The 57,671-nt window shown below is 73.2% G+C and carries 46 protein-coding genes (2 of these 46 only partly in view); 27 read left to right on the top strand and 19 right to left on the bottom strand.

All coding sequences use genetic code 11. The features are described from left to right. Positions 1-22, top strand: the end of a protein-coding gene (locus tag QF032_RS37225; protein WP_307059534.1) for a cytochrome P450. Its footprint begins 1,166 nt before the window's first position; the window shows 22 of its 1,188 coding nt (coding positions 1,167-1,188); its start codon lies off the left edge, out of view; it ends in the stop codon at positions 20-22. Between the two features lie 75 nt (positions 23-97). Here QF032_RS37225 and QF032_RS37220 read toward each other — a convergent pair whose 3' ends face one another. The 6 genes from QF032_RS37220 to QF032_RS37195 form a co-directional block, all read right to left on the bottom strand. Next, positions 98-3,082, bottom strand: a complete 2,985-nt coding sequence (locus QF032_RS37220) for a poly(A) polymerase (RefSeq protein WP_307059532.1) — start codon at positions 3,080-3,082, stop codon at positions 98-100. Next, positions 3,082-4,842: an RNA ligase family protein gene (locus QF032_RS37215; protein ID WP_307059530.1), complete on the bottom strand. Its 1,761-nt coding sequence runs from the start codon at positions 4,840-4,842 to the stop codon at positions 3,082-3,084. The genes QF032_RS37220 and QF032_RS37215 overlap by 1 nt, the downstream gene beginning before the upstream one ends. 490 nt (positions 4,843-5,332) lie before the next feature. Further along, positions 5,333-6,247 carry an amidohydrolase family protein gene (locus QF032_RS37210; protein WP_307059528.1) on the bottom strand — a complete coding sequence of 305 codons (915 nt, stop codon included), beginning with the start codon at positions 6,245-6,247 and terminating at the stop codon, positions 5,333-5,335. A 100-nt stretch (positions 6,248-6,347) separates the two neighbouring features. Beyond that, positions 6,348-6,848, bottom strand: a complete 501-nt coding sequence (locus tag QF032_RS37205; RefSeq protein ID WP_307059526.1) for a GNAT family N-acetyltransferase — start codon at positions 6,846-6,848, stop codon at positions 6,348-6,350. A 136-nt stretch (positions 6,849-6,984) separates the two neighbouring features. After that, positions 6,985-8,097: a hypothetical protein gene (locus QF032_RS37200; protein WP_307059524.1), complete on the bottom strand. Its 1,113-nt coding sequence runs from the start codon at positions 8,095-8,097 to the stop codon at positions 6,985-6,987. Positions 8,098-8,176: 79 nt separating this feature from the next. Then, positions 8,177-8,929, bottom strand: coding sequence for a hypothetical protein (locus QF032_RS37195; RefSeq protein WP_307059522.1), 753 nt, complete (start codon positions 8,927-8,929; stop codon positions 8,177-8,179). 207 nt (positions 8,930-9,136) lie between these two features. On the opposite strand from QF032_RS37195, the gene QF032_RS37190 reads away from it, so the two are divergent. The 5 genes from QF032_RS37190 (at position 9,137) to ppk2 (ending at position 14,037) form a co-directional block, all read left to right on the top strand. Next, positions 9,137-11,188 (top strand): SpoIIE family protein phosphatase, encoded by a 2,052-nt coding sequence (locus QF032_RS37190; protein WP_307059520.1) that lies wholly within the window; start codon positions 9,137-9,139, stop codon positions 11,186-11,188. Between the two features lie 112 nt (positions 11,189-11,300). Continuing rightward, a complete protein-coding gene (locus QF032_RS37185; RefSeq protein ID WP_307059517.1) occupies positions 11,301-11,657 on the top strand; it encodes a PRC-barrel domain-containing protein in 357 nt (118 codons plus the stop codon). Positions 11,658-11,712: 55 nt separating this feature from the next. Beyond that, positions 11,713-11,886 carry a hypothetical protein gene (locus tag QF032_RS37180; protein ID WP_306946007.1) on the top strand — a complete coding sequence of 58 codons (174 nt, stop codon included), beginning with the start codon at positions 11,713-11,715 and terminating at the stop codon, positions 11,884-11,886. A 150-nt stretch (positions 11,887-12,036) separates the two neighbouring features. Beyond that, complete coding sequence (locus QF032_RS37175) at positions 12,037-13,020, top strand: aldo/keto reductase (RefSeq protein WP_307048853.1); 984 nt, start codon at positions 12,037-12,039, stop codon at positions 13,018-13,020. 198 nt (positions 13,021-13,218) lie between these two features. Next, the gene (gene ppk2 / locus QF032_RS37170; RefSeq protein WP_307048851.1) at positions 13,219-14,037 is read left to right on the top strand and encodes a polyphosphate kinase 2; all 819 of its coding nucleotides are present in this window, start codon (positions 13,219-13,221) and stop codon (positions 14,035-14,037) included. Between the two features lie 117 nt (positions 14,038-14,154). Here the strand turns inward: ppk2 and QF032_RS37165 are convergent, their stop codons facing one another. The 3 genes from QF032_RS37165 to QF032_RS37155 all read right to left on the bottom strand — a co-directional run bounded on the left by QF032_RS37165 (position 14,155) and on the right by QF032_RS37155 (position 15,970). Continuing rightward, positions 14,155-14,832: a maltokinase N-terminal cap-like domain-containing protein gene (locus QF032_RS37165; RefSeq protein ID WP_307059515.1), complete on the bottom strand. Its 678-nt coding sequence runs from the start codon at positions 14,830-14,832 to the stop codon at positions 14,155-14,157. A 56-nt stretch (positions 14,833-14,888) separates the two neighbouring features. Then, positions 14,889-15,410 carry an ATP-binding protein gene (locus QF032_RS37160; protein WP_306946015.1) on the bottom strand — a complete coding sequence of 174 codons (522 nt, stop codon included), beginning with the start codon at positions 15,408-15,410 and terminating at the stop codon, positions 14,889-14,891. Between the two features lie 131 nt (positions 15,411-15,541). Beyond that, complete coding sequence (locus tag QF032_RS37155) at positions 15,542-15,970, bottom strand: DUF6003 family protein (RefSeq protein WP_307048847.1); 429 nt, start codon at positions 15,968-15,970, stop codon at positions 15,542-15,544. 213 nt (positions 15,971-16,183) lie between these two features. On the opposite strand from QF032_RS37155, the gene QF032_RS37150 reads away from it, so the two are divergent. Beyond that, positions 16,184-16,372 carry a hypothetical protein gene (locus QF032_RS37150; RefSeq protein ID WP_307048845.1) on the top strand — a complete coding sequence of 63 codons (189 nt, stop codon included), beginning with the start codon at positions 16,184-16,186 and terminating at the stop codon, positions 16,370-16,372. Positions 16,373-16,415: 43 nt separating this feature from the next. Here the strand turns inward: QF032_RS37150 and QF032_RS37145 are convergent, their stop codons facing one another. Beyond that, the gene (locus QF032_RS37145) at positions 16,416-17,663 is read right to left on the bottom strand and encodes an MFS transporter (protein ID WP_307048843.1); all 1,248 of its coding nucleotides are present in this window, start codon (positions 17,661-17,663) and stop codon (positions 16,416-16,418) included. A gap of 248 nt (positions 17,664-17,911) precedes the next feature. On the opposite strand from QF032_RS37145, the gene QF032_RS37140 reads away from it, so the two are divergent. From QF032_RS37140 to QF032_RS37120, 5 genes are all read left to right on the top strand, one after another. Next, complete coding sequence (locus tag QF032_RS37140) at positions 17,912-18,415, top strand: SRPBCC family protein (protein WP_307048841.1); 504 nt, start codon at positions 17,912-17,914, stop codon at positions 18,413-18,415. Continuing rightward, positions 18,408-20,039: a phytoene desaturase family protein gene (locus tag QF032_RS37135; RefSeq protein WP_307048839.1), complete on the top strand. Its 1,632-nt coding sequence runs from the start codon at positions 18,408-18,410 to the stop codon at positions 20,037-20,039. Before QF032_RS37140 ends, QF032_RS37135 begins: the two co-directional genes overlap by 8 nt. Positions 20,040-20,105: 66 nt before the next feature. After that, positions 20,106-20,597, top strand: coding sequence for a hypothetical protein (locus tag QF032_RS37130; RefSeq protein WP_307059513.1), 492 nt, complete (start codon positions 20,106-20,108; stop codon positions 20,595-20,597). Between the two features lie 121 nt (positions 20,598-20,718). Beyond that, complete coding sequence (locus QF032_RS37125) at positions 20,719-21,597, top strand: short-chain dehydrogenase/reductase (RefSeq protein ID WP_307059511.1); 879 nt, start codon at positions 20,719-20,721, stop codon at positions 21,595-21,597. A 472-nt stretch (positions 21,598-22,069) separates the two neighbouring features. Further along, complete coding sequence (locus tag QF032_RS37120) at positions 22,070-22,732, top strand: GAF and ANTAR domain-containing protein (protein WP_307050506.1); 663 nt, start codon at positions 22,070-22,072, stop codon at positions 22,730-22,732. Positions 22,733-23,629: 897 nt separating this feature from the next. Here the strand turns inward: QF032_RS37120 and QF032_RS37115 are convergent. After that, the gene (locus QF032_RS37115) at positions 23,630-24,832 is read right to left on the bottom strand and encodes an erythromycin esterase family protein (protein WP_307059509.1); all 1,203 of its coding nucleotides are present in this window, start codon (positions 24,830-24,832) and stop codon (positions 23,630-23,632) included. A gap of 68 nt (positions 24,833-24,900) precedes the next feature. Between QF032_RS37115 and QF032_RS37110 the strand changes: the two genes are divergently transcribed. Further along, positions 24,901-25,641, top strand: a complete 741-nt coding sequence (locus tag QF032_RS37110) for a TioE family transcriptional regulator (RefSeq protein WP_307059507.1) — start codon at positions 24,901-24,903, stop codon at positions 25,639-25,641. A 116-nt stretch (positions 25,642-25,757) separates the two neighbouring features. On the opposite strand, the gene QF032_RS37105 is transcribed toward QF032_RS37110, so the two are convergent. The 6 genes from QF032_RS37105 to QF032_RS37080 all read right to left on the bottom strand — a co-directional run bounded on the left by QF032_RS37105 (position 25,758) and on the right by QF032_RS37080 (position 34,052). Next, a complete protein-coding gene (locus QF032_RS37105) occupies positions 25,758-26,111 on the bottom strand; it encodes an STAS domain-containing protein (RefSeq protein ID WP_306946035.1) in 354 nt (117 codons plus the stop codon). Next, a complete protein-coding gene (locus QF032_RS37100) occupies positions 26,108-27,412 on the bottom strand; it encodes a PP2C family protein-serine/threonine phosphatase (RefSeq protein ID WP_307048829.1) in 1,305 nt (434 codons plus the stop codon). Before QF032_RS37100 ends, QF032_RS37105 begins: the two co-directional genes overlap by 4 nt. Next, on the bottom strand, positions 27,412-28,215 hold the full coding sequence (locus QF032_RS37095) for an alpha/beta fold hydrolase (protein WP_307059506.1): 804 nt from the start codon (positions 28,213-28,215) through the stop codon (positions 27,412-27,414). Before QF032_RS37095 ends, QF032_RS37100 begins: the two co-directional genes overlap by 1 nt. Before the next feature lie 236 nt (positions 28,216-28,451). Further along, positions 28,452-30,827 (bottom strand): S9 family peptidase, encoded by a 2,376-nt coding sequence (locus tag QF032_RS37090; RefSeq protein ID WP_307059504.1) that lies wholly within the window; start codon positions 30,825-30,827, stop codon positions 28,452-28,454. Continuing rightward, positions 30,800-32,584, bottom strand: coding sequence for an N-acetylglutaminylglutamine amidotransferase (locus QF032_RS37085; RefSeq protein WP_307048824.1), 1,785 nt, complete (start codon positions 32,582-32,584; stop codon positions 30,800-30,802). Before QF032_RS37085 ends, QF032_RS37090 begins: the two co-directional genes overlap by 28 nt. Before the next feature lie 292 nt (positions 32,585-32,876). After that, entirely contained in the window at positions 32,877-34,052 is a 1,176-nt protein-coding gene (locus QF032_RS37080; RefSeq protein WP_307050504.1) for a carboxylate-amine ligase, read from the bottom strand. 1,042 nt (positions 34,053-35,094) lie between these two features. Here QF032_RS37080 and QF032_RS37075 point away from each other — a divergent pair. The 3 genes from QF032_RS37075 to meaB are packed head-to-tail and all read left to right on the top strand — an operon-like array spanning position 35,095 to position 40,108. After that, on the top strand, positions 35,095-36,906 hold the full coding sequence (locus QF032_RS37075; RefSeq protein WP_307059502.1) for a methylmalonyl-CoA mutase family protein: 1,812 nt from the start codon (positions 35,095-35,097) through the stop codon (positions 36,904-36,906). Continuing rightward, positions 36,906-39,092 (top strand): methylmalonyl-CoA mutase, encoded by a 2,187-nt coding sequence (gene scpA, locus QF032_RS37070; RefSeq protein WP_307059501.1) that lies wholly within the window; start codon positions 36,906-36,908, stop codon positions 39,090-39,092. Before QF032_RS37075 ends, scpA begins: the two co-directional genes overlap by 1 nt. 5 nt (positions 39,093-39,097) lie before the next feature. Next, positions 39,098-40,108, top strand: coding sequence for a methylmalonyl Co-A mutase-associated GTPase MeaB (gene meaB, locus QF032_RS37065; RefSeq protein WP_307048818.1), 1,011 nt, complete (start codon positions 39,098-39,100; stop codon positions 40,106-40,108). 2 nt (positions 40,109-40,110) lie between these two features. On the opposite strand, the gene QF032_RS37060 is transcribed toward meaB, so the two are convergent. Then, positions 40,111-40,518, bottom strand: a complete 408-nt coding sequence (locus QF032_RS37060; RefSeq protein ID WP_307059499.1) for a signal peptidase I — start codon at positions 40,516-40,518, stop codon at positions 40,111-40,113. Positions 40,519-40,684: 166 nt separating this feature from the next. Here QF032_RS37060 and QF032_RS37055 point away from each other — a divergent pair, with 166 nt between their 5' ends. Beyond that, positions 40,685-41,056 carry a hypothetical protein gene (locus QF032_RS37055; protein ID WP_307059497.1) on the top strand — a complete coding sequence of 124 codons (372 nt, stop codon included), beginning with the start codon at positions 40,685-40,687 and terminating at the stop codon, positions 41,054-41,056. A gap of 92 nt (positions 41,057-41,148) precedes the next feature. On the opposite strand, the gene QF032_RS37050 is transcribed toward QF032_RS37055, so the two are convergent. After that, entirely contained in the window at positions 41,149-43,275 is a 2,127-nt protein-coding gene (locus QF032_RS37050; protein WP_307059495.1) for a glycoside hydrolase family 36 protein, read from the bottom strand. A gap of 170 nt (positions 43,276-43,445) precedes the next feature. On the opposite strand from QF032_RS37050, the gene QF032_RS37045 reads away from it, so the two are divergent. The 10 genes from QF032_RS37045 to QF032_RS37000 all read left to right on the top strand — a co-directional run. After that, positions 43,446-44,516, top strand: a complete 1,071-nt coding sequence (locus QF032_RS37045) for a LacI family DNA-binding transcriptional regulator (RefSeq protein WP_307059493.1) — start codon at positions 43,446-43,448, stop codon at positions 44,514-44,516. A 115-nt stretch (positions 44,517-44,631) separates the two neighbouring features. After that, positions 44,632-45,948: an ABC transporter substrate-binding protein gene (locus QF032_RS37040; RefSeq protein ID WP_307059491.1), complete on the top strand. Its 1,317-nt coding sequence runs from the start codon at positions 44,632-44,634 to the stop codon at positions 45,946-45,948. 76 nt (positions 45,949-46,024) lie between these two features. Beyond that, complete coding sequence (locus QF032_RS37035; protein ID WP_307048808.1) at positions 46,025-46,981, top strand: carbohydrate ABC transporter permease; 957 nt, start codon at positions 46,025-46,027, stop codon at positions 46,979-46,981. Then, a complete protein-coding gene (locus QF032_RS37030) occupies positions 46,978-47,832 on the top strand; it encodes a carbohydrate ABC transporter permease (protein ID WP_307048806.1) in 855 nt (284 codons plus the stop codon). The genes QF032_RS37035 and QF032_RS37030 overlap by 4 nt, the downstream gene beginning before the upstream one ends. Positions 47,833-47,935: 103 nt before the next feature. After that, complete coding sequence (locus tag QF032_RS37025; RefSeq protein ID WP_307059489.1) at positions 47,936-50,458, top strand: CBM35 domain-containing protein; 2,523 nt, start codon at positions 47,936-47,938, stop codon at positions 50,456-50,458. Between the two features lie 157 nt (positions 50,459-50,615). Next, the gene (gene araB / locus QF032_RS37020) at positions 50,616-52,310 is read left to right on the top strand and encodes a ribulokinase (RefSeq protein WP_307048802.1); all 1,695 of its coding nucleotides are present in this window, start codon (positions 50,616-50,618) and stop codon (positions 52,308-52,310) included. Positions 52,311-52,386: 76 nt separating this feature from the next. Beyond that, positions 52,387-53,904 carry an L-arabinose isomerase gene (gene araA, locus QF032_RS37015; RefSeq protein WP_307048800.1) on the top strand — a complete coding sequence of 506 codons (1,518 nt, stop codon included), beginning with the start codon at positions 52,387-52,389 and terminating at the stop codon, positions 53,902-53,904. 43 nt (positions 53,905-53,947) lie between these two features. Beyond that, on the top strand, positions 53,948-54,667 hold the full coding sequence (gene araD, locus QF032_RS37010; protein WP_307048798.1) for an L-ribulose-5-phosphate 4-epimerase AraD: 720 nt from the start codon (positions 53,948-53,950) through the stop codon (positions 54,665-54,667). A gap of 137 nt (positions 54,668-54,804) precedes the next feature. Beyond that, positions 54,805-55,878 (top strand): LacI family DNA-binding transcriptional regulator, encoded by a 1,074-nt coding sequence (locus QF032_RS37005; protein ID WP_307048796.1) that lies wholly within the window; start codon positions 54,805-54,807, stop codon positions 55,876-55,878. 134 nt (positions 55,879-56,012) lie between these two features. Beyond that, on the top strand, positions 56,013-57,671 hold the 5' portion of the coding sequence (locus QF032_RS37000) for a SpoIIE family protein phosphatase (RefSeq protein ID WP_307059487.1). Its footprint extends 1,011 nt past the window's final position; the window shows 1,659 of its 2,670 coding nt (coding positions 1-1,659); the start codon lies at positions 56,013-56,015; the stop codon falls past the right edge of the window.

Genomic DNA, 57,671 nt, shown 5'->3' with positions numbered 1-57,671 from the left:
CGTCGCGCGGAAGGCCGGCTGACCGCCCCGCGTCGACGGTGGGTGGGCGCCGCCGCGCGCAGGCCGGAAGGGAGCGCCGGTGCCCACGCCGCGGTGCTCATCGCAGCGTGGGGACCGCTCCCGCGTCGACGTGCGCCACTTCCACGCCCGGCAGACCGGTCGCCCATCGGCCGGCCATGTCCGCCAGCCGCTCCGCGCCGGGTGGCGTGCGTCCAAGCCCGATGACGTAGCGCGCGCCCGTGGGTTCCCCGTCGGACGCCGGCACCGGGGGCAACTGCCGCGGCCAGGCGTGGGCGTCTTCCACCCCCGCCTCCTCCAGCGCCGTGAGCAGCGCGCGCAGCCGTCCGCGTACCCGCCCGTTCAGCTCGTCGAAGTCCCGCGTCCGCCGCCCCCGCACGGTCACCACGGCCCATGCCGCGTGCCGCCGGTGCAGGGGCGGCGGGGACAGCAGCGCGGGCCATGGATCGGCGCCGGACCCGGCGGCTTCCTCCACCGTCTCCCAGGCCCGGTAGAGCTCGCGGCTGACCAGGTCCCGGCCGTGCGGGCCGACCTGCTCGGTGCAGGACCGCACGGGTGCGCTGGGCGTCAGCACGGTCAGGGCGTGGTGGGCCGGGTGCGCCTGTGGATTGTGGTGGTGCCGGTCGTGGTGGTTCCGGTGGTGGTGGTTCCGGTGGTGGTGATGCGTCTCTCCGGTCTCGCGCCCGTCCCCGGTGAGGCCGACCGGCTCGCGCCAGTCCCATGCCGCCCAGGTGCCGAAGAACCGTCGCAGCAACTCGTCGGGGTGCCGCACGTCGGGCGACCGACAGACCGTGTGCGCGGCGAGCACCGCCCAGGCCACGCCGGGCAGGCCGCCGAACGGCGCTCCGTCCAGGCCACGGGCCCGCGCCCACGCCTTGACGCCCCGGGCCAGCTCCGCGAAGGCCGGCAGGCGGTGCGCGCCCACGGCCGCGAGGACCGCGTCCGCGTCCGACACCGAGCTCAACGCGACCGCCGCGGCCTCGCCCAACTCGGCCCGCCGGGGCAGGGCTTCCGCCGCCGGCACCGTCCCCGTGGCGACGACCACCAGGTCCACGTCGAGGCCTTCGGCGTGGAACCGCAGTCCCGGCACGCGCGCGCCGACGACCTCGCGCATCCGTGCGGCCTGCGGCAGCGCGGCCACCACCCGCTCCCGTACCGCGGCGAGTTCCACGGCGCCGGGCAGCGCCACGACGAGGTCCAGGTCCGCTCCGGCGAGGGCGCAGCCGATGCGCCGCGAGCCCGTCAGGTGGACGACGCCCTCGCCGAGCGCGTCCGCGAGCCGCCGCACGACGTGCCGGGCCGCCGGTTCGTCGGCGGCCGGCCGGACGTCCGCGTCGGCCGGGGGCGAGGCCCAGTCCTCCCGTCCGCGGTCAGGCCGGCCGAGGTCCGGCTCGGGAAGCCACCTCACCTCGCCGGTGCCGAGGGCGACCGTGGCGCGCGGCCGCATCGGTTCGTCGCCCCGCCGGGACAGCAGGACGAGTTCGCCGACGCGGGCGGTCGTCGGCGCGAGCCGGGCCGCGCAGTCGGCGGCGACGGCGTGCGGGTCGCCGGTCCGGCCGAGGCTGAGATGCGGGGTGAATCCGTCGTGGCGTCCACGGCAGTGGGGGAATCGCCGAACGAGCGCCTGCCACAGCTCCGCCCACGGCGTCCCGTCGTCCGCCGCCGGGTCCAGCCACACGGTGGCGTCGCGCCCGTGGGCGAAGGTGTGCACTCCCTCGAGCCGTGCCGTGAACGGCTCGACCTGTGCGGCGGCCGTGGCGAGCAGCGGAACCGCCCGCTCGAAGTCGGCCTCGGGGACGAACCCGAAGAGCACGTTGACGTGCGGCGGCCAGCGCCTGATCTGCACGTCGTGGTCCCGGCGCACGTCCTGGAGCGCCGGCCACAGCTCGCCCGGCGGCACCCATGCCAGTGCCGTACGGGGCGTCGGCGCGATGTCGAGGACGTCGACGGGCGTGCCGACACCGCAGTACAGGTCGGCGGCGACCCCGTAGTGGTCGGAGACGAACAGTCCGGCAGGGGTGGGCGAGGTGCCGAGCAGCGTCGCCCCGGTCACGCGCGGGCCGTCGGCGGGGCGGACGAGGACGCGGTCGAGCCGGGAGACGCGGCCCGACAGGGAGGAGACGGCGGCGAGCGGGTTGTGGCCCGGGTCGAAGGTGGGCGAGTCGTCGTGCGGGCCGTGGGTCTCGGTCCAGGCGTCGAGCATGCCGAGCGTGCGCGCCGGGCCGGGCCCGCCGTCGTTGAAGTCGCCGACCAGGACCAGGCCGCCCGGCACGCCCGCCGATCCCTCGGCGAGCCGGGTGAGTTCGGCGCCGCGCCGGGCCGGGCCGTCCTCGGAGTGGTCGCTCGTCAGATGGGTGGCGGCCACCGTCAGCGGTCCGGCCGCGGTGTCCACGACGACGGCGGTGACGGCCTTGTGGCGGCCCAGGGCGTGCAGGGCGGCCTCCCGCACCGGGAGCCGGCTGAGCAGCAGCAGACCACAGTCGTCGACGTCCTTGCCGTAGGGGTCGGCGCCGAGGGTGTAGTGGGCCCGGACCCAGGACGCCTCCAGGAGCATGGCCAGCAGCCCCGCCTCGACCTCCTGCAGGGCGATGACGTCGGCGTCGGCGCGCTCGAGCGCCTCCAGCAGCAGCGGACGGCGCTGGGCGGTGTCGATGCGGTCGCTGTCGTAGCGGTCCCAGAGCGTGTTCCAGGTCAGCACCCGGATCCGGTCCCGGACCGGCTCCCCCCGGTCGTGCGCCGCCGGGAGCCACCGCCCGGCGAGGCCGTCCCACGCGTGCGGGGTGCGTGCCGTGAAGAAGGGCGCCCGCAGCCGCCGTGCCTCGCGGACCCGGCCGGCGCCGGAGGCGTCGACGCGGTCCACCCCCGTGGCGCGGTCCCACACGACCTCGCCGTCCGCCTCGACGAACAGCACCCGGTGCCAGGGGATCTCGCCGCCCGGCACGAACGTCGCCAGCGGCACGCGCTTGGGCGCGGCGCCCCGCTGGTGGATGCCGAACACGAACCGCGCGGGGTCGAACCGCGCGTCCCAGCACACCCGATGGTAGATCTCCTCGCTGGTACGCATCAGGCGTCCTCCCCCTCCAGTGTGCCGTCGCGGTCCTGCACGGTCCCGTCCGCGCCCACGTACCAGGTGCGGTGCGCCTCGCCGGGGTAGGGCGGCACGAAACGGCGCAGTTGCCCCGCCAGCACGTCCGACGGGACCGGATGCGCGCGGGTGGCGTTGCGCCGTCCCAGCTCGTCCTCGTCGGCGAGGACGACGACATGGGTGACCAGTGCGTCGCGCCGGCGCGCCACGGCATGGACCAGGGAACGCTGCCGCGGGTTGAGGGACGTCGCGTCCCACACCACCGTGCCGCCGGCCGCGAGCGCTGCGTCCAGCCGGTCCAGGCCGTCCCGCAGTACTGCCCCGTTGGCTTTCTGATCGGCCCGCGAGCCGCGCGCCGCACGCAGCGCGTCCAGCTCGACCCGCGCCGAGACGCCGTCGAGGCCCGCCGCGAAGGCGCTCTTGCCGCTGCCGGAGGGGCCCATGAGGTGCACCAGCCGGGGGAAGTCCCCGGCGCGCCACCGCCAGGTCGCCGCGGTGGCCTCCTCGACCGTGCGGATCCGCCCCCGCCCGTATGCCTCCCGTGCCTCCGCCCAGCAGCGGTCCGCGGCCTCGCCGCCGATCCCGTCCCGCGCCAGCGCGGCCCGCAGCCCGGACCTCAGGGGCGCGAGCGGGGCCTCGGCGAGCAGTCCCGCCTCCTCCGCGTGCAGCGCGGACCACTCCACCTGCTCGCGCGCCGCCCGATCCTCCCCCGCGACCGCCGCCGCGACGGTGTGCAGCACCCCCAGGTCGGCCGCGAAGGACATCCGTACGAGCCCGGCCCGCCGCTCCGCGTCGGGGTAGGGCCGGTGCAGCGCGGTGTGCAGGCCCACCAGGTCGGCGACGCGTCTCGCCGGCGGCAACCCCAGGGGGCCGGCTGCCCGGCGCATCAGCGACGCCCGCGGTGTGCGGTGCAGCAGCGCGGCCAGCACCCCCGCGAGACGTGCCTCCCCGCCGCGTCCCAGCGCGGCCAGCCGCGCGCCCGTCTCAGCGGCCGCGTCCGCGTCCGTGTGGGCGTCCGCGTCGTCGCCCCCCTCGCCGTGGGCCGTGCCCACTCCCACGTACCCCGCCAGTGCCCTCGCGTCCGGGTCCGCCCCGGATCGTACGGCCCACAGCGCGGCCCGTGGACCGAGCCCGTTCTCCACGACGGCCGCGTGCATCCAGTGGGTGTCCGTGGTGACGTGTCCCGGCCGTACCCACTTGGCGATCCGTCCGGCGAAGTCGTCGCGTGCGAAACCCTCGACGGTCCGTACGACGTACCCCTCCTGACGGCCGGTCTCCACCCGCAGTCGGCGCAGCGCGCGCTCGTCGAACACACCCCGCCACAGCACGGGCGGCGTCGGCACGCCGAGCGCCCGCAGGAACCGCACGGTCTCGTCCCAGCCCAGACACCGGTCGTGCTCGTCCCACACGGAGAACCCGTAGAAGTAGCCGTCCAGTTCGTCGTACGGGATGGAGTGCCGCGCGTACATGTTCTCCCCGCACACCCGCCACCCCGCCGGAATCCGCGCCCCCACCCGCCCCTGGAGCGCCTTGACCCACGTTCGCGACGGATGGTGCGCCGAGTCCACGGACCGCGCGTGCAGCCCGTCCGTGTACAGCGTCGTGTTCTCCCCGTCGAGCTTCTCGGTGACGACGACTTCCCGCCCGGCGAGCCCGCTCAGCCCGACGGCCCGCACATCGTCTGCGGACGTGCCCGGTGACCAGGGCAAATGAGGGGTTCGGGGGTAGGAGGCGCGCATGCGGGCCACTATAGGAGCGCCGAAACGCCGCGCTCCATCGGATTTGCCGGACGCCCCGAGCCGCCCGGCGGCCCGGCGAACGGCAGCGGTCTGCCGGCGATCGCACGGCGCCGGGGGCCGCCGCCGTGCCCAGCAGGGCGGACACGAGGTCGATCGGCCCGGGAGTGGCGAGGCCCAGCCCGAGGACCTTGTCGCGGCCGACGCCCGTCCCGGCCGGCACGTCGGCGACCAGTTCCGCCAAGTCCTTGACGACCTGGGCGGGCTCGACGCCGGGATGCGTGGGGCGCTTCTTGACGACCAGCGGCCTGCCCAAGCAGGTCGACCACGATGCCCGAGACCGTCTGTGGGGTGAGGCCGGTGTGCTGGGCGATCTCGACGCGGCTGACGCCGGTCAGGGCCCTGCGGAAGGGCGGCAAGCCGACCATCGACGACACCAGGTCCTACGGGTTCTCGCACCTCGCCGGTGGTTCGCACACTTCGCCGGTGATGCTCACACGGCGAACAGGCGGGCCGCGTTGTCGTGGCACACCGCCCGCAGCCACTCGTCGCCGAGGCCCAGGCGTTCCAGTGCGTGCAACTGGTGGAGGTACCGGTAGGGGATGCTGGGGAAGTCGGTGCCGAGCAGGATCCGGTCGCCGAGTGCGGCCAGGCGGGGCAGGGCCCGGCGGGGAAACGGGCTGAGCTCCTCGGCGAAGTCGGTGAACGCCATCGTCGTGTCGAGCCGCACCTCCTCGTACCGCTCCGCGAGGTCGAGGAAGTCCTCGTACTCGGGCATTCCCATGTGGGCGACGATCAGCCGCAGTCGGGGGTGTGCCGACAACACCCGCGCGATCGGCTCGGGCCCGGTGTGCTTGCCGCGCGCCGGTCCGGAGCCGCAGTGGATCACCACGGGGACCCCGGCCTCGGCCAGCAACGCCCAGGCCGGCCGCAGGAGTTCGTCCGTCGGGTCGTACGCTCCGACCTGCACGTGCGCCTTGAAGACGCGTGCCCCCGCCTCGACGGCCTCCCGGACGTACGCCTCGACGCCCGGCTCCGGATAGAGCGTGGACGTGTGCAGGCAGTCGGGGGTGCGGCGGGCGAAGTCTGCCGCCCAGCCGTTGAGCCACGGGGCCATGCCGGGCTTGTGCGGGTAGAGCATCGCGGTGAAGGCCCGCACGCCGAACTGCCGGAGCAGGGCCATCCGTTCCGCCTCGTCCCGCCGGTAGGTGATGGGCCACTCCAGCCCGCCCGTCAGGGGCCCGACCCCGTCGAAGTAGTCCCACACCTTGCGCAGGACGCGCTCGGGCATGAAGTGCGTGTGCACGTCGACCAGCCCGGGAAGGCCGAGCCGCCCCCAGAAGCGACGGATCTCGTCGGCCTCGCCGTGCGGCGGCACGTCACTCATGGCACCTCGATGATCGTTCATGTCGCCCACGATCGACCCCGGTGAGGCGACCGGTCCACTCCTTCGCGCCGACGGCCCGTGAGGCATCCGCCACCTGCCGCACATCCAAGGCGGTGGCCATTCACACGGCGCGCTCCATGCACACCAGCCGGTCCCGCTCGTCCCAGGACTCGGTGACGGCGAAGCCGAACCGTTCGTACAGGGCGACGGCCCCGGTCCGCCAGGCCCACACCGACAGCCGCAGGACGCCCACGCCGTTCTCCGCGGCATGCGCGAGCGCCGCGCGGAGCAGGCCGGACGCGACGCCCCGGCCGCGGACCGCCGGGTCCGTCCAGAGTCTCTTGATCTCGGACCCCCCGTCGACGGGAGCCGTCACCACCAGGCAGCCCACCGCGGCGTCCCCGATCACCGCCACGAGCACGACGTCGGCGGCGAACACCGTCCGCGGGTCCGCTATCTCCCTTCGGTAGCGCTCCGGCAACGCGTCCACGTCGGCGACGGCCGCACCCTTCTCCGCCTCCGTCCGCAGGTGGTAGGCGGCGAGCAGCGCGGCCGGCCCGTCGTCCGCGGAAAGCGTCGGGCCGGGCCAGCGGACAACGGAAACCTCGCCTCGATCAGTCATGGCGCCAGCATCACACGACGGCGGCCGGACTCACTCCTGACCCCCCACGGTCCGATATGGGGCCCGCCCTTCCCCGGCCCTCGCGGGCCCGCCCTTCCCGGCCCGCCCCTCCCTGGCCCGTTCGCCGCAGGGCCGCTCAGACGACGTCGTCCGCCGCGGACGGGTGCACGTAGCCGCTCTCGGCAGGGCTCTCGTCGAAGGGGGTGAACCACGACCTGAACGCCAGCGGCGCGGCCCTCGGGCCGGCGCCGGCGGCGGCCCCCTCGTCGACGCCCAGGGCGTCGTCGTAGAGCCACTGGTGGTCCATGCCCTCGTACACCCGGTCGGCGAACGCGTCGAGAGCGGCCGACACGTCGGCGTCCAGGAGCCCGTACAGCTCCAGCGTCGAGGCCGTCTCGTTCAGGAGCAACCGCAGGGCGAGCCCCTCGGCCACGCAGCTGAGCCGCTGGAAGGAGCCGTCGGTGAAGCGGGTGGTCAGGGCGATCACGGTCACCAGGAAGCGGCGCGCGAAGCGGGCGTCGTACTGGAGGGCGTAGCGGTCGGGAAGGTGCTCGAGGTGCCACAACGGACCTTCGCACTCGGCGACGGCCACATCCTCCTGGGTGAGGACCTGGAGGTCTTCGAACAGTTCGTCCACCAGGATGTCGGTCGCGTAGAGAAGGGCTCCGGCGGCGAGTGCGGCAACTCCCCCCTCGTCCGCCTCGTCCGCGCCGGTCGCGCCGAACGTCGCAGGAGGGAACGACCGCAGCGCTTCGGCCAGCCGGAGCATCTGCGTTCGGACGGCCGCGGCCTCCGTCTTCGCGTCGTCGCCCTTCGCCGGGCCTTCGCCCGACGGGCCGGCGGTGTGCCGGGCCTTCCGGGCGGCCGGGTCGTCGGGCGGGGCATCGGGGCCCTCGGCCGCCTCGAGGCTCTCCTTGGCGAGATCCTGGTGGAGTTCGACCTCGCACCGCTCGATCGTCCAGTCGGCCAGCAGCGCGGAGCGCTCCAGCAGTTCGTCCACGAGCGCCTGCACGGTGTCCTCGGCGAACTCCAGGGCCGGAGCGTCCACGATCACTTTCAGCAGGGCGCCGCCCGGGTGGACGGCCACGATGGTGTCGAGCAGGACGACTTCCACCCCCTCCGGTCCCTTGACGGACCTCACTGCGGCGAATCCGTCCTCGATGAGCGCCACGGCGCCGGCGCGTTGCAGCGGGTCCATCTCCGGAGTGCCCTCCGGGATGCAGGTGTCCACGGTCACTACGTACGTCACGGCCCCGAGCCTGTCAGAGAGCCGCGCCGCGCGGGGCACGGGCCACCCCCCGAAGAGCGGGCACGCCGTCGGGCGCCGGTCAGTACCGGCTTCTGAACAGCGCCCGGTCGCCGCCGGACCGGCCGGTCATGGCCGCCGCGGCGAGCCGGTCGGCGAAGCGACGGTAGGCCGCGTACTGCACCTCGGACAGGTCGGTGCGGGAAGTCGTCGTCGCCTGCGCGAGGGCTTCGGTGAGCACGTCGGTGTCGTCGTCGGCAGCGAGGGACAGGACCGCGACGGTCCGCTCCACCGTGCCCCGGTAGTCGCCCGGCGAGGCGACCCCGTGGACGTCGGCCGATCCGTCGGGACGCCTCGTCACCACGAGCGAGGGCATCGCCCTGGCCCCGGCGCGTACGGCGCGTCGTACGCGTCCGAGGGCGCGCGGATCGTCCTCGGCGACGGTGACGGCGTGCAGTGGGATCAGCGGTCTGCCGTCGGGGGCGCGCAGTGGGCCGCGGCGGGTGGGCACCGCCCGTTCGTCGTGCAGGAGCGCGCGGCAGCGCAGGGCCGGCGGGAGGGCGTGGTGGACGCGGGCCCAGGCATCGAGAGCGGCCGGGGCGTCGAGCCCGGTCAGGTTCTCCAGCCCGGGCGGCCGGGCGGGCGCGATGTCCTCGCCCACGCCGTGCCTGCGGGCCGCCCAGGCCGCGTGGAGGGGCGCGAGCAGCAGGTCGTGCGTCATGAAGAAGTCCCACAGCCACTCGGGGTCCTGCGGGAGCAGACGGACCGTCGTGACGCCGGCGCCGGGGACGGCGCCGGCCCCGGACCGGGCGGGAAGGCGGAGTGCGGCGGGCATGGCGGTCCTCCCGGAGGGTGGCGGGGACGGCGACCCCGCCCAATGTCGTCACTTTGACGATATCGGGTGTCGCCGCCCGCGTGAACGCGCACGCCACGCACATCGATCTCCGCGGCGGCCCACGCGAAGCAACACGGGCACCACTCTTCCCCGAATGTTCCGGATATGGTGTTTTCATATGATCCATGCCGATGGGGAGGTACCGCGGTGGAAGCCCCTCACCGGGCGGGCGCGGCGCCCGAGCAGCCTCGGGGAGCTGTCGGGTACGCGGGCGTACTGCGGGAGCTGCTTCCGATCGCGCTGTGGCGGGAGGACGCGGACGGCCGCGTCGTGGAGTGGTCGCTGGCCGCCCAGGATCTCCTCGGTTACCGGCCGCAGGACGTCCTCGACCGGCCCGCGTCGGCCCTTCTGGTGCCCGAGGGCAACCGGGAGCTGGCCGACCACCTCACCCACCGCGTCCAGGGCGGGGAGACCGTGGTCGGCACGCTGTCGGTGCGCCACCGCGACGGCCACCAGGTCACCATGGAGATGTGGATCGTCCCGGCCGCCGATGCGCGGGGCCGGGCCGGAGCTCTGCTGATCGCCGTGGAGACCTCCCAGGTCCTGCGCATGCGCGACTCCCTCGCGGCCCTGGAGAGCCTCTTCAGCCAGTCGCCCATCGGCCTGGCCACCCTCGGCGTCGACCTGCGCTTCCTCCGGGTCAACGACGCCCTCGCCCGGATGAACGGCGCCTCCGCCGCCGAGCACCTCGGCAGGCGGCTGACCGAGGTCGTGCCCGGCGTCAACGCCGTGGCGCTGGAGGCGACGATGCGGCAGGTCCTGGAGCGGGGCACGGCCGTCGTCGACGTCCGCCGCACCGGGCGGACCCCCTCGGACCCCGACCGCGAACGCACCTGGTCGTGCTCCTACGCCCCGCTTCTCGACGGCGGCGGCCGGACCCTGGGCGTGATCGCCTCCCTCATCGACATCACCGAGAGCCAGCAGGCGGAACGCGACGCCGAACGCGCCCGGCACCGCTTCGCGCTGCTGGCGGAGGTCGGCACCCGCATCGGCACCACCCTGGACCTGCGGCAGACCTCCGAGGAGATCGTGCAGATGCTGGTGCCCCAGCTCGCCGACTCCGCCGACGTGCAGCTCCTCGAAGAGGTCCTGGCGCCCGACGAGTCCACCGCCGTCACCCGCGGCGTGGTCCGGCGGATGGCCGCACTCTTCCCCGATCCCGCCGCCCCGACCGCGAAGCTCCGTGCGGGCATGACCTCCCGGATCGCGGCCGGCTCCCTCTACGAACGGGTCATCGCGGACGGCCGCCCCACCAACCTCTACCGGTCCGACGTGCCCGCGCTCGTCACCGATCCCCGCGCCGACGAACTGCGCGCCTACCTCATGAGCCTCGGGTCCGCGCGGCTGATCCCGCTGGTCGCCCGGGACAAGGTCCTCGGCGCGATCGTGGTGACGCGGCTGCGCAGCCGTGAACCCTTCGACGACCAGGACTGCGTGCTCGTCGACGAGCTGGCGGCGCGCGCCGCCCTCAACATCGACAACGCGCTCATGTACACCCGGCAGCGGGCGGCGGCGCTGACCCTGCAGCGCAGTCTGACCAACAGCGCGCTGCCCGTCGTCCCCGGCCTCGAGCTCACGGGCCGGTACCGGCCGGCGAGCGAGCACGACGTCGGCGGCGACTGGTACGACGTCATCGCGCTGCCCGACGGCCGGACGGGGCTCGTCATCGGGGACGTCATGGGGCACGGCATCCATGCCGCGGCGGTGATGGGCCAGCTCCGCACTGCGGTGCGCACGCTCGCCCGGCACGACGTCGACCCGGCCCGCATGCTGCGCTCGCTGGACGCCGTCGTGGCCGACATGGGCGAGGACCAGATGGCCACCTGCGTCTACGCCGTCCACGACCCCGGCGCCGGCGGATGCCTCGTCGCCAGGGCCGGTCACCCCCCGCCGGCCGTGGTGACGGGCGACGGCGCGGTCGCCTTCCTCGACGGCTCGCCCGGCACCCCGCTGGGAACCGGCGGGCGGCAGTTCGCGGCCGAAGAGGTTCCGCTGCCGTCCGGCAGCCTGCTCGTCCTGTACACCGACGGCCTCATCGAAGCCCGGGACCGCGACCTCGACCAGGGGCTCGACCGGCTCGCCCGGGCACTGCGGCGACCCGGACGGCCCCTCCCGGCGCTCTGTGACGACGTCCTCGGGCAGATGCTCCCGCACCCCGCCCAGGACGACGTCGCGATACTGATGGCGCGCCCCCAGTGACCGGCCGGGACCCGCCCGGGACCGCCGCCGCCCGTCACCTCTCCCCCACCGCCGGCCGCGGTGACATCCACGACGCGAAGCCGGGTACCCGCACCGGCGGAGGAGGTTGCTCATGTTCGAAGCCGGCGATATCCGTGACTGGCGCGGTCACGACGTGGTCGATCCGCAGGGGCACAGGATCGGCGTCCTGGAGGCGGTCTATGTGGACACCGGGACCGACATGCCCAGTTTCGCCACGGTGACCGTCGGTCTTCCCACTCGCCGCCGCCTGGTGTTCGTCCCGCTCGCCGGGGCGACGGTCGGCCCCGGGCACCTGAAAGTGGCCTACGGCAAGAACGCGGTGAAGAAGGCCCCGTCGATCGAGGTCGACGGCGAGCTGCTCGCACCGGACGAGCCGAAGGTCTTCGCCCACTACGAACTGGACTACCTGCCGGGCGCCGGCGGCGAACGCCGTCTCGCCCGCCGCTGAGCGGCGGGGCCGCCGAAGCCCGCCCAAGCCGACAAGTCCGCCATGGGGAGAGACGATGACCCTGTTCCTGTTCCTGATCCTCGTGGCCCTCGTCCTGGGCATCATCGGATTCGCGGCCCACGGGTTGTTCTACCTGCTCGTCATCGGCGCCGTCGTGCTCCTCGCCGACCTCGCCTACGCCGCCGCCCGGTTCCGCCGCGGCGGACGGAAACACCGCATCGCCCGCTGAGGGCATCGCCCCCGGACCGCCTCACTCCCACGCGGAAGCCCGTGGGAGCGCGCCGCGGCCACGGCAGCGGCGTCCGCCGCGTTCGCGTACGCACGGAGAGGAACATGGATGGGGACCACAGGATGAGGAACACCGGATGAGGAACACCGGATGAGAACCAACCGTCTCGGGCGCAGCGCGGTGGAGGTCACGGAGCTGGGCTTCGGCGGCGGACCGCTCGGCGGCCTCTTCGCCCCGCTCGACGACGAGACCGCCGCCGCGACGCTGAGCGCCGCGTGGGACTGCGGCATCCGCTACTTCGACACGTCCCCGCACTACGGCATCGGCCAATCCGAGCGCCGCACGGGTGAGTTCCTCCGTGGGATGCCACGCGACACGTTCACCCTCTCCACCAAGGTGGGCCGCCTCCTCGTCCCGCAGGATCACCGGGGCCGCAGCGACGAGAGGTTCCGGGTGCCCGCGACACACCGCCGGGTGTGGGACTTCTCCCGTGACGGAGTGCTGCGCAGCGTGGAGGACTCCCTCACCCGCATGGGCGTCGACCGCGTCGACGTGCTCCTTCTCCACGACGCCGAGGAACACTTCGGCACAGCGCTGCGCGAAGGCTTCCCCGCCCTCGCTGAACTGCGCTCCCAGGGTGTGGTCGGGGCGGTCGGAGCGGGCATGTACGACCCCGGGATGCTGACGGAGCTGGTGCGGGAGGCCGACCCCGACGTGGTGATGCTCTCCGGGCGGTACACGCTCCTCGACCACAGCGCCCTGGACGACCTGCTGCCGGCCTGCACCGAGCGCGGGGTGTCCGTCCTCGCCGCGTCGGTCTTCAACTCCGGGCTGCTCGCCACGCCGCGGCCCGTGGAAGGAGCGGCCTTCGACTACGAGCCCGCCCCGCCGGACGTCCTGCGGCGGGCGCGCGAACTCGCCGATGTCTGCGAGGCGCACGGCGTGCTGCTGCCCGAGGCGGCGATGGCGTTCCCGCTGCGGCATCCGGCGGTCGCCGGCATCGTGCTCGGCATGCGCTCCCCGGAGGAAGTACGGCTCGACTCCGCGGCGTTCGACGCCCGGATCCCCGACGGGCTCTGGTCCGACCTGCGCGAGGCGGGACTCCTCGACGCACGGGCGCCGGTCGGCGCGTGACGGGCGGCAGAACAGCCGGGCGGACAGGCGGATGGACAGGCAGGCGGACAGGCGGGCGGACAAGCCGGGCCGGCCCGCCGTGCGCGTCCGGGTGCGCGGCGCGTCTGCGGTCAGTACGGTGGCGTCCTGGTGTTCGATCTCGGCACGAGTGAGAACTCCGGGGGCGTCGGCGTTGGGGTCACGGGCGGTGGAGGCGGCATGTCCGGCAAGAAGGCGGCGGCACTGCCGCGCAAGGCGTACGAGAAGGAACTGCTGCGCCTGCAGACGGAGTTGGTGAAGCTGCAGGAGTGGGTGCGGGCGTCGGGCACCCGGCTGGTGATCGTGTTCGAAGGCCGGGACGCGGCGGGCAAGGGCGGCACGATCAAGCGGGTCGCCGAGCACCTCAACCCACGCGTGGCGCGCATCGCGGCACTCCCGAAGCCCACGGAGCGCGAACGCACCCAGTGGTACTTCCAGCGGTACGTCGAGCACCTGCCGGCGGCCGGCGAGATCGTGCTGTTCGACCGGTCCTGGTACAACCGCGCCGGCGTGGAGCACGTGATGGGCTTCTGCACGAAGGAGGAGCACCAGCTCTTCCTCCGCCAGTGCCCGATCTTCGAACGCATGCTGGCCGAGGACGGCGTGCTGCTGCGCAAGTACTGGTTCTCGGTGAGCGACACCGAGCAGCAGGAGCGATTCCGGCGCCGGCTGGAGGACCCGCTGCGGCGGTGGAAGCTCTCCCCGATGGACCTGGAGTCGATCACCCACTGGGAGGCGTACTCCCGGGCCAAGGACGAGATGATGGTGCACACCGACATCACCGAGGCGCCCTGGTACGTCGTCGAGAGCGACGACAAGCGCCGCGCGCGGCTGAACATGATCGCCCACCTGCTGTCGTCCGTGCCGTACCACGAGGTGCCGCCGCCGGTGCTGGAGCTCCCCGAGCGGCCCGCCTCGACCGGCTATGAGCGCCCGCCACGTGATCTCCGCACCTACGTCGCCGACCACGCGGCGAGCCTGGGATCACGCGAGCAGTGAGGGGCGTCCCGCTCGGCGCTCGGCATCCCGGACTCGTACCCCGATGGAGTGTGCCCGGGGAACGTCCCGCCCCGGTGGCCGCGCTTCACCCCCGCCTGACGCACCGGGCGAGAGAGCCTAGGTGCGAGGAGCCGTGAACAGGACGGCGAACAGGCTCCGCTCGCGTGTACCGGCGGGTGTGAGCCAGGGGCCTGCGACGTGGCCGGTCGCCTCGGGCGGGAGGAGCGGCTCGTCGTCCGGAACGGGGGTCAGCAGCCTCCGCAGGCGGAGGGTCGTGCCGTTCGGTGCGGCCAGTTCGGTGCCGTCCCGGTCGTCGACGGCGGAGGCCGTGAGCCGCGCGGTGAGGAACGAGGTGGTGGGCGCGTCGCCGGTGCAGGAGCGGGTGACCTCCCGGTCGGGCGTGTCACTGGTGCTCTGGGCCTGCGCCTGGACCCGGCCCTCGATCAGCGCCAGCAGTTGGGCGACCAGCACCGGATCCTGACAGCCGTCGTAGACCCAGCGCCGGCCCAGCACCCCGTGCTCCATCGTGCCGACCAAGGCGTGTTCCGCCCCCTCGAGAGGGGCTCCGCGATAGGTGAGCGGGACCAGATACGCGGCCGGGTGCGGGCCGACGGTGTCGGTGACGACCATGAACTCGATCCCGACCTCGCCCTGCCGGTCGTCCAGCCGGAAGCCGCCGGCCTTGGCGGGCTCCGGCCCGCCCGCGCCGCCGACGTACCACGGACGGGTGGGCAGCCAGGAAGTGAGCAGTTCCAGCTTGGTCGGCTTCAGGACGGTGTGGTGAATGACGGCCATGCCGAGGGTCCTCCTCCGTGAACGGGTGCGCGCCCCCACCTTCCCACCCCCGGGGCTCAGTTCTCGACGGCCTCCGCGATCCGCAGGGCGGCCCGGTCGGGCGTGAGGTGTGTGGTGTCGACGACCTCCGCCTCGGCGTGCAGCCACGTGCGGGCCGCTTCGGCGTAGGGCTCCAGATACCGGAGGCGGAACGCGGAGGGGCCGAGGACGGTGTCCCCCTCGATGCGTCCGCGCAGGGTGTCCTGGTCCGCGTGGAGGACGAAGTGCCGCACCGGGATGGCGTGTCGCGCGAGGCCCGCGCTGATCTCGCGCCAATACCCCTCGACCAGGACGGTCATGGGCATCACCAGGGTGCCGCCGGTGTAGTCGAGTACGTGGCGGGCGGTCTCGACGACGAGCGGCCGCCATGGCGGCCAGTGCTGGAAGTTGTCCGTGCCGGGCAGCCCCGGCGTGATGTCCATGAGCGTCTCGCCGACCTTCTCGGCGTCGAACACGCGGGAATCCGGAAGCAGTTGCTGAACGAGCGCGGCGGTGGTCGTCTTGCCGGCACCGTGGGTTCCGTTGAGCCATACGATCATGGGACACGAGCCTAGGGCCGCCGCCACCGAGGGTGGCGACCCGCGTCGACCGGTGTCGGGAATCCAACCCGCGACCGCCCGCGAGCCGCCCGTCCGCCGGAGGCTCACTCGCATACGGCGCGGCCGGCGGGTCATCGCTCGCCGGACACCGCCGTCACCGCCGCGGGGTCCACCCCGGTCAGTTCCACGACGCGGTGGGGCGGCACTCCCGCGGCCAGGGCCCGTCCGATCAGAGCGTCCAGGTCGTCGGTGCGGTCGCGGTAGGCGAGGAGCTCCTCCTCCACCTGCGCGAGCGACGCCGGCGCCAGCCCGTGACGCACCCGGCTCAGCTCCTCGTCGCTCAGCGGCACCGGCAGCCGTTCCGCTCCCTCCGGGACGGCTCCCCTCTCCTCCGGCGGCAGCAGGCGCAGCCGCGGGGACGTCGCGGGGGCTCCCTGCGCGTCCAGCCACGCCTGTACCGCGGGAGTGTCCATGCACGCGAGGTCTCCGACGGCGGACGGCGCGACGCCGAGCGCCGCGGACGCGTCGTCCAGCAGGAACAGATAGGCCTCGTCGGTCATCCTCGACTCCTTCACTCCGGGGAGACGCCGACCGCGTCGGGGCGGCCGGTCGACGTCCCTCTACCCCGCCGACGCGCGATTACCGTCGTCCGCCCTCCGACCGGGCCGCAGCTCCGCGCGCGTCCCGGACGCCCCGGAGGGCCGGGGGGCCGGGGGGCCGGGCAGGCGACGTCCGCGGCTGGCAGCCGTCCGGTGCGCAGACAGGCGTTGACCGTGCGGTCGGCGCAGTCGTCGCCGTACGCCCCGAAGAGGCAGTTCCGGTCGGAGCCGGTCACGCGTCTTCGCGGTCGCACCCGGGGTCGCCGCACGAAGGCCGACGACACGGCGCACGCCGGTCACGGCGACGCCGAGAGCCCACGCGCCGCCCTGCACAAGGAACTCGGCGACCTGGGCCTGCTCTGACCGGCGCCCCACGCCCGGCCGCACGCCGTGGCCCGCCCTTCGCTCACCCGACGTGCTCGGTCTGCCGCGCCGGCGCCCCGTCCCGCTTCGCGGCGACGACCATGACGACCACCGACAGCGCGACGATGCCCGCGCCGACGTAGAGCGGCGCCGTGTAGCCGAGACCCGCGCTGATGGCCACGCCTCCCAGCCAGGCGCCCAGGGCGTTTCCGATGTTGGACGCCGACACGTTGGCGCTGGCGGCCAGCGCGGCCCCGCGGGCGTGGTCGGTGACCCGCGTGATCATGCCGGGCACGCTCGCGAAACCGAAGACTCCCATCAGGAACAGCAGGATCACCGTCGCGACGGCGCTGCCGGCCAGCAGACCGAACACGGTCAGGGTGACGGCGAGTCCGGCGAGGGCGAGCACCAGGGTGCGGTCGCGGGCCTGGTCGGCCGCTCGTCCGCCGGCCAGGTTCCCGACGACCAGGCCGGTGCCGTACACCATCAGCAGCCAGGCGACGTCGGTCGAGGAGAAACCGCCGACCTCGGTGACGGTGTAGGCGAGGTAGGTGAACGCGCCGAACATGCCGCCATACCCGAGCGCGGTGGCCGTCAGCGTCAGCCAGACCTGACAGGACCGGAACGCGCGGAGTTCGGCCCGCAGGCCGCCGGGCGGTGCCGGGGTCGGGGCCGGGGCCGCGGCCACGTCCGGGTCCGGGTCCAGGTCCGGGAGGCGCTTCGCGTGCGGCGGCGGTGCGTTGCCCGCCCAGCCGGGGACGAGGGCGACGATGCCCGCGAGCGCGAACACGCCGATGGCGGTGACCGCCCAGAACGCCGCCCGCCAGCCCCAGCGCTCGCCGACCAGCGCACCGAACGGCACGCCCAGGACGTTCGCGAGCGTCAGCCCCGCGAACATGACCGCCACCGCGCGGGACTTCCGCTCCGGCGCGACCAGACTGCGGGCGACCAGCGAGCCGATGCCGAAGAACGAGCCGTGGCACAACGCCGCGACGATCCGTCCGAGCAGCATCACCGGATAGTTCGGCGCCACGGCCGACAGCAGGTTGCCGATGACGAACAGGGCCACCAGGCCGACCAGGACCGCTTTGCGGGGCAGTCTGGCCGTCGCCGCGGTCAGCACGATCGCGCCGATCGCCACGCTCAGCGCGTACCCGGAGATCAGCCGGCCCGCTGCCGCTTCGGACACTCCGAAACCGGACGCCACCTGCGGAAGCAGCCCGGCTATCAGGAATTCGGTCAGACCGATGCCGAAGCCGCCGAGTGCCAGCGCGATGAGTCCGCTCGGCATCCGTCGCTCCCCCTCGCTCGCGATGTGTCGCGGGGGTGGGACGCACGTCCTGCCACGGCGCGCGGAACTCCCCCGTCCCGCACCACACGCCTGCGGTCCGACGCGGGACCACGCGGCAAGGGGCCCCACTATGCCATCGCGGAAGCAAAGGAACCGCGCCCGGGGGCGCCCGGCGGCGGACGCCGGTTGGGGTTTCCCGGGCTGGGCACTCGGCCGGGGACCTGTCCCCGGGACTCTGGAGGTGTGGCGTGGCGGTACGGCATCGGCTGATCAAGGTGAGTCCGCGGACCGTGTGGGCCGTCCTCGCGGACGGCGATCGCTATGCGGAGTGGGTGGTGGGGACGGCGTCCTCCGAACCGGTGCGGGGGCAATGGCCGCAGGTCGGCGCCGCTATCGGCTACGAGGTGCGGCTCGGGCCCGTCCGGCTGACCAACGAGACCGTCGTCCGGCATTGCGAGGAGGGCTCCGAGCTGGAGCTCGAGGCGCACGCGGGCATGCTGGGATCGGCGCGCATCGCGATCGAGCTGCGCCCCTGGGGCGAGCACTGCCTGGTGATCGTGGACGAACATCCGCTCCAGGGAGCGAGCGGGCGGCTCCACAACGTGGGTTTCGAAGGACTGATCCAGCTGCGGCACCGCGCGATGCTCGCCCGGCTCGCCCGGGTGTGCGAGGAGCAGGGCCGGTCCGAACGGCTGTCGGACCTGCGCGGGCGCAGGGAGGCAGCGCACGGCGTCGGCGGCGGAAATGCCTGATGTGGTGGTGATCGGCGCCGGCCCCAACGGGCTGGTGGCGGCCAATCTGCTCGCCGACGAGGGCTGGAGCGTGGAGGTCCTGGAGGAGCAGCCGGAACCCGGTGGCGCGGTGCGTCACGACCGGGAGGTCGACCCGGAGTTCGTCAACGACCTCTTCAGCTCGTTCTATCCGCTCGCCGCCGCGTCGCCCGTGCTGCGGCGGCTGCGGCTGGGCGATCACGGGCTGCGCTGGAGCCACGCGCCCCGCGTGCTGGCCCATCCGCTCACCGACGGCAGGTGCGCGGTGCTCGCCCGGGACCTCGACGCCACCGCCGACTCCCTCGACGCCTTCCATCCCGGCGACGGGGACGCGTGGAGGCGCCTGCACGACACGTGGGAGCGCCTCGCCCCGGACATTCTGGACGCCCTGTTCACCCCGTTCCCGCCGGTGCGCGCCACCGCCCGGCTCGCCGCGAGGCTCAGGGGCGCCGGGGGGCTGCGGATGGCCCGGACGCTGATCCTGCCGGTGCGCCGCATGGGGAGAGAGGAGTTCCGGGGGGAGGGCGGCAGGCTGCTGCTGGCCGGGAACGCGCTGCACGCCGACCTGGCTCCGGAGGCCGCGGGGAGCGGGGGCTTCGGCTGGCTGATGTCCATGCTCGGGCAGAGCTTCGGCTTTCCCGTGCCGGTCGGCGGCGCGGGGGCGCTGACCGAGGCCCTCGTGCGCCGGCTGCGGTCGCGTGGCGGCGTCCTGCACTGTGGGCAGCGCGTGCAGCGGGTGATCGTGCGGGACGGGCGAGCCGTCGGCGTGCGCACCGCCGAGGGCGAGACGGTGGCCGCGCGGCGCGCCGTCCTCGCGGACGTGTCGGCGTCGGCGCTGTACGGCGGGCTCGTCGACGCCGAGCACCTGCCGTCCCAGGTGCTCGACGATCTCAGGCGCTTCGAGTGGGACTTCGCGACCTTCAAGGTGGACTGGGCGTGCGACGGTCCCGTGCCCTGGCGGGCCGCGTCCGCCGCGCAGGCGGGCACCGTCCATCTGGCGGACGGCGTGGACGAGCTCACCCGCTTCGCGGCCCAGATCGCCATGGGCCAGGTGCCCGACCGGCCGTTCGCCCTGTTCGGCCAGATGACCACGGCGGACGCGTCACGCTCGCCCCGGGGCACCGAGGCCGCCTGGGCTTACACCCATCTTCCGCAGGTCGTCACGTCGGACGCGGGCGGCGAGGGGCTGACGGGCGCCTGGAGCCCCCGGGAGCAGGAGATCATGGCCGACCGGATCGAACGCCAGGTCGAACGATTCGCTCCGGGATTCCGCTCCGTCGTCCGGGCCCGGCGCATCCTGGCCCCGCCCACGCTCCAGGCGCTGGACAGCAATCTGCACGGAGGCGCGATCAACGGCGGCACGACGGCCATGCACCAGCAACTCGTCTTCCGCCCCGTGCCCGGAACGGGCCGCCCGGAGACACCCGTCAAGGGGCTTTACCTCGCCTCGGCCTCCGCGCACCCGGGCGGAGGCGTCCACGGGGCCCCGGGAGCCAACGCCGCCCGCGCCGCACTGCACCGGCAGCGGCTCTCGGGTCTCACCCGCGCCCAACGCGTCCTCACCCGCCGGGACCGCACCGGCCGGAAGACACCGCACGCACCGTGACGCCCCGACCCGCCCCCGCCCCTCCCCTCGGCCGCGAGCCGCTTCGCACAAGGAACGGACCTCACCATGGACATCCCGAAGGACGGCGCCGGCCACACCCCTGCGCCGGACCGTCCCGACCGCGCCCACCGGCGCCCGGAAGGCGTCAGCGACGAGACCGTGGAAGCGCTCGGGGCGCTGTCCAAGGCGTTGGAGACCACCGAACGCGCACGAGGCCACCTCTACAGCTTCCATCAGCTGACCGGCACCGCGGACCTGCAACTGGACGAGGCCGTCGAGCTGCTGCGCAAGGCGGGCCACCCCGAATGGGCCGACAAGGTGCACGCGGAGATCCTGGGCCGCAACGTCATCCCGGGGCACTGGACCTTCCAGATCGTCGAGGCGTACGACGCGACCTACCACCAGCCGTTCACACACCTCGCGCGGGAGGCAGTGAACCAGCTGGCTCAGGGCCGCGACCACCTGTACGAGGCCGAGATGAAGGAGGCGCGCCGCACCGCCGGCCACCCCGCCCACACCGCCCGTCCGGCCGTCGACGGAAGCGACCGTCCGGGCTGAGCCCGGCACGGCACGGCACGGCACGGGCGACAGCCGCTGGTACGGAGCCGCTACGGAGCCGGAACCGGAGCCCGGCCGCACCCCGCCAGGCCCGGGCCGCAGCACCAGAAGGGGACTCGCCGTGGACGCCAGCCCGCTCAAGGACCGCACCGTCGTGATCACCGGAGCAGCGCGCGGCGTGGGAGCGGCACTCGCGGCCGCGCTCGCCGGACGGGGGGCGCGGCTGGCCCTGCTCGACCACGACGGGGCGGCGCTGCGGGCGACCGCCGCCGCGCTGCCGGGGACCACGCTGGCCCTGCCGGTCGACGTCACCGACGACGAGGCCCTCCAGGACACCGCCGAAACCGTCCGCGGTCGCCTGGGCCCGCCGTCGGCGGTCGTCGCGAACGCGGGCGTCGCCGAAGCCGGGCTCTTCGCCCGTTCCGATGCCGCGACGTGGCGCCGCGTGGTCGAGGTCAACCTCGTCGGCAGCGCGCAGACGGCCCGGGCCTTCCTGCCCGACCTGACGCGGACCGCCGGCTATCACCTCCAGATCGCCTCGCTGGCGTCCCTCGGCGCCGCCCCGCTGATGAGCGCGTACTGCGCGTCGAAATCCGGGGTGGAGGCCTTCGCCCACGCCCTGCGGGCCGAGGTCGCACACCGTGACGTGGCCGTGGGCATCGCCTACCTCAGCTGGATCGACACCGACATGATCCGGGACGGCGACCGGTACGCCGCCCTGCGGGAGTTGCGGGCCAACATGCCGTTCCCCGCCCGGCGTGTGCACCCCGCGGAAGCCGTCGCGGCCCGCCTGGCCCGTGCGGTGGAGCAGCGGCGCACCGCCGTCTACATCCCCTCGTGGCTGCGTCTCGCCCAGGTGGGCCGGGCGGCGATTCCACCCCTCGTGCTGCGCGCGACGCGGCGGACCCTGCCCCGACTCGAGGCCGAGGAACCGCTGCGCCCCACGGGCCTGCTGGGCGCGGGCGGCCACGCCGACAGAGCCGCCACCCTCGCCGAATGACGGACCGCTCGGCCCGCGCGGCACGCACGGCGCAGGGGGCCGTCGGAAGCGCGTGCGCGCCGCGTGGACGGACGCCCTGGTGGGCGGAGACGGGCCACACATGCCACCCCGCGGGGTCGTGACGTGCCCGTCGGGCGGAATGCACACAGTTCCCGTCGCCGGAGGGGGGATCCGGGAGCAGGCCGCGAAGCGGGCGTGGGGCGGCCGCGAAGCGGGACGCGTGGGGCGGCGGAGCGAGGGGCGGCGGGGCACGGGGCGGGGGCGGGGTGGGCGGCCCCCGCCGACGGCAGGGCGCGCGCCGCTCCCCCGGAACAGCCGCCGTCGACGGGAGGGCGCGCCGCTCCCCCGGCCCACACCCCTGGGCCGTCGCCCTCACCGTGGTGCTAGTCGCGTGCCAAGCTGGGTATGCGGGTGGTTCAGGCGCAGGCGGGAGAATGGAGGCGGCGTGGACTGGGGCCGGTTTGCGCAGCAGATGGCGGCGATGGCGCGGGATCTCCTCGCGCAGGATTCGGTCGGCGCCACCCTCGAGCGGATCACCACATCGGCCACGGAGCTGGTGGCCGGCTGTGACGCCGCCGGCATCCTTGTGCTGCACGACTCGCAGGTGGAGTCCTTCGCCCCCACCGATCGTGTGGTCGTCGACAGCGACCGCCTGCAGGCGCGGCTCGGCGAGGGGCCGTGCTTCGACGCCGCCCGCAGCGGAACGGGAGAGCGGGTCTACCGCATCGCCGACCTCACCGTCGAGCATCAGCGCTGGCCCGCCTACGCCCCCCAGGCCCACGAACTCGGCCTGGGCAGCATGATGGGCTTCCTGCTCTTCACCGAGGACGAGGATCTCGGCGCGCTGAACCTCTACTCGCGCAAGCCCGGCGCCTTCGGCGAGGCCAGTGAGCTGGCCGGCTGGCTGCTCGCCTCGCACGCCGCGGTCGCCTTCTCCAGCGCCCGCACCCACGCCCAGATGGAGCAGGCCGTCGCCACCCGGCACGCCATCGGCGAGGCCATGGGCATCCTCATGGGACGCCACCACCTCAGCGAGGAGCAGGCCTTCGACGTGCTGCGCCGCTACTCGCAGGAGAACAACGTCAAGCTCCGCGAGGTCGCGCGCCGGGTGTGTGAGAAGGGCGGCCTCTCGTGAGCCTCTCCTGACCCCTCGGGGGCGGCTCCTCCGGCACGCAGTCTGAACCGAAGAAGCCTGGGCCGGGCCGGCTCCCATGGGAACGCCGCCGGACCCTGCCTGCACTCCAAGTCCCCTCTCCGGGCTCCCTCACACCCGATTCCGGGGCCGCCGCGCCGTCGCCCCGCCCTCTTCGCCCGCCCGTTCCCGGGTGCCTGCGAAAGTGCGCGACAGTCTTTCGTAACCGAGGAATTTCGAGTCCTTGTCCCTGGGTGTCCGGGCCATCAGGCAGACCGACGACGCCACCTCGCAGGCGCTGGGGCTCACCGTGAAGGTGAGGGTGAGCCGGCTGGTCCAGACGCCGATCGCCCTGGCGGTGGGCGTCTTCCACGCGCCGAGGGGCAGGGCAGGGGCGCTGTTCGCCGTGCATGACGATTCCCGCGGCGCCGAGGGCGTCCGACTCCTCCAGCCAGCCGGAGATCGACCCGCGTCCCGTCGTCCCCGTCACCACGTCCACCCCGAGCTCGCCGGCCTCGTCCACGATCTCGCGGACCACCTCCGGCGTGTACGGGCCGGACAGGTCGCGGAACACCGCGATGATCTGCCGTGGCCCGGTGGCGTCCCGCTCCCACGGGCGCACGTACCCGTGCCGGTCGAGCAGTTCCTCCAGCGGGCCCGGGTGGCCGCACCGACGTCGCGTCGCCGGTGCACCACCTTGGACACCGTGCCGGCCGACACCCGCCTCGGCGGCGATGCTCGTCAGCAGGCCGTACCGAGGCTCCAGCCGGCCGTTGCCCACATCTGTCACCCGATGGCCGTTCGCTCGCCCTACCCCGGAGCGCGAACGCGCGCCGCATGCCTGATCAGAAACTCGGCGTTCGGTAACGGGGGCCGGCGCGCGGAGGCAAGAGCGGTGCGCTATCCCTCCTCGAGGTCCCTGACGTAGACGAGCGCGTCAGCGCCGGCGAGGTGGGCCGGGTCGAGAGGCGCGTAGCCGAACCAGGGGGACACCCGGGGGGTGGGACGCGGGTCGCCGAGTGCGGCGGCGAGGCGGGGGGCGTCGACGACACAGCGGTCGTGCGGGAGGGCGTACAGGAGTCCTTCGACGGTGTCCGGCGCCGGGGCGTCCACTCCGCGACCGCGGATCGTGCCGACGGCGGTGGCCAGGAACGCGTATTCCTCGCCCAGGCGGGCGTTCGCCAGCGCGCCGGCGCTCCACCACCGCACCTTCCGTCCGGCCAGCCGCATCGAGCTCTCCTCCCGCTGGAGATGCGCGTTGTGGGCGTGCGCCAGGACCGGCCCCCGCTCGGCGAGGGCGAGCAGGTTGTCGGCCAGCATCCGGCCCCGCAGGCCGACCAGCCGGGTCATGCGGCCCGGTGAGGTGTCGGCCGTCCAGTGGTGGTAGCGCAGCAGACCGACGGCGGCGCGTCCGTAGAGGCGGGCGCGGTCCCGCTCGTCCCGTGAGGTCGTCGCGGTCGGGTGCGGGGTCTGCTCGTCGAGCAGCGCCACGAGGTCGTCGGCGATCAGCCGCAGTTCCCTGGCTTCGGGCGTCCGGCCGACGGACCGCGACGGGTCCCTCATGGCGGCCGGGTCCGGCCACCGGTCGTCGGCGCCGAGGAGACGATCGAGCTGTTCCGCGGTGCAGGGGAGCAGGTCCGGATCCACCCGGGCGGCGAGGTGGGCGTGCAGCGCGGTGAGGGCCTGCCGGGGGCTCGCGCCGCCGGTGATCTCCAGCGGGCCGTCGAATCCGGCGAAGCGCAGCCGGTCGTCCACGGTCCGGCCCTCGTTGAATTCGCGCATCCAGCGCACGAGCTCGCGGTTGGCCGCGGAGGCGCCGAGTCCGTGGCTGAACCCGCGCTCCATGACGTCGTCGAGGGTCCCGGCGCCGAAGGCGACGTGGTCGTCGACGACCAGACCCGCCAGACAGTCGCTCTCGATCGCGATGGTGCGGTAGCCCTCCTCTTCGACGAGCTGCCGGAACAGCTCGTTGCGCACGTCGAGCAGGGTGTCCTCGCCGTGGGTGGGCTCGCCCAGGGCGAGCAGCCGGGGCCGCCGTGCGAGCAGCTTCATGACGGCGGCCGCTTCGAGGGCACGGGCGGTGTCCGTGAGGTCAGTTGCCATGCCTTCAACGCTATCGTTGAAGCTTCGGTGGAAACTTTTTCCGCGTCACCGCCGGATAGCATGGCGTCGTGGGAAAAAACCTTCAAAGCGGCGGACAGCTCAGGCCGATCGACCTGGCGCGCGGGCACGGCCTGTCCACGCAGGCCGTCAGGAACTACGAGGAGGCCGGCATCCTGCCGGCCGCCGACCGCACCGCCCACGGCTACCGCACCTACACACCGTCGCACGCACGGGCCCTGTCCGCGTTCCTGGCCCTCGTGCCCGGTCACGGCCACGCGACGGCCACGGCGATCATGCGGGCCGTGAACGCGGGCGCGCTCGACGAGGCCTTCCGCTGTGTCGACGAAAGCCACGCGCGACTGCTGGAGGACCGAAGGACGCTCCAGGCCGTGGAACGCGCCCTGCGCGACCTGACGCCCGCCACGGCAGCAGCACCCGCACCCGGCGCCGCGCCCCCGCGGGCCGCCGGCCTGTTCATCGGGCCGCTGGCGAGACAGCTCGGCATCCGGCCCGCGACCCTGCGCGCATGGGAGCGCGCCGGTCTGGTGCGCCCGCGCCGCGATCCGGTGACCGGGTACCGGGTCTACGACGAGGCCGATGTGCGGGATGTGCGCATGGCGCACCAACTCAGGCGCGGTGGCTACCTGTTGGAGCAGATCGCGCCGCTGATCACCCAGGTGCGGGCGGCCGGCGGTCCGGAGCCGCTGGTGGGTGCGCTGGGCGACTGGCACCGCCGGCTGTCCGCGCGCGGGCGGGCCCTGCTCAGCGGGGCCGCCGAGCTGGAGGCGTACCTGCGCGAGCGCGGATGAGCCGTCGGGAGCCGGGGGCCTAGACGTGCCGGTCACGGCCCGGGGAGGGCCGGCGCGGGTCCGTCGCCGGCGGCAGGGGCGGGGGCCCCTCGTCGTCGGCCCCGGCCGGACGGGGGCTATCGGGGCGGCGCGGTGGTGGGGCGGTCGCCGGTGGCCGCGTGCGCGTCGGGGTGGAGGGGGAAGACCTGGTCGAGTCCGACGATCCGCAGGACGCGCAGCGTGTTGGCGGGCACGGCGGCCAGGGCGACGTCGGCCCCGGCGGCGGCCGCGTGGTTGCGGACCGCGATCAGGGCGGTGATGCCGCTGGAGTCGCAGAACTCCAGTCGCGCCAGGTCGAGGACCACGCGCTGGCCGGGACGCAGGGCGGTCCGGGCGACGAAGTCGCGCAGCTCGTGCGCGGTGGCGTAGTCGAGGTCGCCGACCACCTCGATCACGGGACCGGTGGCCGCGTCGCGAGCGGCGATCTTCACGGTGTTCCTCTCGAGTGATCCATTGCCGGCCGGGGTGCCGGACCGATGCCGGGGACGCCGATGGCGAGCAGCGCGGTGTCGTCGTCGACTCCGTCCCCGAGGCCCTCCAGCAGGCCGGTCAGTGCCTTGACGATGCCGTGCGGTGACGCGGCGGCGTGAGCGGCGACGAAGTCGCGCAGGGCGTGATCGCCGTACAGGTCAGCGCGGTCGGGTCCGGTGCGCGCCTCGGTCAGACCGTCGGTGTACAGCAGGAGCGTGTCGCCGGGTCCGAGGGTGGTGGTGGCGGGCGTGAAGGTGGCCTGGGGCAGCACGCCGACCAGGAGCCCTCCGGGAGTGGGCAGGAAGTCCGTCTCGCCGTCGCCGCGGATGACGAGGGCGGGCGGATGGCCGCCGGACGCCAGGCTGACGGCGACGCGACCGGTGTCCGGGTCGCGGGTGAGGATGCCGAAGATCGCCGTGCAGTAGCGCGGGTCGCCGCCGGTGTAGCGCTCGTGCAGCACCGTGTTCAAGGTGGTGAGCGCGGTGACGGGGTCGGGGTCGTGCAGGGCCGCCGCCCGCAGGGTGTAGCGGGTTAGCGAGGTGACCGCGGCGGCCCTGGGGCCCTTGCCGCACACGTCGCCGAGGAAGAACGCCCAGCGGCTGCCGTCCAGGGCGAAGAGGTCGTAGAAGTCGCCGCCGAGCCGGTCCGGCGCCGCCGTGTGGTAGTACACGGCCGTCTCCACGCCCGGCACCTCCGGCAGGGTCGCGGGGAGCAGGGACTGCTGCAGCGCGGCCAGGGCCTCCTTGAGCCTGGCCCGGTCGGCCTCCGCCTGCCGGTGCGCCTGCTCGGCCTCCCGCTTGCGGCGCAGCAGTTCCTCTTCGTAGGAGCGGCGGTCGGAGGCGTCGAAGACGGTGGTGCGGATCAGCAGCGGCTCGCCCTCGCTGCCGTGCTTGACGACGGAGGAGACCAGGACCGGTATGCGTCCGCCGCCGGCTTTCCTCATCTCCAGCGCGATGCCGCTGATCTCGCCCTTCATCTGCAGCAGCGGCGCGAAGTGCGTCTCGTGGTACAGCTTGCCGCCCACGGTGAGCAGGTCGGTGAACCGCATGCGGCCCACCACCGCCCGGCGCTCCAGGCCGAGCCAGCCCAGCAGCGTCGTGTTGATCTTGGCGATGGTGCCGTCCATCAGCGTCGACAGGTATCCGCAGGGCGCGGACTCGTACAGGTCCTCGGCACTGTCCTCGAGCAGCGCGGTGAACGCGGCGTCGGTCGACGCGGCGTCCGCCCCGTAGGGCTCCGGGCTTTCTCCGGCGGGGCACATCACCGCAGGGCGCGCAGGAAGTCGAGGACGGCCGCGTTGGTGGCCTGCGGGGCGGACAGCTGCGGGCAGTGGCCGGTGGCGGGCAGCGTCACCAGGGTGGAGCCGGGGATCTCGGCGTGCACGTAGGCGCCGACCTCTCGCGGGGCGATGACGTCCTGGACGCAATCGAGGACCAGGGTCGGCACGACCACGGTCTTGAGGTCGTCGCGGGAGTCGGACAGGAACGTGGTCCGGGCGAAGGCGCGGGCGATGTCGGGGTCGGTGGCGCAGAAGCTGTGCGTCAGCTCCTCCCCCAGCTCCGGCCGCTCGGGGTTGCCCATGATGACCGGGGCCATGGCCGCGGACCAGCCCAGGTAGTTCGACTCCAGCGACGCCAGCAGCTCGTCGATGTCCTCGGCGCTGAACCCGCCGCGGTAGCCGGCGGTGTCGATGTAGCGGGGCGACGGGGCCACCATCACCAGGGATCCGATCCGTTCCGGCGCCGCCCGCGCGGCGAGCACCCCGACCATCGCGCTGACCGAGTGCCCGACGAAGGCGGCGTCCCGCAGATCCAGTTCCTCGCAGACGTCGACGACGTCCTGTGCGTAGCCCTGAAGGGTCGAGTACCGCTCCTCGTCCCACGCGGTGAGGTCCGAGCGGCCCGAGCCGACGTAGTCGAACAGGACGACCCGGTAGTGCTCGGCGAGGGCGGGGACCGTCAGTCGCCACATGTTCTGGTCGCAGCCGAACCCGTGGGCCAGGACGACCACCGGTCCGTCCGGCCGACCGGTGATCACGACGTTGTTCCTGCGACGAATGTCCATACCAACCATCCTGCCATCACCGCCGTCGGATCCCGCACGTCCCGGCCCGCGCGACCGGCAGGCGGCCCCCGCCCACGGCCACGGCGGGCAGGTCCACGCGGCGACAGCAGGGGCAGGAAGCGGCGCTCGACCTCCCCAGGCATCGCGCCGCTTCCTGCCGACTCGCTTCGACTACCCCGCGTCCGCCGCTCTACGCACACCGGATCCGGGGAACGTTCACACCCGCCGGGCGACGTTCACAGCAGGAGGTGGCGCTCCATCCAGTCGGCGGCGGCACGGCGGAACAGCCGCCGGTTGTCCGCGCGCAGAAAGTCGTGGCCCTCGTCGCGCAGGGTCAGCAGTTCGGCGGCGAGACCCCGTTCACGGGCGGCCCGCACGAACTGGCGCGACTCCTCCGGCGGCACGTTGGTGTCGTGTTCGCCGTGGACGGCCAGCACCGGGACGCGCAGCGCGTCGACGCGCGTCATCGGCGACAGGGACCGCAGCAGCTCCCGGTCACGGTCGGGGTGACCGTACTTGTGCGCGGCGGACTCCGCGAGCCAGGGTTCCGTCGCGGCGAAGAAGGTCAGGAAGTCGGACATGCCGCAGACGGCCACTCCGGTGCGGAACAGGTCGGGGTGCCACACCAGGGAGGCGAACGTCAGGTAGCCGCCGTAGGAGCGGCCCATGACGGCCAGCCGTGTCGGGTCGGCGAGCCCCGTCGTGACGATGTGGGCCGCGCAGTCGGCGACGTCGTCCAGGGCGGCGAAGCGGCCCGCCCCGAGGTCGGCGTCGACGAACGAGCGGCCGTGGCCGGAGGACCCGCGCACGTCCGGGGCGAAGACGTCCAGGCCGCGTCCGGTCAGTTCGTGGTAGAGCGGGTGCAGGACGGGGCGTTCCTGTTCCTCGGGGCCGCCGTGCAGATGGATCACGCAGGGCGCGGGCACGCTCGAGGGACGGCCCGGCGCACGGTAGTACCAGCCGCTCAGCGGCAGCCCGTCGCGCGCCGTCAGCCGCAACGGGACGGGGCGCACGGGCGGGCGGCCCGGCGGGACGGCGTCCTCGTCCCTCGAGGACCAGGGGGTGCGCAGGAGGGACACGCCTTCGTGGGCCCACCACACGCCGGGGCGGCGTTGCGAGCCCGACAGCGCGAGCAGCAGGCGTCCCACGCCGGCCGCCGTGACGCGGGTGACGACCTCGTGGGGCAGGGGGACGGGCCGTGCCGGGCCCGTGCGGTCGGGAGCCTGCCGTGCGGGGACGCCCCAGAAGGCCGGGAAGGTCTCCACCAGTTCGAGTTCGCTGGCCCCCCGGGTGTTCCAGGCCAGGGCGGCGGTGCGGCCGTCGTGGGCCATCGCCAGCAGCTCGAGGTCGCAGCCCTCGCGTTCCGCGACGACGGACGTGTGGCGCGGCGCTTCGAGGAGGTCGTCGGACGCGCCCTCGGGCCGGCCGTCCGCGTCGAGGAGGACGGCGAGGAGTGCCGCGTGCTCCCGGTCCGCGTTGCTGCGCAGCCACAGCGTCCGGGCGTCGGGTGAGAACCGGCCGATCCACGGGTCGCCGTCCGCGACCGGCAGGGCGAAGGTGGCCGTCGCGTCGTCCGTCCGCCGCACGACGGCCTCCCGTCGGCCGCGCGGTCCCCGGCGCAGCAGCACGAGCGAGCCGTCCCGGCTGAGGTCGCAGGCCCGCAGGGTGGCCGCGTGGGTCTCCGTGGTCAGCAGGGCGGGCGACGTCAGACCGTCGGGGTCGATCAGGTAGACCGACAGGCCGCCGTCGGGGCGCACGGTGGCCGCCGCCGGAGCGGTGCCGTCGGTCGGCCCGGCGCTCGTCGCCCCGGCCGCCGTCCCCGTGGCGGCCGTCGGACCGTGCCACGTTCCGGCGTCGTACGAGGAGGCACCGAGGAGCGTGGCGTGTCCGCCGCGGTCGGCCCACCCGGCGGGCGGGAGGGCGCCGTCGAGAGGGCTGTCGGCCGGGCCGCGGTCCACCGGGACCAGGCCCTGGGCCTCGCCGGGGGTGCGGGCGGGCGGCGCGGTGACCGTGACGGCGAGGCACGAGCCGTCGTGCGACCAGCAGCCCAGGTAGGCGGTGCTGCCCGGGTCGGCGCCGGCCAGCACGCGCCGGCCGCTGCCGTCGGGGCGCACGCACAGCACCCGGGAGTGCTCACCGCCGCCCGGCGCGGTGGTGTACGCGATCCAGCGGCCGTCCGGTGACCAGGACACCTCGGTGACGGGATCCGGCGAGGAGTCCAGCAGCCGCACCTCGGCGCTGTTCACGGGCCCGGCCCAGAGCTGGGGCACCCCGCCGCGGTCGCAGATGAAGGCCACCTCGGCGCCGTCCGCGCCCGCGGAGGGGTACCAGCAGCCGTGCGCGTGCAGCCGGCTCACGGCCTCGCGCGGTCCGGCCGCCTCGGGCAGCAGCACCAGGGCCGGGGCCGCCGCGCACACCTCGCCGGGCGTGTCCCCGTCCGCGGGCCGGGCGTCTTCGGACCGGGCGTCCGCGGGCCGGGCAAGCGCGTGCCACGCGGGCGCTCCGAACGTCGCGGGGTCGGCGTCGACCCGTCGCAGGGCGGGCGCCGGGCCGTGCGCGGCCCGCCCGCTCCGGTCGCCGTCGGTCACGTGATCCCGTGCGTCTGCAGCCATATCTCCAGCAAAGCTACCTGCCACAGGGCGTTCGCTCCGCGCCTGGTCCGGCACTCCTCGGGCGCCGCGAGGAGCTCCGCCACGTACGACTCCCGGAACAGGCCGCGCTCGGTCGCCTCGGGCGCCTTCAGCGCCTCCTGCACGCGTTGCAGGACGGGACCCGCCATATGGCGGATCGCCGGGACGGGGAAGTAGCCCTTGGGACGGTCGACGACCTCGCGCGGCAGGAGCTTGCGGCCCGCCTCCTTCAGCACGCCCTTTCCGCCGTCGGCGAGTTTGAGCTCCGGCGGGCAGGCCGCGGCCAGCTCCACCAGCTCGTGGTCGAGGAACGGCACCCGGGCCTCCAGGCCCCAGGCCATCGTCATGTTGTCGACCCGCTTGACGGGGTCGTCGACGAGCATGACGTGGGTGTCGAGGCGGAGCGCCGCGTCCAGGGCGCTCTCCGCCCCCGGCACCGCCATGTGCGCGCGGACGAAGTCGCCCGAGACGTCGCCGGGCGGCAGCATGTGCGGCTGGAGGATCCGGGCGAGGTCGGCGTGCGGCCGGTCGAAGTACGTCTCGGCGTACCGCTCGGGTTCGTCCTCGCGGGCGACCTCGGCCAGCTGCGGGTACCAGTGGTAGCCGGCGAACACCTCGTCGGCGCCCTGCCCGCTCTGCACGACCTTCACCTCCTTCGACACCTGCTCGGACAACAGGTAGAAGGCGACCACGTCATGGCTGACCATGGGCTCGCTCATGGCCGCGATCGCGCCGTCCAGGGCCGTCGACACCCGGTCGGACGGCACCATCAGGCGGCGGTGGTCGGTGGCGAACTCCCGGGACACCAGGTCCGAGTACCGGAACTCGTCGCCGTCCTCGCCGCCCTCCGACTCGAAGCCGACGCTGAACGTCATCAGGTCCCGCTGCCCCTCGTCGGCCAGCAGGGCGACGATGAGGCTGGAGTCGAGGCCGCCGGAGAGCAGCACGCCGACCTGGACGTCGGACACCATCCGGCGTCGTACGGCGGTGCGCAGCGCCTCCAGGACCGCGTCACGCCATTCGCTCGCGCCCATGCCGGCGTACTCGGGCCGGCGCGTGTAGGACGGCTGCCAGTAGCGGTGGTCGCGGTGCGTGCCGTCCGGCTCGACGACCCGCACGGTGGCCGGGGGGAGCTTGCGCACGCCGTTCAGGACCGTGCGGGGCGACGCCACCGTGGCGTGCCAGCTGAGGTACTGGTGGACGGCCGTCGGGTCGAGCGAGGTGTCCACGTCCCCGGCGGCGAGGAGGGCGGGCAGCGACGAGGCGAAGCGCAGCCGGCCGGGCGTCCGGGACAGGTAGAGGGGCTTGATCCCGAGCCGGTCGCGGGCCAGCACCAAGCGGCCGGTGCGGTGCTCGACGAGGGCGAAGGCGAACATGCCGTGGAAGTGCTCGACGCAGGCGGTCCCCCACTGCCGGTAGGCCTTGAGCACCACCTCGGTGTCGGACGTCGACGTGAAACGGTGGCCGAGGCCGCGCAGTTCGTCGCGCAGCTCCCGGTAGTTGTACACGCAGCCGTTGAAGACGCCGGTGAGCTCGCCGCGGGCGTCCGTCATCGGCTGGGCCCCGAGGTCCGACAGGTCGATGATCTTCAGCCGCCGGTGTCCCAGCGCCACCGCGCCTCGCGTCCAGAGGCCCTGGCCGTCGGGTCCGCGGGCGGCGAGCCGATCGCTCATGCGCCCGACGGCCGCCGGATCGGGTCGCCGTCCGTCGAAGCGGATCTCTCCGCTCAGACCGCACATGGCGTACCACCTCCGTTCCGCACGCCGGCGTCCGCGGGCCGGTTCCGGGGAACCGGACCGCCCTCGCCGATCACGACCTCAGCCGTGCTGCTGGACATGACGAAACCTTTCTGAACGGATCGATTGCCGGACGGGCGGTCGTGGGGAACGCACACGCCGTCGGGGGCTCGCCCCGCGTGCGGCGGGGCTGCCCTCGCAGCCGCCCGCACGGCCGCCGCCCGCGGCCGGTGCGAGGCGAGGCGACGGTGCTGCCGGACCGGAGTACCCGGTGTCCATGGCGTTCACGAGCACGTCAGCGGCCGATGGCCTCCGGCAGTGCTCGGCGCAGGACGGCGGAGCGCGAGCCGCCCACGGCGGACGGCCGGGACGGGTCGCGCAGTCCGCGGGCGCGTTCGCCGCGGGTCTCGGCTATGAGCATGTCGACACAGGCCAGCAGGTCCTCGTTCTGTGCCGTACGGCGCATGCGGCGCGCCGCGCTGCCCTCGGCGAGCGCCGACCGGGCCAGCGAGCGGACGGTGTCCCAGTCGCCGTGCGCCTCGAGTGCGGGCCGGAGCCGGACGAGCAGCTTGCGCAGTACCTGAGGCGCCGGGGCCTCCCGGTGTGTCTCGGGGTCCACGAGCGTCCCTTCGAGGCCGGAACGGGCGGCGCGCCAGGTGGCGCCGCGCAGCCACTCGTGCCGTCCGGTGCAGACCGGCCCGCCGTGCGCGCGCAGCCGCTCGCGGGCCACCGTCACCAGGGCGCGGAAGAGTCCGGCGATGAGCACGACGGTCTCCGCGCGCGGGCAGGCGTCGCAGACGCGCAGTTCGAGCGTGCGCAGGTGGGAGGACGGGCGTACGTCGTAATAGATCATCCCCGTGTCGCTGATGATCCCGGCGCGGACGAAGTCCTCCACCGCGGCGTCGTACTCGGCCGCGCTCGCGAAGCATCCGGCGGGACCCGCGGTGGGCCAGCGCTGCCACACCAGGGTGCGCCAGCTCGCGTAGCCCGTGTCGGCCCCCTGCCAGAACGGGGAGCTCGCGGAGAGCGCCAGGAGCACGGGCAGCCAGGGCGAGACCACGCACATGGCGCGTACGGCCGTGTCACGGTCGGGCACGTCCACGTGGACCTGGGCGCCGCAGATGAGCTGCTCGTCGGCGATCCTGCGGTACTCCTCGGTCATGTGCAGATAGCGGGCGTCGGTGGTGGGGTGTGCGGAGGCGGCGGGCGCGAGGGGCGCGGTGCCCGCGGCCATCACCGCCAGCCCCGACGAGGCGGCCGCCTTGTCGAGCCGACGTCTCGTCTCGGTGAGATCGGCGTAGAGGTCGTCCAGCGACGTGTGCACACCGCTGTTCGACTCGACCGTCGACTGATGCAGTTCGGTCGTGAAGGTCCGTTTGGGCAGGTGCTCGAGGACGGCCTCGGCGCGTGGCACCAGGAGCCCGCTCTCCACCTCCAGGACGTGGAACTCTTCCTCCACTCCGATACGCATACTCACGTTCACTCCTCGGGGTATGCCCGGACGCCCACGTGGAGGGCTGATCCTCCGGGTCGATGCCGGCGGCTGGCTGCGGAGACCAAGTTCCCCGCAGACCGGCACATAAGCCCAGTAGCGCACATTTGTTGCATATTATACTCAGATGAGCATAGTGACGCAGAAGTTGGCTGCTGCCGCCCGCCGTGGCCGGACCGGCTCCGGCCATCGAGTCCCCTGAGCAACCCTTCCGCGCTCCGGCCACCGGACCGGCGGAACGCGCTGCGCCCCCGGGTACCCGAATTCACACAGACCCACCGTCGGAGCTTCACCGGCGCGTCACGTCCGCGGCGCGGGGGTCCGGTCCGGCCGGACGAGGACCTCGGCGCCGACCGGGGTGAAGCCCGCGGCGAGCGCGCGTTGCCGGGGCGCCGGCGGCGAAGTCCGGTTCGTCCTCCTGGACCGGCGCGAGCGCGTCACCGAGCAGCGACCTGCCGCGCCCACGGCGTCCGCCGCCGCCGCCGTCGTCGTCGTCGGGTGCGTGCAGTTCGATGCTCGGCTCCGTCCGACTCGTCCCGATGGGCGGAGGGGTACGCGTCGTGACCGTCGACGGGCGCGGTCGTGCCGCCTCCACGCGGCTCGGACGCCGTCCCTGGAGGGGGCGCCCGGTCGGTCGAGCGCCAGATCGCCTGTCTTCCGCGGGAGTTGAGCGGCCGGAACTTGGAACCGGGGCGTCGCACGGTGGCGGCCAGGGCGCGCGAAGCCGCCCTGCGGGTCCGGGCCGAGTACCGCCGAGCACCGGAACGGACGCCTCCGCCGGAGTGGCGCTGGGCCCGCGCTGAAGCGCCGGTGGCGCGTCGCCGTAGCCGACCCGGCGTCGGGCCCACAGACCGTCGTCGCGCCGTCGGCCGATATCGGCCGTTCCGCCTGGTCAGGCCCTGTCCGAGCCGGTTCGTGGCGTTGAGTCCCGGTGGAGCGGGGCAGGTCACAGCCATGGCGAGGGAAAGGTCACAGCGATGCCCACTGCTGCTCCTTCGTGTCTTGGGCCTAGCATCCGAGCATGACGGTCCTGCCTGACGACGGGCTCCAGCTGGCCGGCGAGTTCCCTGACGCCACCCACGAGCAGTGGCAGCGCCTCATCACAGGCGTGCTGCGCAAGTCGGGCAAGGATGTCGAGGGTGCTCAGGCCGAGGAAGCCCTGTCCACCGCCCTCGAGGACGGGTTGCGCACCCGCCCCCTCTACACCGCGCGCGACGCCGCGCCCGACCACGGTCACCCCGGTTTCGCGCCCTTCGTGCGCGGCAGCCGGCCCGAGGGGAACGCCGTCGGCGGCTGGGACGTACGGCAACGGCACACCGCCGACGACAACCGGGCCGTGCTCGCGGACCTGGAGAACGGCGTCACCTCCCTGTGGCTGGTGGCCGGCGACGGCGGCATCCCGGTGTCGTCCCTCGGCCGGGTCCTGGACGGTGTGCTGCTCGACCTGGCGCCGGTCGTCCTCGACGCGGGCGACCAGGTCGAGCCCGCCGCACGGGAGTTGCTGCGGCTGTTCGAGGAGCGGGGCGTCGCGAAGGACGCGGCGCGCGGCAATCTCGGCGCCGATCCCCTGGGCCACGAGGCCCGCACCGGACAGCCGGTCGCGTTCGCCGCGTCCGCCGAACTCGCACGGCTGTGCGCGCGGGAGTATCCGCGGCTGCGGGCGCTCACCGTGGACGCGCTGCCGTACCACGAGGCCGGTGGCAGCGCCGCGCAGGAACTGGGCGCCTCGCTGGCCACCGGCGTCGGCTACCTGCGGGAGCTGACCGAGGCCGGGCTGAGCGTGGAACAGGCCTGCGGGCAGCTGGAGTTCCGCTACGCGGCGACCGCCGACCAGTTCCTCACGATCGCCAAGCTGCGGGCGGCCCGCCGGCTGTGGGCCCGGGTCGCCGAGGTGTCCGGGGCGCCCGGCGCCGGCGCGCAGATCCAGCACGTCGTGACCTCGCCGGTGATGATGTCGCGCCGCGACCCGTGGGTGAACATGCTGCGGACCACCATCGCCACGCTGGCCGCGGGGGCGGGCGGAGCGGACTCCGTCACCGTGCTGTCCTTCGACGACGCGCTCGGCCTGCCCGACGCGTTCGCGCGGCGCATCGCCCGCAACACCTCCACCATCCTCATCGAGGAGTCGCACCTGTCCCGGGTCATCGACCCGGCGGGCGGCTCCTGGTACGTGGAACGGCTGACGGACGAACTGGCCCACGCGGGCTGGGAGTTCTTCCAGGGGATCGAGCGCGGCGGCGGCCAGGCGGCCGCGCTGCGCTCGGGACGCCTCGCGCAGGACCTCGCCGACACCTGGCGGGCGCGCAGCGTCCGGATCGCCAAGCGGCGCGAACCCATCACCGGGGTCAGCGAGTTCCCGTTCCTCGCGGAGAAGCCGGTGGTCCGCGAGAGCGCGCCCGAACCCCGCTCCGGCGGTCTGCCGCGGGTGCGCCGCGACGAGGCGTACGAGGCGCTGCGGGCGCGCTCGGACGCCCACCTCGCGGCGACCGGCTCCCGGCCGCGGATCTATCTGGCGGCGCTCGGTCCGGCCTCCGCGCACACCGCCCGGCTGACCTTCGCCGCGAACCTGTTCCAGGCCGGCGGTGTCGAGCCCGTCACCGAGGGCTCGTTCGAGGACAGCGGCGCCACGGAGGTCTGCCTGTGCTCGAGTGACGCCCTGTACGAAGAGCAGGCGGAGACGGAGACGGCCCGGCTGCGAGCCGCCGGCGCCTCACACGTGTTCCTCGCCGGGCGCCCCGGGCAGTACGCCGGGGTCGACGCTTACGTCTTCGCGGGCTGCGACGCCGTCGACGTGCTGTCCGCCACCCTTGACCGCATGGGAGCTGTGTCCTGATGGCAATTCCCGACTTCTCCGGGATCGAACTGGGGACCCCGGCCGCCGACGCCGGCGCCGACGAGTGGCGCACGGCCGTGAAGAGGGCGGCGGGCGGGGACGACCTGCTGTGGGAGACCCCCGAGGGCATCAACGTCAAGCCGCTGTACACCGGTCAGGACCTGGAGGGCCTGGACTTCCTGGGCACCTACCCGGGCGCCGCACCGTACCTGCGCGGTCCGTACCCGACGATGTACGTCAACCAGCCGTGGACGATCCGTCAGTACGCCGGCTTCTCCACCGCCGAGGAGTCCAACGCCTTCTACCGCCGCAACCTCGCGGCCGGCCAGAAGGGCCTGTCGGTCGCCTTCGACCTGCCCACGCACCGCGGGTACGACAGCGACCACCCGCGGGTGACCGGCGACGTCGGCATGGCCGGTGTGGCGATCGACTCGATCTACGACATGCGCCGGCTCTTCGACGGCATCCCGCTGGACAGGATGACCGTGTCGATGACGATGAACGGCGCCGTGCTGCCGGTGCTGGCGCTCTACATCGTCGCCGCCGAGGAACAGGGCGTGCCGCCCGAGAAGCTGGCCGGGACCATCCAGAACGACATCCTCAAGGAGTTCATGGTCCGCAACACCTACATCTATCCGCCGAAGCCGTCGATGCGGATCATCTCCGACATCTTCGCCTACACCTCGCAGCGGATGCCCCGCTACAACTCCATCTCCATCTCCGGCTACCACATCCAGGAAGCGGGCGCGACGGCCGACCTGGAGCTGGCGTACACGCTCGCGGACGGCGTGGAGTACATCCGGGCGGGCCGTGAAGCGGGCCTGGACGTCGACGCGTTCGCGCCGCGGCTGTCCTTCTTCTGGGCGATCGGCATGAACTTCTTCATGGAGGTCGCCAAGCTGCGGGCGGCGCGCCTGCTGTGGGCGAAGCTGGTCAAGCAGTTCGACCCGCAGAACAGCAAGTCGCTGTCGCTGCGCACCCATTCGCAGACCTCGGGCTGGTCGCTGACCGCGCAGGACGTCTTCAACAACGTCACGCGCACCTGCGTCGAGGCGATGGCGGCGACCCAGGGCCACACGCAGTCGCTGCACACCAACGCCCTCGACGAGGCGCTCGCGCTGCCGACCGACTTCTCCGCGCGCATCGCCCGCAACACGCAGCTGCTGATCCAGCAGGAGTCCGGCACCATGCGGGTGATCGACCCGTGGGGCGGCAGCGCCTACGTCGAGCGGCTGACGTACGACCTCGCGCGCCGGGCCTGGCAGCACATCGAGGAGGTCGAGGCCGCGGGCGGCATGGCCAAGGCCATCGACGCCGGCATCCCCAAGCTGCGCATCGAGGAGGCCGCCGCCCGCACGCAGGCCCGTATCGACTCGGGGCGTCAGCCGGTGATCGGCGTCAACAAGTACCGCGTCGACAGCGACGAGCAGATCGACGTCCTCAAGGTCGACAACTCCTCGGTGCGCACCCAGCAGATCGAGAAGCTGCGCCGGCTGCGCGAGGAACGGGACGACGTCGCGTGTCGGGCCGCCCTGGACGCGCTGACCCGGGCCGCGGGCGGCGAGGGCAACCTGCTGGAGCTGGCCGTCGACGCGGCCCGCGCGAAGGCCACCGTCGGCGAGATCTCCGACGCCCTGGAGAAGGTGTACGGCCGGCACGCGAGCCAGATCCGTACGATCTCCGGCGTGTACCGCAACGAAGCAGGGGAGTCGCCGTCCGTGGACCGCACCCGCGGCCTCGTGTCCGCGTTCGAGGAGGCCGAGGGCCGGCGCCCGCGTATCTTGGTCGCCAAGATGGGCCAGGACGGGCACGACCGCGGCCAGAAGGTGATCGCCACCGCCTTCGCCGACCTCGGCTTCGACGTCGACGTCGGCCCGCTGTTCCAGACCCCGGGCGAGGTGGCGCGTCAGGCCGTCGAGGCCGACGTGCACATCGTCGGGGTGTCGTCGCTGGCCGCCGGACACCTCACCCTGGTGCCGGCGCTGCGCGAGCAGCTCGCCGAGGAAGGACGCGAGGACATCATGATCGTCGTCGGCGGCGTCATCCCGCCGCAGGACGTGCCCACGCTCCTGGAGATGGGCGCCGCCGCCGTCTTCCCGCCCGGCACGGTCATCCCGGACGCCGCGTACGACCTGGTGAAGCGGCTGTCGGACGACCTCGGGCACGATCTCGGCCGCGACCTCTGACGCCCATGGCCATCGACCTCGACACGTATGTGAAGGGTGTGCTCGACGGGAAGCGCGCGATCGTCGCGCGCGCCATCACCCTCGTCGAGTCCACCCGGCCCCAGCACCGGGCGCTGGCGCAGGAACTGCTGACCGAGCTGCTCCCGCACAGCGGCAGCGCGCGCCGGATCGGCGTCAGCGGCGTGCCGGGCGTGGGCAAGTCGACGTTCATCGACGCGTTCGGCACGCTGCTGACCTCGCGGGGCCACCGGGTGGCGGTGCTCGCCGTCGACCCGTCGTCCAGCCGGACCGGCGGCTCGATCCTGGGCGACAAGACCCGTATGGAACGTCTCGCGGTGGATCCGGCGGCGTTCATCCGCCCCTCCCCCACCGCGGGCACCCTGGGCGGGGTCGCCAAGGCCACGCGGGAGTCGATCGTGGTGATGGAGGCGGCCGGCTACGACGTGGTCCTCGTCGAGACGGTCGGCGTCGGCCAGTCCGAGACCGCGGTCGCCAACATGGTCGACTCCTTCCTGCTGCTCACCCTCGCCCGCACCGGCGACCAGCTGCAGGGCATCAAGAAGGGCGTCCTGGAGCTGGCCGACGTCATCGCCGTCAACAAGGCGGACGGCCCCCACGAGCGGGACGCCCGCGCCGCCGCCCGCGAGCTGGCGGGCGCGCTGCGTCTGATGCACGGCAAGGACGCCGCGTGGGCGCCGCCCGTGCTGAGCTGCAGTGCCCGGGAGTCGTCGGGACTGGACACCGTGTGGGAGCGCCTGGAGCAGCACCGCACGGTGCTGGACTCCACCGGGCGGCTGGCCGCCAAGCGGCGTGATCAGCAGGTCGACTGGACCTGGACCATGGTCCGCGACGAGCTCCTCGGCCGGCTGCACGCCGACCCGGCGGTACGCACCCTGGCCCCGCTCCTCGAACAGCAGGTCAGGGACGGCGGGCTGACGGCGACGCTGGCCGCCGAGCGCATCCTCGCGACGTTCGCGGAAGGGGGCGGCCCGGGCGGCGGGGCGGGCGGCGGCTGAGGTCAGTCCCGGCCTCGCGGGCCGGCGCCGGGCTCGGCGTCGGCGGTGCCGCCGGCCCGGTAGCCCGCGACCGACGGCCAGCGCACCGTCAGGACGACGGACTCCTCCTCCGCGTACCAGGAATGGTCGACGCCCTTGCCCCACACGATGTAGTCGCCCTGCTCCGCCAGCACCACGCTGCGCCCGGGGAGCTCGACCCGGAAGCGGCCGCTGACGAGCACCAGCAGGGCGGTGCGCACTTCACCGCTCACCCACTGCACCCGCTCGTCGCCCCGCGGGTGGACTCCCCACTTGATCTCCACGTCCGCACTGTGCCGGGGATCGTCGGCGTCCTTGAAGTGGCCCAGCAGCCAGCCGTGGTCCAGCGCCGCGTCCTTGCCGGCGTTACCCACGTACACGTTGTCGCTCATGCGTCCGCAACGTAGCAGCCGCAACCGCACCCCATCGAGTCGCCCCCAGACCGCCCGGCAGCGGCCCGGGCACCGGCACCGACCCCGGCACCGGCGCGGCCACGACCCGGGCCCCCGCCGGAAACCGGAACCGTCTGCTCCCCGGGAGGCGGGGCACGCGGGGTCCATGACACAGGTGACACTCGCGCATGCCCTGCCCGACGACCCGATCGGGTGGTGGATCTATCTGGGCACGTTCGTCGTGTACGCGGTCGCCCGCTGGTTCTTCGCCTGGCGGCAGGCCCGGCGGGACGGGGACAGTCACCCCGCGCGCGCCGCGCTGGCCGAGGACGATCCCCAGCCGGACGTGTCGGGCGGGTTCCGCTCCTACCGCCAGTTCTTCGGCTTCGTCGGCAGTGCCGTCGCCGTGCTCGCCGTCGCCGCGGTGACGGCGGGACGGCTCCGCCTCGTCCTGCTGTGGGTCATCATTCCGCTGCTGGTGACGGCGCTGTCCTACCTCGACTTCCGGCAGTCCCGCGCCGCACGCGCCCGGTCCTGACGCTTGACGAGGTCCCCCGCGCCGCTCGGCGGCCGTTCCTCGGGGGCGGGCAGGTCCATGGCACCGGCCCGCCCCCGGTGGCGGGCACGACCTCAGTGGGCGGCGTCCCACCGCAGCAGCACGGCGGTGTCGGGGCGGGGCAGGTGGACGGTGAGGATCCCCGCGTCGGCGTCCCACCGGGCGGTGGCGTCGGACGGGTGCGGGTACAGCACCTCCGGTACCGGGCCGACGCCCCGCAGATGCGGCAGCGACAGGGCGCGCCGCTCACCGTCGGGGCCCCTGCGCCACACCGTCAGGAACGTGGACTCCGGGCCCCGCAGCCCGTGCGCGAGCCAGGAGTCCTCCCAGCCGGGCAGCCCGAGCGGCCAGAAGGGGTGGGCGGCGGCGATCCGCGGCCGGATGTCCTTGTACACGCCGATCGCCGAGCGCACGAGGGCGAACCGGTCGTCGTCCATGAGGTCGAGGAACCCCGAGAGATGGACCCGGCCGAGGAGTGCGCCGGTGAGGGTGAAGGCGATCTCGTCGAGGCTGTGCTCCGGCTGGGGGTAGGCCCAGACCGCCGCCTGCTCGGGTGTGACGGCGGTCGCGGCGGCGGCGGCGATCGGCGGATAGCGCAGGAAGTCCTGCTGGTCGCTGGTGGACTGCAGCTGCGTCACCGCCAGCTGCGCGTAGTCCATGCGCAGGCCGCCCGATCCGCAGTTCTCCAGGACGAGACGGGGGTGCCGGTCGAGCAGCGAGGCCATCCAGTCGAGGTGGGCGCGGTGGTGCCCGAGCAGACCGGCGCCCGGGCTCTCGGGGCCGTCACCGGTGCCGCTCTCCGTGCCGGGGCCGATGTTGATGTTGTAGTCGAGCTTGAGGTAGCCGACCCCCCAGTCGCCGACGAGCCGGTCGACGACCCGGTCGAGATGGGCGCGGGCGGCGGGGTGCCGCAGGTCCAGGTGGTGCCGTCCGTGTTCGGTCACGCGTACCCCGCCGCGCTGGAAGAACGCCTCGGACGGCAGCGTCCGGGCCAGCGGGCTGCGCACGCCGACGACCTCGGGCTCCAGCCACAGCCCCGGTGTCATACCGCGCTGCCGGATGGCGTCCAGGACCTCTCCGATGCCGCCGGGGAAGCGGTTGGCGGCGGCTTCCCAGGCGCCGACGGCGTCCCACCAGCCCTGGGCGTCGTCGTCGTACCAGCCCGCGTCGATGACGAAGACCTCCGCGCCGGCGGCGGCCGCGGACTCGATCAGGGGCAGCAGCTTCTCGGTGGTGGGGTCGCCCATGAGGGTGTTCATGTAGTCGTTGTAGATCACCGGGAGCGCGCGGTGGTCGGGGTGGTGACGGCGGATGCCACGGCGGTGGTCCGTGAGGATTCCGAAGGCGGCGTCCAGCCCGCCGCTTTCCGTGCGGACGAGGACGGCGGGCACGGTGTGGAACTCCTGGCCCGGCGCGAGGGTGTGGTGCCACTGGTGGTGGGCGTCGTCGGGGCCGAACAGCGCGACGTAGGCGGATCCTTCGCGTTCACCGGTCTCGAAGCGCCAGCCCGCGCTGGACTCGATCTGCCACAGCCACGCCCGTCCGTCCCGGTCGGTGAGGCCCGCGACGGGGAGGTGGCGGCCGGTGGACCAGCTGCCCTGCGAGTACCGCTCGAAGCAGCCGCGGCCCTCGTGGCCGTGGGCGGACCGGCTCAGCGGGACGACCCGGTCGCGGTAGGGGGCCTGCCGCCAGCGGCATTCGGCGAGCCAGTCGTTGTCGGCCCAGTGCAGGGTGAGGCCGTCGAGCGATCCGTCGGCGTCGGCGATGCCGCCGAGGGTCAGCGTGGTCACGCTCTCCAGCCGCAGCGGCGCGGCGCCCTCGTTGACCAGGCGCACCCGGGCCCGCAGGAATCCGGCGCCGGGAACCGCCCCGCCGCCGCCCGCCTCGAGGGTCACATGGGCGGCGAGGCCGGTCACGGGGTCCGCCAGCCGGATCGTGGTGCGTTCCCGGCCGTCCACGTGGACCGTCTCGTGACCGCGGTAGGCCAGGCGTTCGCCGATGGACGTCTCGATGAAGCGTTCGCCGGACCACCGGCGTCCGTGGCCGGTGGCGGTCACCTCGACGAGGGGGACCAGGCAGTCCCGGTCCTGGTCGGGTCTGCCCAGTCGCACCGATCCCTCGGCGTCCACCACGGCGTGCAGGCCCAGTTCCGGACGGGACCAGATACGGGACCTCTCGTCTGTCGCGACGGCAGTGGTCAAGGCAATTTCCCCTTCCGGGACGGTTCGGTCCTGCGGTGCTGCTCGTGGCGCTGAGCTGGTGATTCACGCTCGGAGGGTGACGGGTCCGCCGCGCCGGCCGGGGTGACCGAGGAGTAAATCCCTGGTTTCAGTCTCTTGACGCCCACGTTGTGACCGCTCACAATCCTCGCATGTCAGTGACCGGTCACACAAGCTTCGGCGGCCGGGTCCACCGCGCCCCGGGGCAGCGGAAGGCCGCCAGCATTCGCGACGTCGCCCGGGCGGCGGACGTCTCTTACCAGACCGTCTCGAGGGTCATCAACAGCCACCCGAGCGTGCGGGACGAGACGCGCAGGCGCGTGCAGGAGGCCATCGACGCCCTGGGCTTCCGGCGCAACGCGACCGCGTTCGCGCTGGCCAGGGGCGTCACCCGGTCGGTCACCGTCCTCACGTCGGACACCCTCCTGCACGGCTACGCGGCCACCCTGCAAGGCCTGGAGGAGGCGTCCCGGGCGGCGGGCTTCACGCTCGGCGTGCGGCTGCTGACCCCCGAGGACGACCTGGACCAGACGATCGCCGCGGCCGCCGACACCGGTGGCGGGCTCGTGGTGATCGGATACGACCGCCTGGGCGCCGCCGCCCTGGACCGCGTGCCGGCGCAGGTGCCCTGCGCGGCGGTGGTCGAGGCGCCGCCGCCGGGCCGGACACCCGGCCGTCCCGCAGTGTGGGCGGACGACCGCGCCGCGGCCCGTGCCGCCACCGCACATCTGCTGGCGCTCGGACACCCGACTGTGCACTATGTAGCGATTCCCGCCTCGACCGGAACCCGGCGCTCGGCGGGACCTCGCGCCGAGGGATGGCGTCAGGCCCTGAGAGCGGCCGGCGTCGCCGCCCCCGCGCCGTCCGGCCGGGGCTGGGACGCGCAGGCCGGATACGAGGCCGGGCGCGGACTCGCCCGGAACCGGGAGGTCACCGCGATCCTGTGCGGCAACGACGACCTGGCCCTCGGCGTCCTGCGCGCTCTGCACCACGCGGGCCGCCGGGTTCCGCAGGACGTCAGCGTCATCGGCTTCGACGACGCCCCGCACTCCGCTTTCGTCACACCGTCCCTGACCACGGTCCGCATGGACTTCCAGGGACTGGGCCGCGCCGCCTTCGGGCTGCTGCGCGCCCAGCTCGACAGCGACCGGCAGCCGCCCGCGCCCGATCCGGTCGCGACCACCCTCGTCCTCCGGGAGAGCTCGGGGACCAGAACCTCATGAGCCGGACGGGACGTTCGCGCCCGCCGCACCCGACAGCCGCTTCGCCCGGTGTCACCAGCCGTCTCCGCCTTGCTCCGCCCCACCCCGCCCCTTCCGCACCACCAAGGATCACGCCATGAGAAGAGCCCTCTCCGTCCTCGCCGCAGCCTGCGTCCTCGGGCTGACCGCGACGGCCTGCAGCGACAGCACCGCCGGCGGCTCCTCCGGCGCCGCCCCCGAGGGGTCGGTCGACCCGACCGCGAGCCTCAACGGCGTCGAGCTGACCATGTGGGTCGCGCAGAACAGCGTCGCGCAGCCCAAGCAGGCCATCGAGGCGTTCGAGAAGGCCACCGGCGCCAGGATCACCACCCAGGTGATCCCCGACCCCTACGAGTCGAACGTGCCCACCAAGCTGGCCTCCGGCGACAAGCCGGACCTGATGTTCTGGCAGCCCACCGGCAGCACGCTGCCGTTCGTCCAGCCGGCGAAGAACCTGTTGCAGCTGGACAAGGAGGACTGGGTCTCCAAGCTCGGCAAGACGGAGCAGAGCCTCGGCCAGGTCGACGGCCACCGTTACGCGGCGATCGTCACGAGTCCGGCCGTGCTCGGCGTCTACTACAACAAGGACGTCTTCGCGAAGGCCGGCATCACCGCGATGCCCACCAGCTACGACGACATGCTCGCCACCGCCGCGACGATCAAGGCGAAGGTCCCGGGCGTGGCCCCGTTCTTCGAGGTCGGCGGCGACAAGTGGCCCTTGCAGTGGCAGGTGCAGGCCCAGATGACGGATCTGCCGCAGTCCTTCTGGGACGACCTGAACACGAACAAGGAGTCCTGGACCGACAAGACGATCGTCGACGCGATCACCAAGTACAAGACGAAGATCCTCGACGGCGGGCTGGCCCAGAAGAACTACCGGACGGGCACGTTCGTCGACCAGGGCAAGGCGATCATGGACGGCACTGCCGCGATGGCCCTGAACGTCACCTCGCTGCAGTCCGAGATCCAGGCGACCAACAGCACGGCGGAGATGGACAAGAAGCTGGGCTGGTTCCCGATCGCCAACAGCAAGGCCAACGCCGAGTACTCGCCCGACCAGACCAACGGCGTGGTCGCCTTCAACACCGGGGACACCGAGCGGCAGAACGCCGCCCGGCAGTTCCTGTCCTTCTGGCTCGGCCCGAACTACCCCGCGTACATCAAGGCCAACAAGCTGGTGTCCGTGGAACCGTCCGTGCCCAACCCCGACGGGCTGCCGCAGACGGCGATCGCCCAGGCCAAGGCCCTGTCCACGGCGACAGGCGTCTTCCAGGTCAACGCGCTGACCGCGCCGGACATGCACCTGGCCCTCGCCGACATGATCTACGGCAAGAAGACGCCCCAGCAGGTCGCCCAGGCCGCCCAGGACCAGTTCCAGCAGGTCCTCAAGGCGCGCGGCATCTCCGGCTTCTGACCGGCGCTTTTCGCCAAGCCGTCCCCCGGGCCGCCCGTCGGCGGCGCGCCCGGGGCCCGTACCGGAGGTATGAAAGATGGTGGACACCGCCACCATGGACGTCAGCGCCAACCCCCAGGCGAAGGACCGGGACCGTCCGTCCCGGCAGGGCGGGCGAGGGCGCTCTCTCAGGAAACCCGACCAGCCGTGGTGGTTCGCGCTGCCGGCGCTCGCCGTGTTCGGCGTGTTCTTCCTGCTGCCGAACCTGCTGAACTTCGTCTACCCGTTCACCGACTGGTCGGCGTTCCACCCGCAGATCGGGTTCGTGGGCCTGTCGAACTTCGACGCCATCCTGCACGACGGCTCCCTGGCGCGGGACATCCGCATCACGGTCGAGTACGCGGTCCTGGTGGCCGTCTTCCAGAACGGCTTCGGTCTCGCGCTCGCCCTGCTGCTGGAACGCGACACCCGCTTCAACCGCTTCTTCCGCGCCGTCTTCTTCCTCCCCGTGCTGATCTCCGCCCTGGCCGTCGGCTACATCTTCCGGGCCCTGCTCGCCCAGGACGGTGCGCTCAACGGCGTGCTCTCGTCGCTGGCCGGCCACCCCGTGGACACGCCCTGGCTGGGTTCGACGACCTGGACGCTGCTCGTGGTGACGCTGATCCACGGCTGGAAGTGGATGGGCCTGGCCATGCTCATCTACCTGGCGGGCCTCAAGAGCATGCCCGGCGACGTGCTGGAGGCCGCGCGCATCGACGGGGCAGGCGCCTGGCGCACCTTCTGGTCGATCCGCTTCCCGCTGCTGGCGCCCGCGGTGACCTTCAACGTGACCACCGCGCTGATCGGTTCCATGAACACCTTCGACATCGTCCAGGCCACCACCGCGGGCGGCCCCGGCAGCGAGACGGAAGTCTTCAACATCTACATGTTCCGCATCTTCGGCCAGGGGCTCTACGCCCAGGCGTCCGCGATGAGCCTGGTGCTCTTCCTCATCGTCGTCGTCCTCGCCGTGCCCGTCATCGTCGGTCTGCGCCGAAGGGAGAACAACCAGTGACCGCGGTCACCGCGTTCCCGCCGGCCCGCCGGAGCCCCCTGCGCTGGGCGCAGCCCGCGGCCGTCCTCCTCGTCGCGGCCGTCACCATCGGCATCCCGCTCTGGCTGGTGGCGGTGACCTCGGCCAAGCCCCAGGCCGAGGCGATCAAACCCAACCTCTCGCTGCCGCACCACGTGCAGGCCGGCGAGAACTACCGGCAGGCCTTCGACCAGGGCAAGGTCATCCAGGGTTTCGTCAACAGCCTGCTCGTCGTCGTGCCCTCGGTCGTCCTGGTTCTGCTGCTGGGCGCCGGGGCCGCCTGGGTGTTCGCCCGCCGCACCGGACGCCTGGCCGGCACGCTGTACGCGCTGAGCATCAGCGGACTGCTGCTCCCGCCGGCCGTCATCACCATCGTCATGGAGCTTCGGCAGCTCGGTCTGGCGGGCACGCAGCTCGGCATGATCGCGGTCTACACGGGGATGTACCTCTCCACGTCGATCTTCTTCATGACCGGTTTCATCCGCAACCTCCCCGAGGAGCTGGAAGAGGCCGCCCGCATGGACGGGGCCGGCCCCGCCCGGGTCTTCTTCCAGGTCATCCTGCCGCTGCTGCGCCCGGTCATCGCCACCGCGACGATCATGGTGATGCTGTTCGCCTGGAGCGACGTGTTCTACGCGTTCTTCGTCCTCGGCGGGGGCGACAGGGCCACCCTCCCGCTCAACCTCTACCAGGTCGCCAACGCACAGCTGTACCTGAACAACTGGCATCTCATCTTCGCCTACGTCGTGATGATGAGCCTGCCGATGGTGGCGGTCTTCGTCGTCGCCCAGCGCCGGGTCGTCGCCGGCATCACCAGCGGCGCCGTCAAGTAACCCTTCCCCCTCGACCCCCGGGGCGCGTCTCCCCACGCGCCCCGGTCGCCCCCTGGTTCCATCCACGATCCTCCCGCAGCGACGCGGGAGGCGGAGGACATCCATGCCTCGTAGCGCACGCAGATCACCGAAGGCCCGCCGCCTCGTCGGCTCGGTCGCCTTCAGCGCCGTCCTGGCCGGCACGGCCCTGACCGGTCCGGTCGCCCACGCGGCCGGTCCGCAGGTCACCGTCGACCTGGGCCGCACCACCGGCGCCGTGATGCACGGCGCCAACGGGACGCTGTACGGCCTGAGCGACGTCGGCGTCCCCGGCGACGAACTGGTCACCCCGCTGCACATGACCACGGTCGTGCAGAAGCCGCAGGGCGGGGCGCAGCACCCCAACGGCGACGCGCTGACGGTCAAGCCCGCCTTCGACCGGGCCGGCGGCGGCGACGTCTACGTCTACATGCAGGACGACTACGTCCAGTGGCCGTACGAGAACCTGGGGCTGGCCGACTACCTGTCCAAGGTCGACAGGATGGTCCGCGAGGTCGCCGCCCGTCCCGACGCGGACGATTTCGTGTGGGTGCCGTTCAACGAGCCCAACGGCAACTGGTACCCGGGGCTGGGGAGTTCGGACAGCGCCACGTACGCGGCCGCGCTCCGCAGCTTCAAGAGCGACTGGACCACCGTCTACCGAAAGATCCGGTCGATCATCCCGGACGCCAGGATCGCCGGGCCCAACGAGACGCACTACGACGCCCGCCTGATGGGCGACTTCTACCCGTGGGCGAAGGCCGCCGGCGTCCTGCCGGACATCACCACCTGGCACGAGCTCGACCCCGGCTCGCTGTCGAGCTTCGAGTCCACCCTGGCCGCCTACCGCGCCCTGGAAGCCTCCGCGGGCATCCCCGCGCTGCCGGTCAGCGTCAACGAGTACGGCAACCGGCGCGACCAGTCGGTGCCGGGACAGATGATCCAGTGGATGTCCATGTTCGAGCGGAACAAGGTCTACGCCGACCAGGCCTACTGGAACATCGCCGGAAACCTCAACGACAACGCGGTGCAGACGAACATCCCCAACGGCACCTGGTGGCTGCTGCGCTGGTACGCGGGGCTCACCGGCAGGACCGTCCAGCTCACCCCGCCGCAGTCCAACACGATCGACACCGTCCAGGGCATCGCGTCGCTGGACACCGGCCGCAAGCAGGCCCAGGTGCTGCTCGGCGGCGCCTCCGGGTCCGTCGACACCGTGATACGGCACGTGCCGGCCTCGTTCGGCAAGAAGGTCGACGTCACGGTCGAGCGCACCGCGTGGAGCGGCTACGAAGGCGCGGCCGCCGCACCCGCCGTGGTGTCCCGCACCACGGCCACCGTGGCGGGGGACGGCAGCGTCACCGTGCCGCTGACCGGCCTGGACGCCATGTCCGCGTACCGCATCACGGTGAACCCGGCCGGCAGCGGCACGCCCGCCGCGGCGAGCCTGCCCTGGTCGGCGACGTACGAGGCGGAGAACGCGGCGATCACCGGCGGCACGGTCTACTCGCAGGGCTCGCGCTCCAACCCCTACGGCTTCGCCACCTCCGGCACCAAGGACGTCGGCAGCCTGAACCAGCCGACCAGCAAGGTCGCCTTCACCGTCGACGTCCCGCGCAGCGGCGTGTACGACCTGGACGTCTTCTACGGCAACCAGTCCGGCGGCCCCGCCACCCACACCCTCACGGTGGACGGCGCTCCCGCCGGGACGCTCACCTACGGGTCCACCCTGAACTGGACCTACCGCGCCAAGGCGAGCACCCCGGTCACCCTCACCGCCGGACAGCACACCCTGACCCTGGCCAAGGGCACGAACGAGGTCACCCTCGACAAGATCGACCTCACGGCGGCCACCGCACGGGACGCCGTGTACCCGGCGACGTACGCCGACATCAGCGGCTCCCCCTCCTACGACTACTCCGCCTCGGGCGTCAGCGGCGCCGGCGCCCTGGTGCTGGACCGCGGTGACAAGGCGGCCTTCGACGTCTACGCGCCCTCCGACGGCTACTACACCGTGCACGCCGACTACGCCTCCACCGGCGACAGCGCCCTGAGCATGGACGGCGCCACCGCCGTCACCCTCCCCGCCACCCGGGGCCGCGTCACCGACAAGGCGCTGCGGCTGTACCTGTCGGCGGGCAACAACCGCATCACCGCCGCCCCGGCCGCAAACTCCTGCCTCACGCTGCGGGACCTGCGCGTCACCGGCGCCGCCGACACCACGGGCGTCACCTCGTACGAGGCCGAGGACGCCACCCTCGCCGGGACCGCGGACGTCTCCGGCAACGCCTGGTCCTCGGGCGGCGAGTACGTCGGTCACATCGGCCTGAGCGCCGCCAACACCCTCACCTTCCAGGTGAAGGCCCCCGCGGCCGGGCGTTACGTGATGAACGTAACGCTATGCGAACAACGAGGTCGCCGGTTCCGGGAACTACAACACCAACGTGGTCTCCAGGGCGGCGGACATTTCGGTGAACGGCACCACGGCCACGGTCATGTTCCGCAACTCCTACAGCTGGTCCAACTTCTGGGACCTGCCGGTCCCGGTGACCCTGAAGGCCGGCGTCAACACCGTCACCTTCGCAAATTCCAGCACATACGCGCCTGACATCGACAAGGTGAGCGTCGCGCCGCTGCACGGCTGATCTCACCCCGGCCGGGGTCTTCACGGGCCCCGGCCTTCCCCATCCTCCACACCACCGGTTACCTTTCCCCTATCCGCAATACCGAACGTTGATTGTCATACCGAACAGAAGGGCGGTCCGGTGGTGAACGCCGAGATCCAGGACGAGCGCGGGGAAGAGTCCCGTCCCGACACCTATGTCATCGGAGTCGACTACGGCACGCTGTCCGGGCGGGCCGTGGTGGTCCGGGTCTCCGACGGCGCCGAGCTCGCCGCGGCCGAGCACGCGTACACGCACGCCGTGCTCGACCGGGAGCTGCCCGACGGGACCTCCCTGCCGCCGGACTGGGCGCTGCAGGTGCCCAGCGACTACATCGACGTCCTGCGCATCGCGGTGCCCGAGGCGCTGGCCCGCTCGGGAGTCCGCCCCGAGCAGGTGGTGGGGATCGGCACGGACTTCACCGCGTGCACGATGGTGCCGACGCTCGCCGACGGCACCCCCCTGTGCGAGCTGCCGGAGCTCACCGGCCGGCCGCACGCCTACGTCAAGCTCTGGCGCCACCACGCCGCCCAGGCCCAGGCCGACCGGATCACGGCGCTGGCCGCCGAGCGCAAGGAGCCGTGGATCAAGCGCTACGGCGGCAAGATCTCCTCGGAGTGGGAGTTCGCGAAGGCGCTGCAGCTCCTCGAGGAGGACCCGGAGATCTACGCCCGGACCGAGCGCTGGGTGGAGGCCGCGGACTGGATCGTCTGGCAGCTGTCCGGCACCTACGTCCGCAACGCCTGCACCGCCGGCTACAAGGGCCAGCTGCAGGACGGCGTCTACCCGTCGCCGGAGTACCTCGCGGCGCTGAACCCCGACTTCGCCGACTTCGTGACGACCAAGCTGGAGCACCCGATCGGGCAGCTCGGCGATCTGGCCGGGCGGCTGACCGCCGAGGCGGCGGCCTGGACGGGCCTGCCCGAGGGCATCGCCGTGTGCGTCGGCAACGTCGACGCCCATGTGACGGCGCCCGCCGCGACCGCGGTGGAGCCGGGCCGGATGGTGGCCATCATGGGCACCTCCACCTGCCACGTCATGAGCTCCGACCAGTGGGCCGAGGTGCCGGGCATGTGCGGCGTCGTCGACGGCGGCATCCTGCCGGGCCTGTGGGGCTACGAGGCCGGGCAGAGCGGCGTCGGCGACATCTTCGGCTGGTTCGTGCGCACCGGCTTCCCGGCGTCGTACGCCGAGGAGGCGGCCGCGCTGGGACGCGACGCGCACCAGCACCTCACCGCGCTCGCGGCCGAGCAGAAGATCGGCGAGCACGGGCTGATCGCACTGGACTGGCAGAGCGGCAACCGTTCCGTCCTGGTCGACCACGACCTCAGCGGCATCATCGTGGGCCTGACGCTGTCCACCCGCCCCGAGGACGTCTACCGGGCGCTGCTGGAGGCGACCGCCTTCGGCACCCGCACCATCATCGAGGCCTTCGAGAACTCCGGCGTGCCGGTGCGCGAGCTGATCATCGCGGGCGGTCTGACGAAGAACGCGCTGCTGATGCAGATCTACTCCGACGTCACCCGCCTGCCCCTCGGCGTCATCGACTCGACGCAGGGACCGGCCCTCGGCGCGGCGATGCACGCGGCGGTCGCGGCCGGTTCGTACCCGGACATCAGGGCCGCCGCCCACGCCATGGGCAAGGCCCGTCCGGCGGTCTACCAGCCCGACCCCGAGCGGGCCGCGGCCTACGACCGCCTGTTCGCCGAGTACCGGGAGCTGCACGACTACTTCGGACGCGGCGCCAACGAGGTCATGCACCGGCTGCGCCGCATCCGCGCCGAGGCATCCGTCTGAACCCGTCGTCCCCCTGAGCGGTGAACGCCACCGCCATCTGCTCTGTGGTCATCATTCCCGAAAGGAAACGTCCGACATGGAAGCCAACGCCACGCCCTACCCCGACCACGAGGTCTGGTTTCTCACCGGCAGCCAGGGCCTGTACGGCGACGACGTGCTGCAGCAGGTGGCCGAGCAGTCCCGGAGCATCTCCGAGACGCTGGGTCACCCGGGTGAGATCCCGGTCCGGATCGTGTGGAAGCCGGTCCTGACCGACGCCGACGCGATCCGGCGGATGTGCCAGGAGGCCTCGGCCTCCGACACCTGCGTGGGCGTGATCGTGTGGATGCACACCTTCTCCCCCGCCAAGATGTGGATCGCCGGGCTCAGCGCGCTCGACCGGCCGCTGCTGCACCTGCACACCCAGTACAACCTGTCGCTGCCCTGGCCCAGCATCGACATGGACTTCATGAACCTCAACCAGGCCGCCCACGGCGACCGCGAGTTCGGCCACATCGAGTCCCGCGTCGGCGTCGACCGCAAGATCGTCGCCGGTCACGCCACCGACCCCCGCGTCGTGGGCCGCGTCGCCGCCTGGGCCCGCGCCGCGGTCGGCCGCCACACGGCCCGCACCCTGCGGCTGGCCCGCTTCGGCGACAACATGCGTGACGTCGCCGTCACCGAGGGCGACAAGGTCGAGGCCCAGCTGCGGTTCGGGTTCTCCGTCAACACCTACGGCGTCAACGACCTCGTCGCCGTCGTCGACGCCGTGGCGGACAAGGACGTCGCCGAACTCGCCGCCGAGTACACCGACTCCTACGACGTCGCCGAGGCCCTGCGCCCCGGTGGCGACCAGCACGACTCCCTGCTGTACGCGGCCCGCATCGAAGCCGGTCTGCGCGCCTTCCTCACCGAGGGCGGCTTCACCGCCTTCACCACCAACTTCGAGGACCTCGGCGGCCTGCGCCAGCTGCCCGGCATCGCCGTCCAGCGCCTCATGGCCGACGGTTACGGCTTCGGCGGCGAGGGCGACTGGAAGACCTCGGCGCTGCTGCGCACGGTCAAGGTCATGGGCGCCGGCAGCCCCGGCGGCACCAGCTTCATGGAGGACTACACCTACCACCTCGGCCCCGGCAAGCCGTGCGTCCTCGGCGCCCACATGCTCGAGGTCTGCCCCTCCATCGCCGCCGGCCGCCCCAGCGCCGAGATCCACCCGCTCTCCATCGGCGGCCGCGAGGACCCCGTCCGTCTGGTCTTCGACGCCGCCGAGGGCCCCGCCGTCGTCGTCGGTCTCTCCGACCTCGGCGACCGGTTCCGGCTGACCGCGAACGTCGTCGACGTCATATCCCCGAGCGAGCCGCTGCGCCGCCTGCCGGTGGCCCGCGCCGTGTGGGAGCCCCGCCCGTCGCTGGCCGAGTCCGCGGAGAGCTGGCTGCTCGCCGGCGCCCCGCACCACACCGTTCTCAGCTCGGCCGTGAGCGTGGAGACCCTGACCGACTACGCCGCCATGACCGGCGTCGAGCTCCTCACCATCGACGAGAACACCCGCACCGACCAGTTCGCCAAGGAAGTCCGCTGGAACGCGGCCTACCACCGTCTCGCCCAGGCGCTGTGAGGACGAACACCATGGCTCTGATCCGTAGGCAAGGAGGAAGCCGATGACCGTACGAGTACGCGACGGTCTGCGGCAAGAGGTGCTGGACGCCAACCTGACCATCCCTCAGGTCGGCCTGGCGACGCTGACCTGGGGCAACGTCAGCGGCGTCGACCGGGAGGCGGGCGTCTTCGTCATCAAGCCCTCCGGGGTCCCCTACGAGGACCTCGGTCTCGACGACCTGGTGACCGTCCGCCTGTCGGACGGCGCGGTCGTCGACGGGCACCTGCGGCCCTCCACCGACACCGAGACCCACCGCTGCCTCTACCTCGCCTTCCCCTCCATCGGCGGCGTCACCCACACCCACTCCACCCGCGCCGTCGCCTTCGCCCAGGCCCGCCGCGACATCCCGGTGCTCGGCACCACCCACGCCGACACCTTCAACGGCCCGATTCCGGTCACCCCGGATCTCACGGCCGAGCAGTGCGCGAAGGACTACGAGTACAACACCGGGCGGGTCATCGTGGATCTGCTGAAGGAGGACGACCAGCGGGCGGTCGAGGTGCCCGCGGCCCTGGTGGCCAACCACGGCCCGTTCACCTGGGGGCCGAGCGCCCGCAAGTCGCTCGAGCACGCCATCATCTGCGAAGCCGTCGCCGACATCGCCCTGCACACCTTCGCGCTGTCACCGACGGCCCCGCCGCCGCCCCACCTCCTCAACCGCCACTACACCCGCAAGCACGGCCCGGACGCCTACTACGGCAACCCGGCGCCCACGTCCTGACCGACGGGTCGGCCGGCCGGTCGGGTCCATCCCGGCCGACCGGCCGACCCGTTCCCTGATATATCTGTCGCACGAACGCCGGTCCCGGTCACTCCCGTCACTTGACGCGCGGCAATGTGACCGCGCACACTCACTCCATGGATGTGACCGGTCACACGAACTCCGACAGCCGCTCGGGTTCCGCACGGGAGCCGCGCAGAGCCGCCAGCATTCGCGATGTCGCACGGGCCGCCGGCGTCTCGTACCAGACCGTCTCCCGGGTGATCAACGGTCACCCGAACGTCCGCGAGGAGACGCGCCACCGCGTCGAGGCGGCCATCCAGAGCCTGGGATTCCGACGCAACCCGACCGCGTTCGCCCTCGCCAGCGGCGTGACCCGGTCCCTCACCGTCCTGACCTCGAACACGACCCTGCACGGCTACGCGGCCACGCTGCAGGGCGTGGAGGAAGCGGCCCGCGCCGCGGGATACGCGCTGGGCGTGAAGGTGCTGACGCCCGAGGACGACCTCGACCGCACGATGTCCTCGGCAGCGGCCGAGGGCGGCGGTCTGCTGGTCATCGGCTTCGACCCACTCGGCGCCGCGGCACTGGAACGGGCCCCGGCCGACGTGCCGTGCGCCGCCGTCGTCGAGGCCCCGCCGCCCGGCCGGACCCCTCCCCGTCCGGCCGTGTGGGCCGACGACCGCGAGGCCGCCCGGGCCGCCACCGCGTATCTGCTGGAACTCGGGCACCGGACCGTCCACTACCTCGCCATCCCGACGTCCGTGGGCGCCCGGCGTCCCGAAGGCCCCCGCGCCCAGGGCTGGCGCGCCGCTCTGGAGTCGGCCGGCATCACCCCGCCGGACCCGCACGGCGGCACGGGCTGGGACGCGCAGGTCGGTTACGACGAGGGGCGCAGGCTCGCGGAGGACCCGGAGATCACCGCGATCCTGTGCGGCAACGACGACCTGGCACTGGGCGTGCTGCGCGCCCTGCATCACGCCGGACGCGCCGTGCCGGGCGACGTCAGCGTCGTCGGCTTCGACGACGCACCGCACTCGGCGTTCCTCACGCCCGCCCTCACCACCGTGCGGATGGACTTCCAGGGGCTGGGCCGCGACGCCTTCGCCCTGTTGCACGGCCAGTTGGAGAGCGGCCACCTGCCCCCCGAACCGACCTTCGCCGGCACCGACCTGATCGTCCGCGAGAGCTCCGGGCCCGTCGGCGGCTGAACCGTCGGGCGCGGGCCGCCCCGCGGAACCGGCGCCGCGCCGTGGGCGCACAGCAGGGCACCGCGTGTGAACGAGTTCGGCCAAGCCCGGCATTCCGGGGTGATGGCCGGTGCGAGCCGGGGTTAGATGAGGCCATGGATCGACGGCTCGGGCGTCTGCGGTCCTGGCCGGGGCTACGGACCGTCGCCGGCCAGGTGTTCGTTCTGCAGGTCTTCATCATCCTCGTGCTGGTCGCGGCCGCGGTCGCCGCCCTGCTGCTGCAGTCCCGGACCGACGCCGAGCGCGAGGCCCGTAACCGCACCCTCGCGGTGGCCTCCGCCGTCGCCTCCTCGCCCTCGGTCGTCCAGGCCCTGAGCGAACCGAAACCCACCGTGGTGCTCCAGCGGCAGGCCGAGCAGACGCGCGTCCGCTCCGGCGTGGACTTCGTCGTGGTGATGAGCGTCGACGGCATCCGCTACACCCATCCCGAGCCGGCACGGATCGGCCGGCACTACATCGGCAGCATCACCAAGGCCCAGCACGGCGGAGTCGTCACCGAGACGACCACCGGGACGCTGGGCCCGTCGGTGCGGACCGTCGTCGCCGTCAGGGACCCGGGCGGGAAGATCGTCGGGCTGGTCTCCGCGGGCATCACGGTCAAACGGGTGAGTGTGGCGGCCGACCGGCAGGCGCCGCTCGTCCTGGCGGCCACCGCGCTGGTGCTCGCGGCGGCCACCGCGGGCAGCGCGCTGATCAGCCGGCGGCTGCGCCGCCAGACGCACGGGCTCGGCCCGGCGCAGATGACCCGGATGTACGAGCACCACGACGCCGTCCTGCACGCGGTGCGCGAAGGCGTCCTCATCATCGACCGGCAGGGCCGGCTGCTGCTGGCCAACGACGAGGCGCGGCCGCTGCTGGACCTCGGCGCCGACGTGGAGGGGCGGCCCGTCAGCGGCCTCGGGCTGGAGCCGAGGGCCGAACGGCTCCTGCTGTCGGGCACCACGTCCACCGACCGGGTGATCAAGGTCGGCACCCGGCTGCTGGCGGTCAGCCAGCGCCCCATGGAACAGCTGCCAGGCCCCGGAGGCTCGGTCACCACCCTGCGGGACACGACGGAACTCAGCTCCCTGGTGGGGCGTGTGGAGGTCGTCCAGGAGCGGCTGAGCCTGCTGTACGAGGCCGGCCTGCGCATCGGCACCACCCTGAACGTGACGCGCACGGCGGAGGAACTGGCCGAACTGGCCGTGCCCAGGTTCGCCGACTACGTCACCGTCGACCTGGCCGACGCCGTGCTGCGCGGAGAGGAACCGAACCTGGCGACCGTCGCGGAGTTGCGCCGGGTCGCGCTGCACGGCGTGCGCACGGGCACACCGCTGTATCCGGCCGGTGAGCTCATCCACTTCGACCCCTCGACGCCGCAGGCCGCCGGGTTCGGTTCGGGCCGGATGGTGCTGGAGGCCGACATGGCGGCGTTCTCCGGCTGGCAGGCACAGGCACCCGACCGCGCTCGCGCCCTGGTGGCCGCCGGTATCCACTCGATGATCGCGGCTCCGCTGCGGGCGCGCGGTGTGATCCTCGGCGTGGCGACCTTCTGGCGCTCGCGGGAGCCCACGCCGTTCGACCAGGAGGACCTCTCGGTCGCGGAGGAGCTCGTGGCCCGTGCCGCGGTGAGCATCGACAACGCCCGTCGCTTCACCCGTGAGCACGCCACAGCCGTCGCCCTGCAGCGGAGCCTGCTCCCGCACGCGCTCCCCGAGCAGAGCGCCGTCGAGGTGGCGCACCGCTATCTGCCGGCCGAGGCGGGCCTCGGCGGC

Origin of the sequence: Streptomyces achromogenes (genome assembly GCF_030816715.1) — a bacterium.
Lineage (GTDB): Bacteria > Actinomycetota > Actinomycetes > Streptomycetales > Streptomycetaceae > Streptomyces > Streptomyces achromogenes_A.
The sequence above is the reverse complement of the archived record's forward strand: the minus strand, read 5'-3'. Positions and strand labels throughout refer to the sequence as shown.

Coding starts and splice junctions, on each gene's coding strand:
- meaB (WP_307048818.1), top strand. CDS start 39,098: ATGGCCATCGACCTCGACACGTATGTGAAGGGTGTGCTCGACGGGAAG.
- QF032_RS37180 (WP_306946007.1), top strand. CDS start 11,713: ATGACCCTGTTCCTGTTCCTGATCCTCGTGGCCCTCGTCCTGGGCATC.
- QF032_RS37115 (WP_307059509.1), bottom strand. CDS start 24,832: ATGGCAACTGACCTCACGGACACCGCCCGTGCCCTCGAAGCGGCCGCC.
- QF032_RS37005 (WP_307048796.1), top strand. CDS start 54,805: ATGGATGTGACCGGTCACACGAACTCCGACAGCCGCTCGGGTTCCGCA.
- QF032_RS37195 (WP_307059522.1), bottom strand. CDS start 8,929: ATGCCCGCCGCACTCCGCCTTCCCGCCCGGTCCGGGGCCGGCGCCGTC.
- QF032_RS37040 (WP_307059491.1), top strand. CDS start 44,632: ATGAGAAGAGCCCTCTCCGTCCTCGCCGCAGCCTGCGTCCTCGGGCTG.
- QF032_RS37045 (WP_307059493.1), top strand. CDS start 43,446: ATGTCAGTGACCGGTCACACAAGCTTCGGCGGCCGGGTCCACCGCGCC.
- QF032_RS37085 (WP_307048824.1), bottom strand. CDS start 32,584: ATGTGCGGTCTGAGCGGAGAGATCCGCTTCGACGGACGGCGACCCGAT.
- QF032_RS37120 (WP_307050506.1), top strand. CDS start 22,070: ATGGCGGCGATGGCGCGGGATCTCCTCGCGCAGGATTCGGTCGGCGCC.
- QF032_RS37165 (WP_307059515.1), bottom strand. CDS start 14,832: ATGGCCGTCATTCACCACACCGTCCTGAAGCCGACCAAGCTGGAACTG.
- QF032_RS37135 (WP_307048839.1), top strand. CDS start 18,408: ATGCCTGATGTGGTGGTGATCGGCGCCGGCCCCAACGGGCTGGTGGCG.
- QF032_RS37130 (WP_307059513.1), top strand. CDS start 20,106: ATGGACATCCCGAAGGACGGCGCCGGCCACACCCCTGCGCCGGACCGT.
- QF032_RS37025 (WP_307059489.1), top strand. CDS start 47,936: ATGCCTCGTAGCGCACGCAGATCACCGAAGGCCCGCCGCCTCGTCGGC.
- QF032_RS37215 (WP_307059530.1), bottom strand. CDS start 4,842: ATGCGCGCCTCCTACCCCCGAACCCCTCATTTGCCCTGGTCACCGGGC.
- QF032_RS37095 (WP_307059506.1), bottom strand. CDS start 28,215: ATGGACATTCGTCGCAGGAACAACGTCGTGATCACCGGTCGGCCGGAC.
- QF032_RS37210 (WP_307059528.1), bottom strand. CDS start 6,247: ATGAACGATCATCGAGGTGCCATGAGTGACGTGCCGCCGCACGGCGAG.
- QF032_RS37075 (WP_307059502.1), top strand. CDS start 35,095: ATGACGGTCCTGCCTGACGACGGGCTCCAGCTGGCCGGCGAGTTCCCT.
- QF032_RS37160 (WP_306946015.1), bottom strand. CDS start 15,410: ATGATCGTATGGCTCAACGGAACCCACGGTGCCGGCAAGACGACCACC.
- QF032_RS37060 (WP_307059499.1), bottom strand. CDS start 40,518: ATGAGCGACAACGTGTACGTGGGTAACGCCGGCAAGGACGCGGCGCTG.
- scpA (WP_307059501.1), top strand. CDS start 36,906: ATGGCAATTCCCGACTTCTCCGGGATCGAACTGGGGACCCCGGCCGCC.
- ppk2 (WP_307048851.1), top strand. CDS start 13,219: ATGTCCGGCAAGAAGGCGGCGGCACTGCCGCGCAAGGCGTACGAGAAG.
- QF032_RS37055 (WP_307059497.1), top strand. CDS start 40,685: ATGACACAGGTGACACTCGCGCATGCCCTGCCCGACGACCCGATCGGG.
- QF032_RS37100 (WP_307048829.1), bottom strand. CDS start 27,412: ATGTGCCCCGCCGGAGAAAGCCCGGAGCCCTACGGGGCGGACGCCGCG.
- araA (WP_307048800.1), top strand. CDS start 52,387: ATGGAAGCCAACGCCACGCCCTACCCCGACCACGAGGTCTGGTTTCTC.
- QF032_RS37220 (WP_307059532.1), bottom strand. CDS start 3,082: ATGCGTACCAGCGAGGAGATCTACCATCGGGTGTGCTGGGACGCGCGG.
- QF032_RS37090 (WP_307059504.1), bottom strand. CDS start 30,827: ATGGCTGCAGACGCACGGGATCACGTGACCGACGGCGACCGGAGCGGG.
- QF032_RS37175 (WP_307048853.1), top strand. CDS start 12,037: ATGAGAACCAACCGTCTCGGGCGCAGCGCGGTGGAGGTCACGGAGCTG.
- QF032_RS37205 (WP_307059526.1), bottom strand. CDS start 6,848: ATGACTGATCGAGGCGAGGTTTCCGTTGTCCGCTGGCCCGGCCCGACG.
- QF032_RS37185 (WP_307059517.1), top strand. CDS start 11,301: ATGTTCGAAGCCGGCGATATCCGTGACTGGCGCGGTCACGACGTGGTC.
- QF032_RS37035 (WP_307048808.1), top strand. CDS start 46,025: ATGGTGGACACCGCCACCATGGACGTCAGCGCCAACCCCCAGGCGAAG.
- QF032_RS37155 (WP_307048847.1), bottom strand. CDS start 15,970: ATGACCGACGAGGCCTATCTGTTCCTGCTGGACGACGCGTCCGCGGCG.
- QF032_RS37080 (WP_307050504.1), bottom strand. CDS start 34,052: ATGCGTATCGGAGTGGAGGAAGAGTTCCACGTCCTGGAGGTGGAGAGC.
- araD (WP_307048798.1), top strand. CDS start 53,948: ATGACCGTACGAGTACGCGACGGTCTGCGGCAAGAGGTGCTGGACGCC.
- QF032_RS37145 (WP_307048843.1), bottom strand. CDS start 17,663: ATGCCGAGCGGACTCATCGCGCTGGCACTCGGCGGCTTCGGCATCGGT.